The organism is Delftia tsuruhatensis NBRC 16741 (genome assembly GCF_001571325.1).
GTDB lineage: Bacteria > Pseudomonadota > Gammaproteobacteria > Burkholderiales > Burkholderiaceae_C > Comamonas > Comamonas tsuruhatensis.
Genome location: NZ_BCTO01000026.1, coordinates 1 through 56,787, shown reverse-complemented (window position 1 = coordinate 56,787; position 56,787 = coordinate 1). Strand labels below are relative to the sequence as shown.

Below are 56,787 nucleotides of genomic sequence, written 5' to 3'. Positions count from 1 at the left end.
GCAGCCCTTGCCGTCTGGCTGTCCCAATCCCGTTCCACCGCGCTTCGGCGATGGGCCTGCCTCTTCGGCCTGGGGGGCATGCCGTACTGGATTTACAGCGCGCTGTCTGCCGGGCGCTGGGGCATGTTGGCCTTGGCCTGCGTGTTTGCGCTGGGGTGGCTTTGGGGGCTGTGGGTGCACTGGCTGACTCCCCGGCGGCGTGTGGCCATGGATTCGGGCCTTGGCACGATCCAGATCACGCCGGGCACCCGCTGATGCTAGGGGTTGCAGCCAGCAGCCTTGCGTGGTGCCGATCCTGCAGACGAGCATGTGTTTTGCAGGCGCTGCGCATGATGCGTTCGTGAATTTCAAGCGTTCTCACTGGAATTTGATGCAGGTAAAAGCCGAGTGTTTTGCTGGGTTGGTGTGATTTTCGAGCCGACGCGTTGAACGCCTGGACGGGCTGCGATCTCTATGCCCGGCCGTGCATGGCTGAAAGATCCGGACCGGAATTGCTGCAGCGTGTTCTGCCCTCCTGTGCACTGTGGTGGTGCACTCCTTTTTGCTCTTGGTGCAGGCTCACTGATCAGCCTGCTGCGCTGTGCTTTCGTGGATATTTCCGATGGATGAGTTCGGTCTTGTGCATAAAAAGCCACGGAAATCTGCAGTCTGTGCGGGTGCCGGGATGGCGGCACGCTGGCAGCGGCGAGCAAGTGCGAGGCATAGAATCGTTTGCATACAACAGGCAGCCAGCCATCCGACTTGCCTCTAAAAACCACGTGAAATAGCCCACCCCGCCGGCGGTGGGCTTTCTTTTTCGGGCCCTGCTGCGGCATGCCTGACGCCTGATTTTTCAGTGCGCACCTATGGTTTGCACCTGTTGTCAACCACAAGGTTTGCACACGATGAAATTCACTCTCAACCAACAAGAGGTCGAGATCCAGGGCGTGAGCCCGGAGACGCCGCTGCTTTATGTGCTGCGCAACGACATGCAGCTCAACGGTCCCAAGTTCGGCTGCGGCCTGGGCGAATGCGGCGCATGCGCCGTGCTGATCGACGGCAAGGTGGCCCGCTCCTGCTCCGTTCCCGTGAGCGTGGTCCAGGGCATGAAGGTCACGACGCTGGAAGGCCTGTCGCAGGATGCAACCCAGGCCGAGCACGCCCGGGTGGCGCGTGACTGGGAAGCTGCCCATCCGGCCACCGTGCCGGGAATGCCTGCCGGCAAGCCGTCGGCTGACACGCATGGCAAGACCGTCCACACACTGCACCCCGTGCAGCAGGCGTTCATCGACGAGCAGGCCGCCCAGTGCGGCTACTGCACCAACGGCATGGTCATGGCCCTGGTGGCCTTGTTCGACCACAAGCCCACGGCCACCGACGAGGAAGTCACCCAGGCCCTGTCCGGCCACCTGTGCCGCTGCGGCACGCATGTGGAAATCATGCGTGCGGCTGCTCGCGCCCGCGTGCTGATCGCCCAGGGAGGTGCAGCATGAGTGCATCCAACCCCCTTCAACTGACGCGCCGCAACCTGCTCAAGCTGGGCGGCATGGTCATGGTCAGCTCGGTGGCGGCCGCTGGCCTGGTGGCTGAAAGCACGGGTACGGCGCCCGCCGTGGCCGGCGCCTTCCCCATTCCCCCCATTGACCGGGTGAGCAGCTTCATCGCCATTGGCGCGGACGGCAGCGTCACGGCCTACCACGGCCACGTGGACCTGGGCACGGGCATCCGCACCTCGCTGGCGCAGCTGGTGGCCGATGAGCTCGATGTGGAGTTCGAACGCATCACCATGGTTCTGGGCCACACGGGCCGCACGCCCAACCAGGGCCCGACCATTGCCAGCAACACCATCCAGGTGGACGCCATCCCCATGCGCAAGGCCGCCGCGCAGGTGCGCCAGCTGCTGCTGGGCCTGGCTGCCGAGAAGCTGCAGCAGCCCGTGTCCGCACTGACCACGTCCAAGGGCGCGGTGGTGGCCAAGGGCGGCCGGCGCATCGGCTACGGCGAACTGGCCCAGGGCCAGGACCTGAACATTGCGCTGGACAAGGAAGTGCCGCTGCGCACCGGCGGTTTCAACTACATCGGCAAGTCCGTGCAGCGCGTGGACATTCCGGCCAAGGTGCTGGGCGCGCTGGCCTATGTGCACGATGTGCGCGTGCCGGGCATGCTGCACGGCCGCGTGGTGCGCCCGCCCTATGGCGGTGCCGATGCGTCGGCGCCGCTGGGCAGCAGCCTGATCTCTGTGAACGAGCAGTCGGTCGCTCATCTGCCGGGCATCGTCAAGGTGGTGGTGCAGGGCGATTTCGTGGGCATCGTGGCCGAGCGCGAAGAGCAGGCCATTGCCGCCATGCGCCAGCTGGAGGTGAAGTGGAAGGACTGGGCCGGCGTGCCCGACCTGTCGCTGAACGCCATGCACGACACCCTGGTCAAGCACGAGAAGACCGACCGCATGCTGCGCGAGGACGCGGGCATTGACGAGGCCTTCTCGGGTGCCAAGAAGGTGATCGAGGCCGACTACGTCTGGCCCTACCACCTGCATGCCTCCATCGGCCCGTCCTGCGCCGTGGCCGAGGTGTCCGCCAGCCAGATCCAGGTCTGGACCGGATCGCAGAACCCGCACGACGTGCGCAAGGACATCGCCACGCTGACCGGCATGGCGGCCGACCAGATCAATGTGACGCGCCTGGAAGCCTCAGGCTGCTACGGCCGCAATTGCGCGGACGACGTGGCATCCGACGCCGTGCTGCTGTCGCAGGCCGTGGGCCGCCCGGTGCGCGTGCAGCTGATGCGCGAGCAGGAAGCCGCCTGGGAGCCCAAGGGCACGGGCCAATTGATCCGCGTGCGCGGCGGCCTGGACGAGAACCATGCCGTGCTGGGCTATGAGCTCAAGACCTGCTACCCGTCCAACGACGCGGCAGCCCTGGCCCTGATCCTGACGGGCAAGGTGCCCAACAAGCCCAAGGTGCTGCAGATGGGTGACCGTACGGCCATCCCGCAGTACGAGTACCCCAAGATGCGCGTGGTCTCGCAGGATGCGGCGCCCATCGTGCGCGCTTCGTGGATGCGCGGCGTCTCGGCCCTGCCCAACGTCTTTGCCCATGAATGCTGGATCGACGAATGCGCCTACCTGGCCGGTGAAGACCCGCTGGCCTACCGCCTGCGCTACCTGAAGGACCCGCGCGCCGTGGCGCTGACGCACGCTGCGCACAAGCAGGCCGGCTGGCAGGATGGCCCGGCCCACCGCAACCCCGCGCCGGCCGACCAGCGCCTGGTCAAGGGCCGCGGCTTTGCCTATGCCCGCTACTACCACAGCAAGTTCCCCGGCTACGGCGCGGCCTGGGCCACCTGGATCTGCGACGTGACCGTGGACCGCGAGACCGGCGTGATCAAGGTGGACAAGGTCTTCGTGGCCCATGACTGCGGCGAGATGGTCAACCCGGCCGGCGTGCGCCACCAAGTGCACGGCAACATCATCCAGTCCGCCAGCCGCGTGCTCAAGGAGTACGTGACCTTCGACAGCAAGGGCGTGACCTCGCTGGATTGGGGCGGCTACCCCATCCTGCGCTTTGACGAGCTGCCCGAGATCGACGTGCAACTGGTCGAGCGCCCCGGCGAAGACCCCATGGGCGCGGGCGAATCGGCCTCCGTGCCCAGCGCCGCCGCTGTCTCCAACGCCGTGTTCGACGCCACCGGCGTGCGCTTGCGCGAAGTGCCGTTCACCCCGGCACGCGTGCTGGCCGCACTCAAGGCAAAGGCTGCCGATGCAGCCCCGGCCGACAAGGCACAGAACTGAGAGCGGAGGACCGGAACATGCACACACTCAAGAAAATCACCCTCGGCGTGGTCGGCCTGGCCGCCGTGGCTGGCGCCGCCTTCTGGCTGGCCACGGGCCGCAGCGAAATCGCGCCCCTGCAGCAGATCCCGGTGCAGGAATTCAGCCAGCAGCAGATCGACCAGGGGCGCCGCCTGGCGCACATGGGCGACTGCGCGGTCTGCCACACGGCACCGGGCGGCCAGCGCAACGCAGGCGGCCTGGCCATGCCCAGCCCCTTCGGCACCATCTACTCGACCAACATCACGCCCGATGCCGAAACCGGCATCGGCCGCTGGTCGTACGAGGCCTTCGAGCGCGCCATGCGCCATGGCGTGGACCGCGAGGGCAACTACCTGTACCCCGCCTTCCCGTACACGGCATTCACCCGCGTGACCGATGAGGACATGAAGGCGCTGTACGCCTTCCTGATGACCGAGCCGGCTGTCTCCAACGAGGCACCCAAGACCGCGCTGAACTTCCCGTTCAACGTGCGCCGTGGGCTGGCCCTGTGGAATGCGCTGTACCTGGAGCCGGGCGAGCAGCCCGCGCCGGCCAACCAGTCGGGCGAGTGGATTCGCGGCGCCTACCTGGTCGAAGGCCTGGGCCACTGCGCTGCATGCCACTCGCCGCGCAACCAGTTCGGCGCCGAGAAAAAGGGTGCCGACCACCTGGCCGGCGCCTTCATCGACGGCTGGGATGCGCCCGCGCTCAACGACAAGGCCGTGGCTCCGCTGCCCTGGACGCGCGAGGACCTGGTCCGCTACATGCAGACCGGTTTCTCGGAGCGCCACGGCGTGGCCGCCGGCCCCATGGCGCCCGTGATCGAAGGCCTGTCCCACCAGTCGGCCGAGGACATCAACGCCATGGCCACCTACCTGATGTCGTACCGCAAGCCCGTGGCAGACGCCGCTGGCGCAGGGGACGCCCAGGCGCTGGTGAAGGAAAAGACCGAGGTTGCCAAGCTGCCGGTCGACGCCCAGGGCTACCGCCTGTACCAGGGCGCCTGCATGGCCTGCCACCGCGCCGACCCCAGCGGCGTGCTGGCCGGCAGCAGCTTCGGCGTGCGTCCCCAGCTGTCGCTGAACACCAACCTGTACAGCGACTCGCCGACCAACGCCATCCATGTGGTGCTCAACGGCATCACGCAACCGGCGCGCCCGCAGCTGGGCACCATGCCCGCCTTCCGCCACAACCTCAGCGACGATCAGATCGCCACGCTGCTCAACACCATGCGCAGCCAGTACGGCCTGCAGCCATGGCCCGGCCTGAGCGACAAGGTCAAGGCCCTGCGCGAGGAAACACGCCCCGGCAAGGTGGCGGCGCACTGAGCTTGCGCCGCGTCATCTGCGCAGCCTGTGTGCTGCGCTAGGATGGCAAGGGACCGCTGTTCCCACAGCGGTCCCTTTTTTTATGGTCACCCGCAAGATGACAAGCCCCATGCCCGATCCCATGCCTGAGCCCATGCCCAATTTCCCCCTGCTGACCGACGCCAACCGCCAATGGCTGGATGCACGTGCCCAGGCGCTGGATGCCGGCAACGGCGAGGCCACGGCCGCCGTCGTGCCCTATCTGGCCGAAGCCGGGCTGCTGGGCCACGGCTTGGCCGATGCCTTGGGCGGGCAGGGCGGCAGCGCCGGCGATGCCATCGAGGCGATTGCCCAGGTGGCCACGCACTCCATGTCCGCCGCCTTTGCCTTCTGGGGCCAGCGCGTGCTGATCGAGATGCTGGCGAACACCGGCAATGCGGCCCTGCGCGAGCGCTGGCTGCCCGCGCTGCTGGCGGGCGAGGCGGCCGGTGCCTCGGGGCTGTCCAACATCATGAAATTCCTCAGCGGGCTGGAGGCACTCAACATCCGCGCCACGGCCCGGGAAGGCGGCGGCTGGCTGCTCAACGGCAGCGTGCCCTGGTGCACCAACCTGCGCGGGCCGCGCTTTCTGGCCGCCATTGCCGTGGCGCGTGACGACGGCGCGCCGCCCATGATCGTGGCCCTGCCGTCCGACCGGCCGGGCCTGGAGCGCTCGCCGGATCTGGAGTTGATCGCCCTGCGCGGCACCAACACCGCCGCGCTGCAGCTCAAGAACGTGGCCATCACCGAAGACGATCTGCTGGCCGAGCGCGCCGGCGGATTCCTGCCGCGTGTGCGGCCGGCCTTCCTGGGCATGCAATGCGGCCTGTCCATCGGGCTGGCGCGCGCGGCCTGTGCGCAGGCCGCCTCGCGCATGGGGCAGGGCGGGCATGTGCTGCAGCAGCCGCTGGACGATACCCGCAGCCATCTGGAGCAGGCGGTGGCGGCACTCAAGGCCGGTGTCGAGGCCGGCGATTTCGTGGAGGCGCCCGAGCGGCTTTTCGCGCTGCGCCTGGCCCTGCACGACTGCGTGCAGCAGGCCATGCAGCTGGAGCTGCAGACGGCCGGTGGCCGTGCCTACAGCCTGGATGCGGACGATGGCTTTGCCCGCCGCTGGCGTGAATCGGCCTTCATCCCCATCGTCACGCCCAGCGTGATCCAGTTGCGCGCCGAGCTGCAAAAACTGCAAAAGCTCGGCGCCTGACGGCTCAGCCCGCCTTGGCTGCGGGCTGCAGCGCCGGCTCCAGCGCCGTGTCCAGCAGCAGCAAGGCGGTTTGCACTGCAGCCAGCAGCCGCTGGCGCGGCACGCCATCGCGGGCCTGCACGGAGATGCCGTGCAGTTGCGTGGCATAGAAATCCCCCAGCGCCTGCACATCGGTGCCTGCGCGCAACTCGCCTTCATCCAGCGCGCGCTGAAGGCGGTCGATCAGGGACTGCGTGCGCTGGCGGCGGTGTTCGGCCAGCCAGGCGGCGACTGCCTCGTTTTCCTCGGCGCAATTGGTGGCGGCGGTGACCACCATGCAGCCCAGCGGATGGGCATCGTCCGTATAGGTGGCCACGGCATCGCGCAGCACGCGGGCCAGGGCGTCGCGCACGTGCGGCTCCTGGGCCATGGCGCGGTCGGCAAAGCCGCCATCACCGGCCTCGTAGTGCTGCACGGCCTCGCGGAACAGGTCCTGCTTGCTGCCGAAGGCCGCATAGATGCGCGCTGACGCAATGCCCAGCGCCTGCACCAGGTCGGCCATGGACGTGCCCTCGTAGCCTCGCCGCCAGAACGCCAGCATGGCGCGCTCCAGCGCCTGGTCTCGGTCAAATTCCCTGGGTCTTCCGGCCATCTTCCTCATCCTTCTCAACAGTCAGGGCGGCATCTTAGCGGCGCCTTGATGCTGTCTTGCATCGGCTTCGCAAAAGCAGCCGCGTTGGCGTGATACTATTCTTTGTCGATCAACAAACAATAGCTCAACGCAAGGAAATCACATGCAGACCATCAAGGGCCCCAGCCTTCATCTGGCGCAGTTCGCCGACAACAAGGCACCGTTCAATTCCCTGGAAGACATCGCACGCTGGGCGGCCGGCGTGGGCTTCAAGGGCCTGCAGATTCCCGCCTGGGACCAGCGCCTGTTCGACGTGGCCACGGCCGCCAGCAGCCAGACCTATTGCGACGATGTCAACGGCATGCTGGCCTCGCACGGCCTGGTGGCCAGCGAGCTGACCACGCACATCTTTGGCCAGCTCGTGGCCGTGCACCCGGCCTACGACGCCATGTGCGACAGCTTTGCGCCCGAGGCGCTGCGCGGCAATCCGGCCGCACGCACGGCCTGGGCGCTGGAGCAGCTCAAGCTGTCGGCCAGTGCATCGCGCCGCATGGGGCTGAGCGACATGGGCACGTTCTCGGGCTCGTTCGCCTGGCCCTATCTGTTCCCGTTCCCGCAGCGCCCGGCCGGCCTGATCGAAACCGCCTTCGAGGAGCTGGCGCGCCGCTGGCGCCCCATCCTCGACGCCTGCGACGAGCAGGGCGTGAACCTGTGCTACGAAATCCACCCCAGCGAAGACCTGCACGACGGCACCAGCTTCGAGCGCTTCCATGAACTGGTGGGCCAGCACGCGCGCTGCAAGATCCTGTTCGATCCCAGCCATTTCGTGCTGCAGCAGCTCAACTACCTCGACTACATCGACATCTACCGCGAGCACATCCGCATGTTCCATGTGAAGGATGCGGAGTTCCTGCCCAGCGGGCGCCAGGGCATCTACGGCGGCTATTCCTCGTGGCTGGAGCGGGCAGGGCGCTTCCGTTCGCTGGGTGACGGGCAGGTGGACTTCAAGGCCATCTTCTCCAAGTTCGCCCAGTACGACTACCAGGGCTGGGCCTCGCTGGAATGGGAGTGCTGCCTCAAGGACCAGGAAGACGGGGCACGCGAGGGCGTGGACTTCATCAACCGCCACATCATCCGCGTCACCGACAAGATCTTTGACGACTTCGCCGGCGCCCCCGTGGACCAGCGCCAGATCAACGCCATGCTCGGTATCGCCTGAGCAAGCCCGCAGCCAAAGAACCTCAAAAAGAATCCAACAATGAACGCTTTCACATCGAACGCCCTGCGCAAGCAGGAAGACCAGGCCTGCGAGTTCTCGCACGACTACGTGCGCATCGACGGCCGCCGCATCCACTGCATCACGGCCGGGCAGGGCGCGCCCGTGCTGCTGATCCCGGGCTGGCCCCAGACCTGGTATGCCTGGCGCCATGTCATGCAGGCGCTGGCGGCGCAGGGCTTCCAGGCCATTGCCGTCGATCCGCCGGGCACGGGCTTTTCCGACCGGCCCGACACCGGCTACGACACGGGCTCCATCGCGCAGACCCTGCACCGCACCATGCTGGCGCTGGGCCATGAGCGCTACCAGGTCGCCGGCCACGACGTGGGCATGTGGGTGGCCTATGCGCTTGCCAGCGACCAGCCGCAGGCCGTGCAGTCCCTGGCGCTGACCGAGGCCGTGATCCCTGGCCTGGCGCCCGAGCCCAGCATCTTTGCGCCGCCCGAGCAGAACATCTTCCTGTGGCACTTCATGTTCAACCAGCTGGCCGACCTGCCCGAGACCCTGATCGCGGGGCGCGAGCGTGCCTACCTGGAATTCATGTTCAACCGCTGGTCGCTGCGGCGCGACCGCGTGGCCGTCGACGTCTATGTCGATGCCTATGCGGCGCCCGGTGGCCTGCGCGGCGGCTTTGCCTACTACCGTGCCATTCCCGAAACCATCCGCCAGAACCGCGAGCGTGCGCTGCGCCCGCTGGCCATGCCCGTGCTGGCCATTGGCGCCGAGCACGCCACGGCCGATGCGCCGCTGGCCACGCTGCGCGGCCATGCCGATGACCTGTCGGGCGTGATCGTGCCGGGCTGCGGCCACTTCATCATGGAGGAAGCCGCCGAGCCCTTCATCGCCGAGCTGCTGCCCTTCCTGCAAAGGACGCTGTGACCATGGGCCTGGACGCTGACATTGCGCGCTATCTCGCCGAGCTGGCGCAGGCAACCCAGGCCGTGGCCCCGCCCACGCCGCCCACGCTGGCGGCGCTGCGCGAGGCCACCGACGCCGGGCTGCGCGCCCTGCACGGCCCGGCCGAGGCCATGGCCCGCACCGAAGACTTCACGCTGCCCGCGCGCGACGGTGCGCCGCTGCGCGTGCGCATCTACCGGCCGCTGGCCTCGGACACACCCACGCCCCAGCCCGCCCTGGTCTTCGCCCACGGCGGCGGCTGGTGCCTGGGTTCGCTGGAGGTCTACGACAACCCCTGCCGCGCGCTGGCCGCGGCAACGGGCGCCGTCGTGGTCTCGGTGGACTACCGGCTGGCGCCCGAGCACCGCTTTCCCGTGCCGCTGCATGACTTCTGCGATGCCATTGCCTGGACCTTTGAGCAGGCCGATGCGCTGGGCCTGGATCGCAGGCGCATCGGCGTGGCCGGAGACAGCGCGGGCGGCAACCTCGCGGCCGCAGCCTGCCTGCTGGCGCGGCAGCAAGAAGGCTGGGGAGCGGCGGGCGCACCGGCCATCGCCCACCAACTGCTGCTGTACCCGGCGCTGGACGCGGCCATGGATTCGCCGTCGTTCCAGCAGTTCGGCGAGGGCCACTACCTCACGCGTGCGGCCATGGAGTACTGCTATGGCGCGTACCTGGGCGATGCGGCACCGGGGCGGCACGAACTTGTCTCTCCGCTGCGCGCGGACCACCTGGCAGGCCTGCCCCAAGCCACGGTGATCAGCTGCGAATACGACCCGCTGCGCGACGAGGCCGAAGCCTATGCGCAGCGGCTGGCGCAGGCCGGTGTGGCGGTGCAGGCCGTGCGCCTGCCCGGCATGGTGCACGCCTGCATGCACATGCTGGGGCTGGCGCCGGCATCACGCCGCCTGTTTGACGAAGCGGGTGCCGCCGTGCGCCAGGCTTTCGGCACGGCCATGGGCTGAGGGTTGCCGGGTGCAGGTCAGGCCTGTGCCAGGAACACGGCCACCAGCGCATTCGCATGGCCGTGCCCCATCTGGTGCTGGGCCTTGAGCCAGCCCACCAGTTCCATGTGCTTGCGGGTGTCCTGCTGTTGCAGCAGGTGCATCCAGTGCGCAATCGGCTGGCCGTAGGTCTTCTCGATGGAAGGGAAATACGAGGCCGGTCCCTTGACCTTGCTTGTCTCCGTCATGGCGCTTGTCCTGTTCCTGTGATGCGGGTGGCAGATTGTGCCGCTGGCGCTGGCGCTGTCCGGGCCGGCAGGCGGGGTCAGGTCAGGAACAGCACATCCTTGTGCTGCGGCGCAGGCGGCAGCACCTCGCCGGTCAGCTCGCGCAGCGTGGCCTCGATCATCTGCGACATGGCGTCCAGCGCCAGGTCGTTGGGTGCCGTGCCGAAGGGCTCCTCCAGCTCGGCGCCCAAGGCCTCCAGCGCGAAGAAGGTGTAGGCGATGAAGGCCACGATCACCGGCGTCATGAAGCCGATGGAATCCACCAGGCCGAAGGGCAGCAGCAGGCAGTACAGATAGATGGTGCGATGAATGATCACCGCATAGGTGAAGGGAATCGGCGTGCCCGCAATGCGTTCGCAGCCGCCCAGCGCCTCGCCCAGCTTGCACAGCGGCGCCTCCATGGCGGGCACCAGCACCGGCTGCAGGCTGCCGTCTTGGCGGCGCGCCTGCAGCCATTCGCCGGCCATGAGCAGCAGCACGGCAGGTTTGAAGCGCGCCGTGGCCAGGCGCTCGCAGTCGGCGGCGGGCAGCAGGCGGCGCATGTCGGCCGCGGCATCGGTGCCGCGCAACTGGTGGCGCAGCGCATGCACAAAGGCCGCCAGCACCATGGCCAGGGCCGGGGCGTGCTGCGGCGCGTCGGTCAAGGTCCGGGCCTGGCGCACCAGGGAGCGCGTCTCGTTGAGCAGGGTGCCCCACAGTGTGCGCGCCTCCCAATAGCGCGCATAGCTGGTGCTGTTGCGAAAGCCCAGGAAGATGGCCAGCGTCAGCCCGATCAGCGAAAACGGCACGAAGTTCAGCGGCACCTTCCACGCGAACAGCTGGCCGTGCAGGGCCGTGACCAGCACGGCGAACAGGGTGGCGGCCATCAGCTGGGGCAGGATGTCGGGCAGCACCGAGCCGCGCAGCACGAAGAGCATGCGCAGCCAGTGGGGGCGGGGCCGGATGATCATGAAAGCTTGTTCCGTGATGGAAAAGAGGGCGCAGCAGCCCCGCAACTCTAACCGCCCCGCGCAGTCAGTGCGCCACCTGCGCGCCACCTTAGCGCCACTTGTGCGCCACCCTGCACACGCCGGCTGCGGCTTCAAAGATCGCTGCCGTGGCTGCCGTCTGGCTGGAGAAGGGCCTGTGCCGTGACCGCTGCTGCCTGCTCCGCTTGCCATGCCGTGCGCATGGAAGAGGGCGCCACCGTTGCGCGCGGGGATGGCTGGCTGGTGATGGTGCCCAGGCTGATGAAGCCGGCCAGGTGCTCGCCGTCCTCCAGGCCCAGTGCGGTGTGGATGGCTGGATCAAAGCAGCGCTCGCCGCTGAGCATGATGGCGCCAAAGCCCAACTGGTGCGCAGCATTGAGGAAGTTGCCCAGCGCAGCCCCTGCGGCCAGCCATTGCTCGCGCACGGGAACGCGCGAGCGCAGCTTGGGAGAGATGATGAAGGCCAGCAGTGTCGGTGCACGCGTGGCGTGCTCGCGGGCGCGGCGGATGTCATCGGCCGGGGCCAGCGGGTCGCGGCGCAGTTTTTCCTGTTCGAACAGAGCAGCCAATGCTGCACGCTGATGGACTGGAAACTCCAGAATGCGCCAGGGATGCAATGCACCATGATCTGGTGAACATAGCGCGGCCTCGATCATCAGGTCCATGTCGCCGCTGTCCGGCCCCGGCATGGCCAGCCGCCTGGGCGAGACGGAGCGCCGCGCCAGCAGGGGCGCCAGGCCTGCCCGCTTGCGCGTGTCGGCAAAGCAGTGCTTGAGTGCATCCACCGCCTGGGCGAACTGCCGGGCCCAGGCCAGCACCTGTTCACCCTCCAGCGTGAACCCCTGGAAGGGCCGGCCCGCACGCACCAGCGCGTGGCCGAACTCCGCCTCGGCCGAGCGTATGGCCTGTGCCAGCGCGTTGTCGGAGATGCCACAGGCCTGCGCTGCGCGCGCCCAGTCACGCTCGCGGTCCAGGGCCAGCAGATGGGGGATGTATTTTTGCGTCAAGTCGGTTCTCCAGCACAGCCCGGCGGACTTCGGCGGGCTCCGAGGGGGCGAAGTGCTCCATGAATGGCTTCGTTATATCCGAAAAAATACAATGAAATTCGTCACTCCAGCTTGAACCGAGGCCTGGTGCGGCTTGCGGGCCCGCCGCGATGGCGGGGGCTTGCTTTGGTATGTGACAGGTGCATGTGCCCTTGCCGAACTGCGGGATTGAACCGATTGCGCAGGCACCGGCACTACAATCCCCTGCCATGTTGCATGCCATCCGGAGCCTATCCATGCGGAGCGCCTTGCTGCTGCTCATCATGGTGGCGCAGCTGCTGATACCGCTGCTGCACAGCCATTTCGGCACTCCGAACCAGGCCGGCCTGCACATCCACGCGGCGCCGTCGCGCGTGGCCGACTCGCATTTCCACCTGTTCGTGGCCCACGGCTCCTTCACCGATGTGGATGAAGACCATGTTGAGCCTTTCGAGGTCGATGTGCAGGACGCCATACAGCCGCTGGACCTGCTGCCCATGCCTTTGCTGGCCGTGGTCGGCCTGGTCTTGCTCACCCTGGGCCTGCGTGCCGCGCGCATGCGCTGCATTGCGCCCCGGCCCGCCCTGCCGCTGCAGCCCATGCGCCTGAGTCCGCGCTGGCGCGGGCGCGTGATACGGCCTTCTCCCGCCCAGGCACCGCCCCTGGCTTCCTGACCTCCCCGGCCTGGTCCACAGGCCCGCCTCAGTCCTTCTTCGTCCGCGCGCAGCGAACCGCCTGCGCGTGGACGGCGTTCGTCTTTTTTCCCGGAGTCAGGAATGATGTTTTCCCCATGGCTGCTGGCCGGCGCACTTGCGCTGCCAGCCGTCGGCATGGCCGCCCAGGCCCAGGCCGCACCCGCAAGCCCGGCCAATCCCCCGTCCGCATCCGCATCCGCACCCACATCCGGATCTGCATCCACGCCCACATCCGTTGCCTTGTCCGCCGAACAGGCACAGGCGCTGGGCGTGCGTTTCGAACCCATTCAGGCGGCACAGCGCATCGAGGTCTCGGCCCACGCCCGCGTCGTGCTGCGGCCCGATGCCCAGGCTGTGGTGGCCGCCCCCTATGCGGGCGCGGTGCCGCGCGTGCTCGTGGCCCTGGGCCAGACGGTGCGCACCGGCCAGCCGGTGGCGGTGTTCACCAGCCCGCAGCTGTATGAGGCGCGGCGCGCGCTGCTGGAGGCCGAGTCCCAGTCGCGCCTGGCACGCCAGGCCCTGGCGCGCGACCAGGCGCTGCATGAGGACGGCATCATCGCCGCCAGCCGCTGGCAGGCCACGCAGGCCCGCGCCGCCGAGGCCGCGGCCATGGCCCAGGCGCGGCGCGCCGAACTGGCCGCCAGCGGCCTGCAGTTCGTGGGCAACGAGGTGCACCTGGTGGCGCCCCGCGCAGGCTTGGTGACCGAGGTGCTGGCGGTGCCGGGCGCGCGTGTGGAGGCCTCGGCGCCGCTGCTGCGCGTGGCCGACCCCAAGGCGCTGGAACTGGACCTGCTGCTGGGCCGCGAGGTGCCGCTGCCCGGCGTGGGCGACCGCGTTCAGGTGGCGGCGCGCGGTGCGCAGGGCAAGGTGGCTGGCATGGCCCCGGTCGGTGATGGATCGGCCGGCATGCGGGTGCGCGTTGCGCTGGAACGCGCTGGCGACCTGCGCGTGGGCGAAAGCGTGACCGCGTCGCTGGCCCTGGCCGGTGCGGACGCCGGGCCTTCCGGCGGATCTGCTGGTGGCTCTGGCGGTGCACGCCTGCGCGTACCCGCTGCGGCGCTGGCGCATTGGAACAACTGCACCGGCGTCTTTGTCGCCACCGGGCAGGGGGCGCGCTTCATGCCGCTGTCCGTGGAGGCCAGCGACGAGGCCACGGCCGTGGTGCGCGGCACGCTGCCGCCCAAGGCGCGCATTGCCGTGACGGGCATTGCCGCGCTCAAGGGCCTGTTGGGCGGGGGTGAGTGATGCTGGCGCGCCTCATCGAGTTTTCGCTGCGCCAGCGCGCGCTGGTGCTGATGGCGGCCTGCGCGCTGGCCCTGGCCGGTGCCTGGGCCTATGTGCACCTGCCCATCGACGCCTTCCCCGACATCTCGCCCACCCAGGTCAAGGTGATCCTGAAGGTTCCCGGCATGACGCCCGAGGAGGTGGAGCAGCGCGTCTCCACGCCTGTCGAGCAGGAACTGCTGGGCCTGCCGCACAAGACCATGGTGCGCTCGGTGTCCAAGTACGGCATCAGCGACGTGACCGTGGATTTCAGCGAAGGCACGGACGTGTACTGGGCGCGCCAGCAGGTGTCCGAGCGGCTGGCCGGCCTGCAGCGCGACCTCCCCGCCACGGCCGAAGGCGGGCTTGCCCCCATCACCACGCCGCTGGGCGAGATGTTCATGTTCACCATCGACGGTGAGCAATGGTCTCTGGCCGAGCGCCGCCATGTGCTGGACTGGGTGATTCGCCCTGCGCTGCGCACCGTGGCCGGCGTGGCCGACGTGAATGCGCTGGGCGGCATGGTGCGCGGCTACGAGGTGATCCCCGACCCCGCCCGGCTGCGGGCGCGCGGCGTGACGCTGGACCAGCTGCGCCAGGCGCTGGAGGCCAACAACCGCAACGACGGCGCAGGCCGGCTGGACCGCGGGGAAGAGCACTGGGTGGTGCGCGTGGAAGGCGGCGTGCGCGGGCTGGACGACCTGCGCGCCATTGTCGTGGCGCCCGCCCATGAGGGGCGCGTTGCCGCCACCGTGGGCGATGTGGCCACCGTGCGCCTGGGCGAAGCCACGCGCAACGGCGCCGTCAGCCGCGACGGGCGTGGCGAAGCCGTGCAGGGCCTGGTGCTGGGACTGCGCGGGGTGGATGCGCGCAGCCTGGTGGACGCCGTGCAGGCGCGGCTGGACGAACTGGCTCCCCGGCTGCCCAAGGGCATGAGCACCCAGGTCTTCTACAACCGGGGCGACCTGGTCTCGCGCGCGGCGGGCACCGTGGTGCGCGCCCTGGTCGAGGCCAGCGTGCTGGTGCTGGTCACGCTCTACCTGTTCCTGGGCGGGCTGCGGGCGGCCCTGGTGGTGGCGGCCACGCTGCCGCTGTCCATGCTGGCCACCTTCCTGCTGATGCGCCATGCGGGCCTGACGGCCAACCTGATGAGCCTGGGCGGCCTGGCCATCGCCCTGGGCATGCTGGTGGATGCTGCGGTGGTGGTGGTGGAGAACATAGAGACCGCGCTGGCGAATGAGTCTGCGGGCGGAACGGCCATCGAAACGGCAGGCAGCTCCCCGCCGCAGGACCGGGCCGTGCTGATCCGCCAGGCAGTCTCGGCGGTCTCTGTGCCCATGCTGGCCGGCGTGTCCATCATCGCCATCGTGTTCCTGCCGCTGCTCACGCTGCAGGGGCTGGAGGGCAAGCTGTTCGCGCCCGTGGCGCTGACCATCGTGCTGGCGCTGGGAGCCTCGGTGCTCATCGCCTTCACCGTGGTGCCTGCGCTGGCCTCGCTGCTGCTGCGCTCGCATGGCGGCGATGAACCCTGGCTGATGCGGCGCGTGGCCCGGGGCTTCGAGCGCATGCAGCGCTGGAGCCTGGCCCACCGGCCTGCGGTCTTCGGCATTGCCGGGGCATCGCTGGCCGGGGCGGCCGTGCTCTACCTGTCCGTGGGCAAGACCTTCATGCCCACAATGGATGAGGGCGACATGATCGTGCAGCTGCAAAAGACGCCCTCCATCTCGCTGGCCGCTTCGCTGGACATGGACGGGCGCGTGCAGCGCGCGCTGCTGGAGCAGGTGCCCGAGATCCGCTCCATCGTCGCGCGCACGGGCTCGGACGATCTGGGCCTGGACCCCATGGGCCTGAACGAGACCGATACCTTCCTGGTGCTGCGCCCGCGCGACGAGTGGCGCGGCAGCAAGGAAGACATCGCCGAGGCCATACGCCACGTCATGCAAGGCTTTCCGGGGCTTGTCTACGGCTTCACCCAGCCCATAGAAATGCGCGTCTCCGAAATGCTGACCGGCACGCGCGGCGACGTGGCCATCAAGATCTTCGATCCCGACCTGGCGCGGCTGGACACAGCCGCCCAGGCCGTGGCCGCGCGCATGCGCGCGGTGGCCGGGGCCTCCGAAGTCATCGCGCCCAGCAACAGCGGCGTGCAATACCTGCAGGTGGCGCTCAACCGCGCGGCGCTGGGCCAGTCCGGGCTCAGTGGCGATGGCCTGCAGGCGCAACTGCGCGCCCTGGTGGAAGGCGAGCGCATTGGCATCGTGCCCGAAGGCGTGGCGCGCACGCCGCTCATCCTGCGCGGCGGGGCGGCGCTGCGCCAGTCGCCCGAAGGCCTGGCCGGGCTGCTGGTGACGGCGGCGAACGGCAGCAGCTGGCCATTGACCTCCCTTGCCACGCTGGCGGCCCGCGACGGCCCCGTGCGCGTGGACCACGAAAACGGCGCACGCTTCGCCGTGGTGCAGGTCAACGTCGAAGGGCGCGACCTGGCCAGCTTTGTGCGCGATGCCCAGGCGGCCGTCGCCGGTGATGCCGGCCTCAAGGACATGCGCATCGTCTGGGGCGGCCAGTTCGAGAACCAGCAGCGCGCCGCCGCACGGCTGGCGCTGGTGGTGCCGCTGGCGCTGGGCGCCATCTTCGTGCTGCTGGTGCTGACCTTCCGCTCGCCCAGGCAGGCGCTGCTGGTCATTGCCAACATCCCGTTCGCGCTGGTGGGCGGCATGGCGGCGCTGAGTGCGGCGGGCGAGTACCTGTCGGTGCCTGCCTCGGTGGGCTTCATCGCGCTGCTGGGCATTGCGGTGCTCAACGGCGTGGTCCTGGTATCGCACTTCAACAACCTGCTGGCTGCGGGCCAGCCCCTGTCCCAGGTGGTGCGGCACGGCGTGCGCGACCGGCTGCGGCCCGTGCTGATGACGGCCTGCATCACCGCGCTGGGCATGGTGCCGCTGCTGCTGGCCAGCGGGCCGGGCTCGGAGATCCAGCGGCCGCTGGCCATCGTGGTGGCGGGCGGGCTGGTCAGTTCCACGGCGCTGACCCTGCTTCTGCTGCCTTTGCTGTTCGAGCGCTTCGGCCTGCCGCGGCGTGAGCGGGAGGCCCGGTCATGAGCACCACCCACACCACCACCCGCACCCACACCCACAGCACCTCCTCTCACTGCAGGGCGCAAGGCCTTGCCGGACTCTCTTTCAGGAACATGCCCATGAAACCCCTGCTGCATGCCTGGGCCGCTGCCTTGCTATGTGCCTGCGCTGTCCAGGCCCAGGCCCAAAGCCATCTGCCGCCCGAGGCCGCCGTGCGCGAGGCCGTGGCCCGCTCTCCTGCCGTGCAGGCTGCCGACGCCGCGCAACGCGGCGCTGCGGCGCGCGCCCAGGCCCTGCGCGCCGGCCCGCATGAAACCGTGGTGCGCGCCAGCGGCCAGCGCCGCTGGGTGCACGACGGCTCGGGCCAACGCTTTACCGAAGGGCAGATCGCCATCGAGCGCCCCCTGCGCCTGGGCGGCAAGGCCGAGTCCGATGCGCAGCTTGCCGAAGCGACCCAGGCCGCATCGCGCGTGGCGGCCCAGGATGTGCGGCACGAAGCCGCACGCCAGTTGCTGGCGCTGTGGTTTGCCGCACAGCGCGCAGGCCAGGCGCAGCAGACCGCCCGGCACAATGCCGACGCTGCCGCCGAACTGGCCCGCGTCACCGAACGCCGGCTGCGCGCAGGCGATGCGGCCAGGCTGGACGCTGAACTGGCCGCCGCCGAGTACGCGCGCATGCAGGCCGCGCTGGCAACGGCCCAGGCCGCGCACCAGGCGGCTCAGGCCGACCTGCAGGCGCGTTTTCCGGGCCTTGAGGCTGCGCGGACGAAGGAGGGGGAGGCCGCGCCACCGCTGCTGGATCTGCCACCGCAGCCACCGGCCCAGCTGCGCCTGCGCTACATAGAGCACAGCCACGAATACCTGCTGGCCCAGGCCGAGGAAACCCTGGCCCTGCGCCAGGCCCGCCGTGCCGATCTGGAGCGCCGGCCCGACCCCACCGTGGGCGTGTTCGCCACCAGTGAGCGAGGGGGCAGCGAGCGCATTGCGGGCGTCAGTCTGTCCGTGCCCCTGGGCTCGGTGCACCGCCAGGCCCAGGCCGACCAGGCCCTGGCCGATGCCGACGCCGCGCTGTCCCGCCGCCTGGCGGCCGAGCGCCGCCTGGGCGCGGAGTTCGACGTTCTCTGGAGCCTGCTGGCCGGCAAGCGCGCCGCCGCCCAGGCCCAGGCCCGCGCCGCCACGCTGCAGCAGGGCGCCGCCGACCGCGCACTGCGCGCCTACCGCGCCGGTGAGTCGGGCCTCACCGAACTGCTGGCCGTGCGCCGCACCCTGGCCGAAGCGCTGCTGGCCGAACGCCTGGCCCGCAGCGAGGCGCTGGAGGGCGACAGCCGCCTGCGGCTGGATCTGCATGAGCTGTGGGATTTTGATGACTGAGTGCGGCTGCCGCCCGCGACAATCCTTGTACAGCGACGCAACCCCAGCCAATCCATGAGACCCAGGATCCCTCCCCTCAAACGTCTGCTTGTTCTCGTCACGGTGGTGGTGCCAGCCCTGGCCTGGTGTCTGGTCAAACCAGTGCGCGTGATGGCTCCCGGGCTGGCCGGCGCGTCCTGTACGGCGGACCGGATCTGCGTGGATGATGTCTCGCGGCTGGAGCAGGCCAGCGCCATGGTGGAGGAGGCCCATGGATTCCTGGCGGCGCGCCTGGGCACTGCGCCGCACCGGCCCCGGGTGGTGTTCTGCGCCACCCAGGCCTGTGCGGACAGCTTCGGGCTGGGCGCGCGCTCTGCCATGAACCTGGCGGGCCTGGGCACGGTCATAGGCCCCAGGGCCTGGACCGCCTACTACCTCCGCCATGAACTCATCCACCAGGTGCAGAGCGAGCAACTCGGCATCGTCCGCATGCTGCTGCGGCCCGCATGGTGGACCGAAGGCATGGCCTATGACCTCAGCGAGGACCCGCGCCCCGTGCTCGCCGAGCCCTGGCAAGGCTACAGAGCCAGATTCCAGTCATGGCATGCCCGGGCTGGCGACGCGGGGTTGTGGACTGCGCCGCTCTAGGGTCGACCACCGCCCAGCGTCGCAATCAACTGCCCATACATGGCATCCACGGCCGCCGAGCCCTGCGAGGCCTTGCTGCGCAGGGCCGACACTTCCATGGACACCAGCGGCGGCAGCTCGAAGCCGGCCGGCAGGTTCTGCAGCACCTGCAGGTGCGGGGGCACGCTGCAGCGCGTGAACACCGCCACGGCCAGGCCGCTTTCCACGGCGGCCAGCTGGCCGGCAAGGCTGGAGCTGTGATAGACCACGCGGTGCGCGCGCCGCTGGGCCGCCAGGCTGGACAGCGCGGCCGTGCGCGCCAGGCTGGCGGCCTCGTAGACGGCAATCGGCAGGGGATTCTTCCTCCACACCTCGTGCTGCGGCGCGCCCACCCAGACCAGGGGCTCGTGGAACAGCAGGCGCCCGCGCTGGGGCCTGTCGCGTGAGACCAGGGCCAGGTCCAGCGTGCCGCGCACCACCTGCGGGATGAGTGCGGTGGACTGCTCGCAGGTCAGCTCGATCTCCACGCCCTGGTAGCGGCCCGCGAAGCTGCGCAGCACGGGCGTCAGATAGGTGGATGCGTAGTCGTCCGGCACGCCCAGCCGCACGCGCCCGGACAGGTCGGGGCCGAACAGCGCCTGCTGCGCCTGGGCCTGCAGCTCCAGCATGCGCCGGGCATAGCCCAGCAGCTCGGCGCCTGCGGGCGTGAGCTGCAGATGGCGCGGGCCGCGCAGCAGCACGGGCCGGCCCAGGGTGGTCTCCAGCTTCTTGATCTGCATGCTCACGGCGGCCTGTGAACGGTGCAGCAGCGGCGCGGCAGCCGAGAGCGAGCCCGCATCCACCACGGCCACCAGGGCGCGCAGCCAGTCGATCTGCAGGTCGGGGTGGTTCACGGCATGCTCCATGGATTCGAATATCGAATACTAAACCTGCAAACTATTTGCTTTACGAGAATTTGCTGCCACGAGACGATCGTGGCCATGCAAGACAGAACCCATTCCTTACAGGCCGCATCCCTAGCCTCCGCCGCGACCGCACAAGCCGCTCCCACAGCGCAGGAGACACGCGGCCAGTGGCTGATGATCGCGGGCGGCGTGCTGCTGGGCACCGTGGGCGTGTTCGTGCAGGAGGCCGGACAGCATCCGCTGGTCACTGTGCTGTTCCGCTGCGCCTTCGGTGCCCTGGCGCTGCTGGCCTGGGGGCTGGCCACGGGCCGCGTGCGGGAGTTGCGCGTGCGCGGCAGGAGCTGGCCGGTGGTGGCGGCCACCGGCGTCCTCATGGTGCTGAACTGGGCGCTGTTCTTTGCCGCCATACCGCGCACCTCCATTGGCGTGGCCACCATCGTGTTCCACATCCAGCCGGTGTGGATCATGCTGTTCGGCACCCTGGTGCTGCGCGAGGCCGTGGCGCCACGGCAGGCGGTGGCCATGCTGGCGGCGTTGCTGGGACTGGTGTTGACCACGGGGCTGCTGGGTGGCGATGCGGCGGCCTGGGGACCGGACCATGTGTCCGGACTGCTGATGTGCCTGGCCGGCTCGCTGTGCTATGCAGCCGTGACCATCCTGGCCAAGACCGAGAAAGTGGTCACGCCGTTTGCGCTGGCCTGGTGGCAATGCGCGGTCGGCACCGTGCTGCTGCTGTGGGTGCCGCTGGTTCATGGCTGGCCGCAGGCGCCGTCATCCTGGGCCTGGCTGGCAGGGCTGGGTGTGCTGCACACCGGCCTGGCCTACGCCATTCTCTTTGCGGGCATGGCCCGCCTCACGCTGGGCCGCATCGCCGTGCTGCAGTACGTCTATCCGTTGACGGCCATCGTGCTGGACTGGGCCGTCTACGGGCGTGCGCTGGACGCCGTGCAACTGGCCGGTGTGGGCCTGATGGCCGGGGCGCTGCTGGTGGTCAAGGCCCGACAGCTGCGATGAGCCGTGCGGGCGATGAGCCGTGCGGGCCTTGTGCGCAGGGCCTACTCCTTGCCCAGCGCCTTGTACTGCTCGTACAGCTCGTCGGCCAGCCGGCGCAGGGCGCGGCCTATGGCTGCGTACTCGTACTCGTTGAGGTTGGCCAGCGAGGCACGGCCGGAAGGCCGGTCGGACCCGAAGCCTCGGCCCGGCAGCAGCACGATGCCGGTCTCATCGGCCACGCGGAACAGCATGTCGCCCGTGGACGACTGCTGCACCGCCCATTGCGAGAAGGCCTCGCCGTAGAGCCGGCAGGTGACGTTCTGCAGGTCGATCAGCGTGTAGTAGTTGACCGAGTTGGGGTTCTCCAGCGGGGGCATGCCCAGCTCGCGGTACAGCGTGGCCTCGCGGCGGCGGATCAGCTGCTTGAGGGCCTGCTTGTAGGCGTCCGCTTCATCCATGAGCGCAAACAGCGAGAACAGCACCATCTGCACCTGCTGCGGCGTGGACAGGCCGGCCGTGTGGTTCAGCGCCACCACGCGGCTGTCGGCCACCAGGCGGTCTATGAACTTGAGCGAGCGCACATCGGGCAGCAGCGAGCGGTAGCGGTGGTCCAGCGCCTTCTTGGCGGACTCGGGCAACTGCGCCAGCGCATGGTCGAACACGTTGTCCTTGTGTGCCGCGATCACGCCCAGGCGCCAGCCCGTGGCCCCGAAATACTTGGAGAACGAATACACCAGCAGCGTGTTCCGGGGGCAGACCGAGAACAGGGACTGGAATTCATCGGCAAAAGTGCCGTAGACATCGTCGGTGAGGATCAGCAGGTCGGGCCGCTGCTCGGCCACGATGGCGCGCACGCGGTCCAGGCTGCGCTGGTCCATCTTCACGGACGGCGGGTTGCTGGGGTTCACGCAGAAGAAGATCTTGACGTCCGGGTCCTTGAGCTTGTCCAGCTCGGCGTCGGAGTACTGCCAGCCATTGTCGGGGTCCGCGTGTATAGGCACTTCCTTGAGGTCGTACTGCGCCAGTTCGGGGATCTCGATATACGGCGTGAACACCGGCATGCCGATGGCCACCTTGTCGCCGGCCTTGAGCAGGCCGCTGATGCGCAGGCTCTCGAAGATATAGGCCATGGCCGCCGTGCCGCCCTCGACCGCGAACAGGTCCACCGACTCGGGCGGCACGGCGCCGCCTGCCATCTCGCGCACGATGTACTGGCGCACGATCTGCTCGCTCACGGTGAGCATGCGCGGCGGCACGGGGTAGTTGCAGCCCAGGATGCCGTCCACCATCTCGTGCAGGAAGGCGGCGGGGTCCAGCCCCAGCTGGTCGCGCACATAGCTCAGCGACTTGCCCAGGAACTTCACGCCCTCCTGATCGCGGTGCTCGGCGATGAAGCGCTCGAAGCGCCCCTCGATGCCGTCGAGTTTGGCCAGCCCGCCCACGCCCACCGTCATGTAGGAGTACGACAGCTCCGACTCCGCCGCCGCGAACAGCCCCAGCCGGAAGAAGGCCCGGCGCGGCGTGGTCGCCAGGAAGTTGGGATTGCCGCGCCCCGCATTGAGCATGAGGCGGTTGGCCTTGCCCGAGGCCACCTTGATCAGTTCGTCCTTGAGTTCGAACGGGCTCAAATTCGCCAGACTCCGATAATCCTTGCTCATTGCGCAGCTCCTTGTGATGGTCCTTGGTGGTCCTTGGGGATCGGTCAGGGGTGATCAGGGGTGATCAGGCAAAGGCGATGACCAGCGGGCCCAGCAATGTGAGGAACACATTGGCCAGCGCATAGGTGATCGCGAACGGTGCCGTGGGAATCGAGTTGCCGGCCTTGTCCAGAATCTCGCCAAACGCCGGGTTGGCGCTGCGCGCCCCGGACAGCGAGCCCGCGAACACGGCCACGTTGTCATAGCGCAGCACGTACTTGCCGAACAGCATGGCGATCAGCAGCGGCACGATGGTCACCACCACACCCAGCAGGAACAGCGTCAGGCCCTGCTGCATCACCGTGGTCACGGCCTGCTGGCCCGACTGCAGACCCACCATGGCCACGAAGCCGGCCAGGCCCAGGTCGCGCAGCAGCGTGGAGGCGGCCGTGGGCATGTTGCCGAAGGTGTGCTTGCGGCTGCGCCACCAGCCGAACAGCAGGCCCGCCAGCAGGGCGCCGCCGCCGCTGCCCAGCGTGATGGGAATGGAGCCCAGGCGCAGCACCAGCAGCCCGATCAGCAGGCCCACCGTGATGCCCAGGCCATGGAAGACAAAGTCCGTCTTGTCGCTGGGAACGATGATGGGGCCCACCGACTGCGCAGCCTTTTGCACATCCTGCGGCGTGCCGAACAGCGTCACCACATCGCCCGGCATGACCATGGTGGCCGGCGCAATCGGCACCGGCGTGCCCGCGCGCATCAGCGCCACTGCGTACACGCCGTGCTTGAACTCCTGCGACAGGCTGTCCAGGATGTCCTTCACGCTGCGGTTCAGGTACTGGTTGTTGGAGATGGCCACGTCGCGCCGCACCATCACCACGTCCATGCCCTCGGCGCCCTGCAGCTCCTCGCCCACCGAGGCGCCCAGCGCCACCACGGCCGCGCGCCGGCCCACCAGCAAGATGATGTCGCCGGCTTCCAGCGCCAGGCTGCCGTCCACGCCCACCATCGCGTTCCTGCGCTGTATGCGCTCCACCGTCACCGTGCCGCCGTTGGCGGTGGCGCTGGCCTCCAGCTCCGCCACGGTGCGGCCCGCCTGTCCCACGCGGAAAATGCGCCCCACCAGATCCGGCACGGCCGGTGACTCGCCGGTTCCGTACACGCGCACGCCCTTGAGCAGCTCCTGCTCGGCCTGGATCGCGTCCTCGCGGATCTTGCGGCCCGTCAGCCACTGCAGCACGTTCACGCACATGATGATGGCGCCGAAGGAGCCGAAGATATAGGTCACCGCATAGCCGATGGCCACATTGGCCTGCATGCGCTGCACCTCGCCGGGCGCCAGCCCCAGCTTCTCGATGGCCGAGCCCGCCGTGCCGATGATGGCCGACTGCGTCAGCCCGCCAGCGGCCAGCCCCGCCGCCAGCCCCTTGTCCAGATGGAACACCCGCGCGATCACCACCACCGTGACCAGCCCCGACACGGCCACCACCAGGGCCATCAGGATCTCCTTGACCGATTGCCGACCCAGCGAGCGGAAGAACTGCGGCCCGCTCTCGAAGCCCACGGCATAGATGAACAGCGCAAACAGCACCGCCTTGATGCCCGAATCAATGGTCACCCCCACCTGGCTGATCAGCACCGCCGCCAGCAGCGACCCCGCCACGCCCCCCAGCTGGAACGACCCGAACCTGAACTTGCCCACCCAGTAACCGAGCGCCAAGGCCGCAAACAGCGCGATTTCCGGAGCCTGATGAAAGATGCTTCTGAGAAAGTCCACAGCCACCTCTGCTTCTGGGTTGAGGTCCACGGCGGCGCAAGGCAACGGAAGCTGCTGCCCCGGGAGGGCAGGGGGCATTGCGTGCGCGTGGACTGGGAAACGGCGAGTCGCTATTGGAAATAGCTATCGAAAATACTTCTGCACAAATGATTGTGACCAAGAAATATTCAATCGAATATGGCTATTTCATTGGCTTCTTTGGGTCGATCCTTATTGAGAACAGAGCCACTATTCACGACAAAGACCAACGGCAATGTAGGACTGCGCCGTCAGCAAAAGCGGATACATATACAGGCCTGCCTTGCTTGCAGGCCCAGGGTTCCAGTTTTTGGATGAAATCTATTGCCCGCCAGCTGAATTCATCAATTACGCCTCTCGCGCCCAGATGAGGTGAAGCTCTCCGTCCACAAAACCGGCGCTCACCGCTTGCGACTGGCGCAGCCGAAGGGCTCCTGCCGCTTCCGAGGCCACGTAGGAGCCAAGCAGCTTCCTGGCAGCAGCAAGTCCCTTATCCCACTCGCTTCCCACGACTTCATGCGGCAACTCGAAGTGAGGGTCGTCGGACATGAATATGTCATCGCACGCCCAGTCCGGGTCCTGCGGGTCGTAGGTCGGGCAGCCCACAATCTGGAGCTCGTGCGATGTGGGCGAGTCATACAGATTGAAGTGGAATGCCGCGATTCCTTCTGGCAGATCGCCGGAAAGTGTTTCGTCGACCCATTGGGAAAATTGCTTTTCAATTGCTTTCACGGTTTCAATATTCTGATGCAATGTGGATCAAAAAATCTTTCCATCATATAGGGAAGTCTGAAAGAAAGAATTGATTTGCATGCTTCAAAAAATATCCGGCTCCGGCACAGCCCGCCCAAAGCCCGTCTCCAGAAAATCAAAATCGCATCCCTCATTGGCCTGCAGGATATGGCGGCCGAACAGCCAGCCATAGCCGCGCTCGTAGCGCGCGGGCGGGGGCGTCCATGCGGCGCGGCGGGTGGCGAGTTCTGAGTCGCTGACTTCCAGGTGGATGCGGCGGGCGGGCACGTCCACCGTGATGCGGTCGCCCGTCTTGACCAGGGCCAGCGGCCCGCCCACGGCGGACTCGGGCGAGCAGTGCAGCAGGCAGCCGCCGTAGCTGGTGCCGCTCATGCGGGCGTCGGACAGGCGCAGCATGTCTTTCACGCCTTGCTTGAGAAGCCTGGTGGGAATGGGCAGCATGCCCCATTCGGGCATGCCCGCGCCCTTGGGGCCGGCGTTGCGCAGCACCAGGATGTCTTCGCCGTTCACATCGAGATGGGGGTCGTCCACGGCCTGCTTGAGGCTGGGGTAGTCGTCGAACACCAGGGCGCGCCCCGTATGGCGCAGCAGGTGCAGGGCGCAGGCGCTGGGCTTGATGACCACGCCGTCCGGCGCCAGGTTGCCGCGCAGCACGGCCAGCGCCCCTTCGGCGTAGATGGGGCGGGACAGGGGGCGGATCACGTCGTCCTGGTGGACCTGGCTGCCCGCAATGTTCTCGCCCAGGGTCTTGCCGTTGACCGTCATGGCCCCGGTGTCCAGATGCGGGCGGATGCGTTCCAGCAGGGCGCGCAGGCCGCCTGCATAGAAGAAATCCTCCATCAGATAGCGGTCGCCGCTGGGCCGGATGTTGGCGATCACGGGCACGCGGCGGCTGAAGGCGTCGAAGTCATCGAGGCTGACCGGATGGCCCGCGCGCCGCGACATGGCGATCAGGTGAATGATGGCGTTGGTGGAGCAGCCCATGGCCATGGCGCAGGCAATGCCGTTCTCGAAATGCGCACGCGTGAGCATGCGGGCGGGCGTGAGGTCTTCCCACACCATCTGCACGATGCGGCGGCCGCAGTCGGTGCTCATGCGGATGTGGTTGGCGTCGGCGGCCGGAATGGACGAAGCGCCCGGCAGCGCCAGGCCCACGGCCTCGGCAATGCCCATCATGGTGGCCGCCGTGCCCATGGTCATGCAGGTGCCGTGGCTGCGGGCAATGCCGGCTTCCATCTCGCGCCCGGCCTGCTCGTCCAGCCGGCCGGCGCGGCGTTCGTCCCAGAACTTGAAGGCGTCCGAGCCCGAGCCCAGCACCTGCCCCTTCCAGTTGCCGCGCAGCATGGGGCCGGCCGGCAGGTAGATGAAGGGAAGGCCCATGGAGATCGCCCCCATGGTCAGCCCCGGCGTGGTCTTGTCGCAGCCGCCCATGAGCACGGCGCCATCCACCGGGTGGCTGCGCAGCAGCTCCTCCGTCTCCATGGCCAGGAAGTTGCGATAGACCATGGTCGTGGGCTTGACCATGCTTTCCGACAGCGAGATGGCCGGCAGCTCCAGCGGAAATCCTCCGGCCTGCAGCACGCCGCGCTTGACGTCTTCCACGCGCTGCCGAAAGTGGGCATGGCACTGGTTGGCATCGCTCCAGGTGTTGACGATGGCGATCACGGGCTTGCCCATCCAGTCCTCGTAGCCATAGCCCATCTGCAGCACGCGCGAGCGGTGGCCGAAGGAGCGGAAATCATCGGGAGCAAACCAGCGTGCGCTGCGCAGGGATTCGGGGGAACGTGTCATGGTTGTGGGGCTCCTCGGTAGCTGCCGGCAGTGGATGCAGGCCCTGGCGGGTTCGCGGCCAGCGGCCCTTTCCTGAAGCGCGCCGCCGCCGCATCCAGCCCGTCGCGCAGCAAGAGCGTGTCCAGCGCCACGGCCACGAACTGCGCGCCCAGCTCCAGGCATTCGCGCGCCCGTGCCTCGTCCACCATCAGGATCCCCGGCGCCTTGCCGCAGGCGCGGATGCGGGCGATGGCCTGGTCGATGGCCCGGTTCACCACAGGGTGGCGCGCCTGGCCCGGATAGCCCAGGCTGGCCGACAGGTCGGCGGGGCCGATGAAGATGCCGTCCACGCCATCGACGGCCGCAATCGCCTCGATCTGCTCCAGCGCCTCGGCCGTCTCCACCTGCACCAGCAGGCACAGCTCGTCGGCCGCACGTGCCACATAGTCGGCCGTGCGCCCGAAGTTGGCCGCGCGAGTGGAACCGCCCATGCCGCGCATGCCCTGGGGTGCATAGCGCATGGCGCGCACGGCATCCCGCGCTTGCTGCGCGTTCTGCACAAAGGGCAGCAGCAGGGACTGGGCGCCCAGGTCCAGGTAGCGCTTGATCAGCACCGCATCGTTGCAGGCGGGCCGCACCACGGCATGCACGGGCAGGGCGCCCGGTGCGGGCAGGGCGGCGGCCACGGCCTGCAGCTGGCCCAGCATCAGCGGCACGTCGGTGGGCGTGTGCTCGGTATCGAGCAGCACCCAGTCGTAGCCCGCGCCGCCGATCATCTCGCAGACAAAGGGGGAGGGAATGGTGGACCACAGGCCGATCTGCGGGCGGCCTTCGCGCAGCGCGCGCTTGAACGTATTGGCGGGCAGCATGCTCATGGGGACTCTCCTGAAGCTGTTCACTGGACCTGGATGTTTCCCTTGCGCACCACCTCGCTCCAGCGCGCCACCTCGGCGGCGATGAAGCTGGCGGCCTGGGCGGGCGTGCCCGGCGTGGGCTCGTTGCTCATGGCGGCCAGCCGGGCCATGACCTCGGGCTCGGCCAGGAGGGACTGGCAGGCCTGGTTGAGCCGCTCCACCACATCGGCCGGCATGCCCGGCGGCCCCGCCAGGCTGGTCCATGAATAGTTGACGACCTGCGGCTGGCCGGCCTCGGCCATGGTGGGCACATCGGGCAGGGCCGCCAGACGCCGCTCGCCTGCCACGGCCAGCGCACGCAGCTTGCCCGCCTGCGCAAAGCCCACGGCCGAGGTGGCGGGCACGAACAGCAGGTCTGCCTGGCCGCCCATCACATCGGTCATGGCGGGCACATCGCCCTTGTAGGGAACGTTGTTGAAGCTCACGCCGGCCGCCTGGCGCAGCAGCTCCGTCGTCACATGGCTGGACGAGCCAATGCCCGTCAGCGCCACATTCACCGTGCCGGGGCTGGCCTGGGCCAGGGCCACCACATCGGCCACCGAAGCGACCTTCAGCCTGGGCGAGGCCAGCAGCAGCATGGGCACGCGCCCCAGCATGGCAATATGCGTGAAATCCCGCCGCGTGTCGTACTTCACGTTGGGATTGACCAGCTGGTTGATGGCATGCGTGCCCGGCCCGCCAATCACCAGCGCGTAGCCATCGGCCCGCGCCCGCGCCACGGCCTCGGAGGCCAGCGAGCCATTCACGCCGGGCCGGTTCTCCACCACCACGGGCTGACCCAGGCGCTGCGACAGGCGCTCTCCCACCAGCCGGCCCACCACATCGGTCTGGCCACCAGGAGGGAAGGGAATCACCAGCGTGATCGGCCTGACCGGCCAGGCAGCCTGGGCCTGGGCGTGTGCCGGGGCCGGCATCGGGGCCGGAGCCAGGGCTGCAGCCAGCAGGCGCGCCATGGCGCTGCGGCGGTTGGAGAGCGAAGGGCGCATGGTGGTCTCCTCTTGAATGATTGCGCAATCATTTCAAGCAAAGGCAGCGCTCTCCATTCGGACGTACGAGGGGAAAAAATCAGACCGTGCTGATGGACATCATCGTTAACATGACCACGCAATCATCCTCAAGCCGCCTCTCCATCGCCATTCCAGGCAAAGGCCTCGCATGACCCTCCGCACCCTGCGCAACGCCAATGCGCCCACGCTCAAGGACCTGGCCCGCATTGCCGGCGTGTCGCCCATCACCGCCTCGCGCGCGCTGCACCGGCCTGAACTGGTGGCCGAGGCCACGCGGCTGCGCGTGGCGCAGGCCGTGGAGCAATCGGGCTACGTGCCCAACTCCCTGGCGGGCGGGCTGACCTCGCGCCAGACGCGGCTGGTGGCGGCCATCGTGCCCTCGGTGGGGCACTCGCTGTTTTCCGACATGCTCGATGCGCTCATCCACACCCTGGCCGCGCAGCGCTATGAAACCACGCTGGGCATCTCCAGCTATGACCCGGAGCATGAGGAAACCTGGCTGGCCGCCATGCTCAGCCGCCGCCCGGACGGCATCGTGCTCACCGGCACCGAGCACACGGCCCGCACGCGGCGCCTGCTGGTCAATGCCGACGTGCCCGTGGTCGAACTCTGGGACTACCAGCCCCATCCGCTGGACATGGTGGTCGGCTTCTCGCAGGAAGACGCGGGCCGCGCCGCCTTCCGCCACCTGACCGCCTGCGGCTACCGGCGCCCGGCCATCCTGCGCGCCGATGACAGCCGCGCCGCCCGCCGCGCCCTGGGCTTCACCCGCGCCGCCGCAGAAGCCGGTGCCCCGGTTACTGCGCAAATCGTCTTCTCGGAAGCCATCCCCCAATCCGGCCGTGGCCGCGATGCCCTGAGCGCCCTGCGCGCCCAGGCACCGGAGGTCGATGCCGTCTTCTGCAGCTCCGATGCGCTGGCGCAAGGCGTGCTCTCCCACGCCCACGCGCTGGGCCTGCGCATGCCAGAGGAATTCGGCGTGCTGGGCTTTGGCGACCAGGCCCTGGCGCTGGACGCCTGGCCCGCCCTGTCCACCGTGCGCGTGGACGGCGCCGCCATCGGCCGCCTGGGCGCAGAGGCGCTGATTGCGCGCATGGCCGGTGGCGTGGCGGTGGCCGCGCAGGATATGGGGTTTGAGGTGGTGGGGAGGGGGAGTACGCGTGGGCACCAAGATGCGCGCTGAGCGCCAGCGTGAGGCGATGGCCGGGCAGCGGCAGGAAGACCGGCTTTATCTCAGTATCAGCAAGGCGCCGCGCTAGTCCATAACCGGGCCCAGCCCATGCCCAGCAGGCCGGCGCCCAGTACCAGCCAATGCTCGCCGGCAAGGCCGGGCCGGATCCTGTTCCCCTGCCATGAGCGCGGGCGCCAGGGCGACGGCGGGCCGGCCCGGGCGCCTGCGCGAAGGGTAGGCGTATTACGACGCACAGGAAGGCGTTGGCCCGATGGCTGTACCGAGGGCCACACCGCATCCTGAAGGCGTTACGGACCAAAGCCCCACCATGAACACAGAACTGCTGGAATCCCCACGTATCGAACCGGCCGCCGGCGCAGGCACGCTTGCGCCTTCTTTCCTGCATGTGCCGCTCTACGAGCGCCTGGCCAACCATCTGCCCACCGAACAGGAGCGCCAGGCTGCTGCGGACTTCCTGCACGGCGTGATCGCCGAGACCTCTGCCGATGCCGATGGCCTGCCGGACAACCCGGAGCACCTGACCGACTGGATGCGTGCCAATGTCGAGAAAGTGCACGCCCAGTACCAGGCCTACCTGGCAGAGCGCAAGGCGGGTGCGGCACGCCGCTACTTCGGCAACCGCGCCCATGCCCTGTACTTCCTGCGCAATGTGGCGCCTACCAAGCTGGTGGACGGTTCCTGGCTCTACGGCCTGTGCGCGCATGCGGGCAACTCACGCATGTCGGACCTGGTCACCACCTATGTGGAAGAACTGGGCGACGGCATGGCCGACAAGAACCACGTCAAGCTCTACCGGGAACTCCTGGCCAGGTATGGCCTTGATCCCGTGGAGGATCTGCCCGACGACCTGTACCGGCAGGGGCTGGTACAGCTGGCGTTGGGCTGGAATGCGCAGCAGTTCCTGCCCGAGATCGTGGGATTCAACCTGGGCTATGAGCAATTGCCGCTGCACCTGCTCATCACCGCCTACGAACTCAATGAACTGGGGATAGATCCCTACTACTTCACGCTGCATGTCACCGTGGACAACGCCGACACCGGCCATGCCCGGCGCGCCTGCATTGCCGCCTGGGAGAACGCGCCGCGCATTGACGATGGCGGCGACTACTGGCGCCGCGTACGCGCAGGCGCCCGGCTGGCAGACACGGGCACCAGCACGCTGGACGTGATCCGGTCGTTCGATATCGAAGCTGAGGTGGTGCGCATCCTGGCGCGCAAATCGCCTTCCGGGCATGGCGCGCACTCGGACTTCTGCAAGGTGGCCGGCCGCAGCGTCAATGACTGGCTGTCCCATCCGCAGGACATGCCTGCCTTCCTGGCAGCGCTGGAGCAGGCACGCTGGATACAACGCAACCGGCCTGCGGAGGAAAGCCGCTTCTGGCAGCTGCTGCAGGGCGAGCGGGCAGAGATGTTTGGTGTTTTCTCTCCCTATGAGCTGCAAGTCATTCATGACTGGCTGCGTGGGCCGGCCAGTGCGGATGGCGCCTCCTTCGAATCCGTGGCCGAGCCCGGCAAACCGGCGCGGCGCATGAGCTTTCGCGTGGCCGAACGCCTGCGCACATCCCGTGGCGCGCGACCCGACCCGGGCCGCAGCGCGCAGGAGCTGGACACAGACCTGATGCTCTTCGAGCAGCGCTACCCCACGCTCGATCCAGCGGCCCAGCATGAGTTGCTGGTACAGGCCATGTCACCGGGCCTGCACTGGACGCCCCTGGGCCTGCGCGCCACCCGCCTGTTCCTGGGCCGGTAGGCCATTCGACCCTCTTTACCTACCCGGGAAAAATCATCTGGTCATTGGGCAAGATGGGCTTGCTCTTTGACCCATTCCCGGCTTTTGCCACGCACGCACCAGGCGGGATTCTTTACCCAGTCTGTGAAATAAATGGTGGGGTGGTCTTCCAGAATATTGCAGCGTGTATAGCCTAATTTTGGCATGGCATAGTATTGCAAAGGAGTTATTACAAGAAGAAAAGTAATCATGATCACTACTCCCGTGATTGTGGTAATCGTGAAAATGCGCTCTGAGATTTTCAGGATACTTGATCTGCAAGGAATTGATTTTTGTACAAGAAAAATAATTCCTGTGATTGACATTATAGGGAAATACGCCACTAGCAAACTGGATGGTGTAATTCTTACGGATGGAGCGGAATTTTTCAGTTCAATTATTGTGTTTAGGAATGAAAATTTTGTACTCCATATTGATAGTGCTGAGACCAATAGAAGGGAAGGAATGCCATGGATTAAAGATTTTCTGAACTCGGTCAGATTATTTTCTTCCACTTAAATATCCATATTTTTCGATTAATAGGTGCCAGCAGATTGCTGGGCTGTACCGAGCGTTTGTCTTTGTTTTTCTTCTTTTACTTCTGTTGCTTAACTCTCTCAGGTTGATGGCGCCATCTCTGATTTTCCTTTGTGATACCACCACTCAGGTGGATACGCCTTGACGACATTTCACCGAGATCCATGGTCTGAATCATTGGGCAGGCGAGCTTGCTCATTGACCCATTCCCGGCTTTTGCCTCGCACACACCAATCGGGATTTTTGACCCAGTCAGTGAAATATATGGTGGGATGATCTTCCAGAATGTTGCAGCGGGTATAGCCAAGTTTTGGCATGGCATAGTATTGAAAAGGCGTAATTGCAAAAATACAAAAAAACATAATAAGAACTCCTGCGGCTATGGCGGATAAAAAAATACGCGTTGTGATTTTTATGGCGTCTTCCATGCAAGGGATTGCTTTTTGTATTGCAATGATAATTCCTGTGATTGAAATTATTGGCACACACAACGCAATTGGTTCAAATGGTGTGATTCTTACTGATGGTGCGAGTTTATTCAAATCATTTACGGTTTCGCATAGAGAATAGAAAATACTCCAAATTGACATTGCTAGAAGCAGCAGAAAAAGTGGAATACTCCATATTATTGATTTTCTGATTTCGGTTAAATTTCTTTTTTCCATTTCAAGACTAATCAATTTTTGCGATTGATAGGAGATAGTAAGTTTTTAGGATGGTTCTGGGGTATTTCTTTGATCTCTGTTGTTTCATGATTGCCACTCAACTGTTCTGTGACGAGAGCGTCAGTATTAACGCGATATATGCCAGAAGGTGTGCTGTTTGTCAAAATTTTTAATGAAGTAATAACATTTTTCTTTATTTCCCAACTTTTATCGATTCCATTTAAAGTTATCCCGGTAAAAAGTACCATTAAGGCCATGGCACCTAAAGAAAAAACAGCAATAGTGGTTACGCTTGCGACAAAAATTCCCGCCCCTATACCAACCATCGTCGCCAACCCAGCCTTGACCGCCTCCACCCCAATCCCTCCCACCAGGTCATGCATGGTCTTCTCGTCGTTGAAGATGAAGTCCAATGTCTCCACGCCGATGCCAACGACCAAGCTCAAGATGAAGCCCCCTCTGGCCACGCCCTGAAGGCCGCGCATGCCCAGACCCATCTGGACCATGCGGGGATTGGTGGTGAGAAAGCGCGTGCCCTGCAGCAGATTGCCGCGAAACCCGGCTCGGCCCGTGATGATGATATAGGTGCCCTTGGGAGTCGCCTTGACATAGGTGCGCGCACCGGCAAGGCGCAATGCAATCAGCGTTCTGGTGAACAGGTACGCGTCATTGGCCAGCATGGAGGCGGGGATGGTCCAGGGTTTGCCGGCATTGGGGCTGGCCGTCTGCGTCCAATACCGGCCCAGGGCGCTTTGGGCCAGGATGGCGCGCAGGCTGGCCGCCAGGCGCGGGTCATTGCGTGACCTGTCTTGCAGGACGCCCACGAACTCTTGCGGCGTGAGAACCACCACGTCCACCTGCTGGCTGTCCATGGCGCGGGTGATCTGCCTGTTGAAGGCCTTTTCATAGCTGATATACGGACGGGTGATATCGGTGGATGTTGCCATGGCCTGCATGCGAATGGTTAATGGAATGAATAAGGAAATGGTGGTTTGCCAAATGCCAGAAAAATCACGAACGCAGGCCTCCCATCAGGCCTGTGATGAATCAGGACCGATCAGGTATCAGAGTGGGAATTACGCGTTCGCAATCATTCCCAAGGCCAATGTCAATCAATGGCGTGGGAATTCCGTTGTGGGACTCCGGCTATTTGATTTCTTGGGTATCTGGAAGTCAAGCAGAAAGGCTGGTGACTGATTATTTTCAGATTATTCCTAGATGCATATACGAGATGCATGCCTTGAGTGCAGTCGATATGGATTTGGAATGAGGAAGAGGGCGGTGACAAGGCTTTGCCAGTCAGTGCAGCCATTTTCCCCAGTGGACGCAGGCCAGCCGACACCGCCGTGCTGCGGGCCTTTGCGGCCACAGGCACGGCACCGTGGTGATGCGGTCATGAAGACCCGGTACAAGGACACCGCGCGCAGCGGGCTGGCGTTTCATATCATCGAGTGCTGCGCGGGCCTGGCGGCGCAGCCCCAACGGCAACAGCCGGCCGCCATCATCCAGCCCGGTCACAACCTCGTATATCCATGACAGCCAGTGAAAGATTGAAGGCCTGGGCACGACGCATCAAGCGCGATGGCGTCACCCTGTGGCTTGCCTGCAAGAGCCCGCAGACGCCTTGGTACGGTAGGGCCTGCTCACACTAATGTGGGGTCGCGAAGCTGCCTGCCAGCCCGCCAATCAAGGCGCGCGACGCCGTGCGTGTGCCCACACGCACAAGGAGCGCAACGCCGAGTGGCGGGCTGGCAGGCAGCTTCCCTTCGGGTTGCCCGGCTGCGGGACCGTCTGCGGCGTTGCACGCGCTTGCAAGGCACGGGCCTTGCTGCGCACGTGCGCCTTGCATACGACCCCGCAGCCGGGCAACGCGATCCCCAGATTAGTGTGAACAGGCCCTAAGACCCTGGGCGCCTTCGTAGTCGCCTACGCCCTGAGCCCCATCGACCTGATCCCCGACTTCATCCCCGTGCTGGGCTATGTGGATGACGTCCTGCTGCTGCTCGCGCTGATCTGGCTCACCGTGCGGCTGCTTCCCCCGGCCGTGCTGGCCGACAGCCGCCAGCAGGCCGAGGCCTGGATGCAGGTCCAGGGCCGCAAGCCCCGAAGCCGTGCCGGAGTCGCCCTGGTGGTGAGCGTCTGGCTATGCGTTTGCGTGGGAGTCTTCCTTGCGTTCCGAAGGCGCTGGGGTCTTTGAGCGCGGAGCCTTGCCGGGCTGAGCGGCGGCGGGCGGGCAACACAAGGATGCGGGAGCTGTGCCTGAGCGCTGTATCATCTCGCCCAGGTGCTGAACACACCTTCACAGGCGGTCCCGCCACACTCCCGAAAGCAGTTGGACGTACTCACAGGAGGCCTTATGGCTGCTTTCCTTGCGGGCGTATCAATGCCCGAACCCTCTCCCAATCCTTTGCGTGGTCCCGTGCTTCGAGCACTTGGGCATTCCTTTGCGTCAGCCGCCAAGCGTGCTCATTGAGGAGTTGCCATGCTGTACTTTCAACTTTCCGAGCCCGAGTACAACAGCCTGCGGCGCGTGCAGGATCAGTTGGGGCTGATTTCCAGTTTGATCATGGGTGCCTACCCGGGGCATGCATTGGAGCCGGTGACTCCGGGGCAATTGCTTGCGTTTATTCAGGCACAGGAAGAGGCGATTGAGGGGGTGATGGGAGGAGTGAGTGAGCGCGGGGTGGTGAGGGAACTGGATTGACTGTGTGCTGCCCTGGGTGGCCACGCATGTGATGCGTGGCCTTTCTGGGCGCTTTTGCGGTTGCTCGCAGGGTTTGGAACACGTGGAGAGCTGGGCTATTGAGGACTGCTCTCGGCCAGGAGCGGTCGGTCGCGACGCCCGCCTGGCCAACCACGTCAGGCTGGCTACAGTCATTCAGTTCAGAAATACCAATTACTTCTGATGCTAAGAGCAGCCAGTGACCTGAGGAGTCTGCTGAAGTCCTGTCATGGTCTGAAAGTTGTTTAGATAAATGAGGGAATGTAGATTTATCACCCCTTTGAGTAAGAAAGATGAACTCACTCTTCGTCTCGCGTGACTTTGCGATTCAGCGGCACAGGAAGGCCGATGGTAATCAGAAACTTCTAAGATCCGCCTGCAGTGCCGTCGAGCAAGAGATTTCCGGCGCGAATATCAGACTCAAAGTTTTTATACTTTCCTGTCTTTCGCGTTCCATCAGCGGCGACCACGACTGTCACGACGGAATTTCGTCCGATTTTCTTCTCTCCACGCACATATTGAGGAACCGCCTTCTTCGAGAAGGCTATTTCACGCACTCGTACAGAGATGCTCCGGAGAACATCTTGATTGAAGTAACTGGGTGGCGTGACTCTATTTGTGCTGGATGCGCGCTTGAGCCATGCCGCTGCACGTTGACTAGCTTCAACGTATTTTCGTGTCTTGAACAAGAGCTCAACATCACAGGCCTCAATAATTAACGCGCCGATCTGCATTGCATCATAAGAGTCACTGCCCTCGGACTTGATTAGCAATCCAGGCGCTAGTCTCTTTGCTGCGGAAAGAACGAGCTCTGCACGATCTGTATCGTTCTTTAGGTGCAACTGGAAAGCGTCGTATACGATTCGATAATCTGTTGCCAGAAAATCGGAGTCTGGGGCTAGAAGGTATTCGTCAAAGTACCTTCTCTGGAGCGAATCTACAACATCGCCCGAGGCAATTAGAAGCGCATTTGTCGCAAACATCCGTCTAGTGTTTGCATCAATCCCAGGGCTGTTTCCCTCAAATGCGATTCGATAAAGTTTGGCCGCACCGGCAACAGCGCCAGAGCTGACCGCAATTCCGGCTGAATAAACGATTACCTCCACGAAGTCACTGGGAGTTTCGTGCAGTAGTCCTCTAACGTAGGAGATGAATTCCTCGAAAAGCTTCTCTTCTGGTTGGACGGCAAGAATGGCAGTGAGTTCTCCTGCATTTTGTAGAGTAAATGCAGATGGATACAAAGCGGAATCAACTTCGATGATGTAGCCCTGCTCGATAATAGAGAGTGCCATCTCAGATGCAACAAGGATTCGGGACGCACCACTATCTTGAAGGCGAGCCCGTTCCAGCGCGATGCCGACGGAGAATTTTTTATCTCCGACATTCATTGCCAACGAAAGAATCTCTAGCGCCTCGGGAATAAGGCCTTGACGCCTACGCAAGTGTGCAAGGTGTACATATGCGGAGCATCTTAGGTGATCTGCCCGAGAAGGATTGTCGCGAAACTGTTCGGGCTTTTCACCTAGGTCAAGGATCTGCTTGACTACTGCCTCCGTTTCCTTTGAATACTTGCGCCAATCTGTGCCGTAGTGAACACAGCGATTGACAAGACATTCATAGAAGAATGGATTTACACCAACGGCGCTTTCTTCCGATGCTTTGGAGAAAGCTTCAAAACTCTTCTGAGTATTACCAGCTGCATGGTTCGCTAACCCAATCCAGTACAAAGTACTGTAATGTAGATGGGCTGAAACGTGTTTCTTCTGGATATATTCCTCAAGCCAAGTGATCGCTTGCTCATAAGCACCCGTTTGAAATTTGCACCGACCTATATCAATTGCAAGTTCGGCGCGCAACGACTCACTATCAGTCGTTTTGAAGCATTCCTCAAGCAAAACCAATGCGTCCGCCCACCTATGCTGCTGATATGCAGCATATGCACGTTCGACGGGTGTTGCAAGCTTTCCTTCAAGTTCCTGAACCCAGCCTAAAGAAAGAGAATTCGAAATAATTCGATTTCGAATTTTAATCACCCCGCTGCTGGACTCAAATCGTGCTATGCCGGCAAGATAAAGTTTGTTGGTGACGTGTGAAGGAATTGCATCCGATTTTCCGAAATGCAGAGAAATCAAAGCCGTCTGGAGTTCAACGTCCTTCTCAACCAAATTGCGAATGTGGTCTACGGGAGGGAGATCAAAATTCTTTAAATACAGTTCATCAACTGCAGCGTCAACATGGGATTCGCCTACATGAGCACCGTCGTCATTCCGTTCCCCGAGCCATGCCAGAATGTCCCAACTCATTCTTGGGTTTCCAGAAGTCCAGTAAAAGACTCTTTCCAAAGTATTCAGATCAAATGCTTGATCGGCGTTCTTGCAAAGCAGATTGAACTCGTCGCGAGAAAAATCGTCCAGGTAAATCTTTTGGCCAATATTAAATGGGGATATATCCTTGTTCTTTATGAGCTCTGATGGCTCAGCAACTCCTGAGAGGACATAAGAAAGTCTATTGAACTCTGGAAAATTTGTCCGTGCTGCGAAGTAAATGCTTCTAATGTATGCGAAAACTTGATCGGAGTACTGACGACTACCCAAGGCGTCAACTTCGTCCAAGAAAACTACAAGTTTCCCTTGTATCGCTGCAAGAATTTTTCGCAGTTCTCGTTCGTGGAGCCGATGTGCCGCTAGTGGTAGTGCTTTCTCCCTTCCCCGAAGGAGTTCGACTACCACACAATCAGGCAGTAGGCCAGTATCGATGATGGCGTCAACAATACTATTGAAAAATTCAAGAACTGTTTCCAGTGGGTTTGAGACGTCGAGATAAACGAATATGTCTCCTCTTTTTTGATGCGTCCTCTTTGCATGTAGCAGAAGGTTGGTTTTTCCCATCTGTCTTGCGACAAGAACATATGCTGGCCGTCCCATGTCGTCGATCACGCGCTTGAGCTGTTGATCAGCATCTCGCTCGACATAGAGATCGTCGGGAATTATGGTCAAATTGGCTAGTTTGTTCATTATTTTTTATGCCCGTTGGATCAGCTCGTCACGTATTGAATTCTTTAGGTCTCGCGGATTGTCAAATTTTTTATCTACGAAGCTTTGTATATTTATTTTAATTTTCTGACTGATATTTGCTGTATCAATCAGGGCAGCAAGATTGCCTAAGTCCTCAGAGCTCCAGCTCGGTACATGGAGTACTTGAAAATGCTCAGAAAATTTACTGGGACTTGAGAGGTCTGCAAAGTGGGGCTTCTTCAAGGAAGCTGCAAGTACCGTAATTTCCGACGCGCCGCAGTTGCTTTTGAGTTCATGCAGAAAGTTTGATATTGCTTCACAAATTCTAAAATTCTCGGAGGCATTTTCCCCAATCGGAATTTCGTCTAAGAATATGGTTAAGCTGCCTGCGGATTTTATGATGGCCAGTGGGCTGCTGCGTTCGGTGCTGAGGGGGAGTGAGAATAGGTTGCAGAGATGTTCTCGAATTGACTCTTCAATTTCCTGCTTGATTTTTTCTGCGACGGGTGTATCGCAGTTGGCTAGGTAGACATTACATATCGTGCTCGATGAATGTTCAGAGATGCGTCGAGCGATGCTGGTCTTTCCGACTCCTGAATATCCGTGAAGCCACAGGCTTCTGAAATGTATGGCGTTCTTCGCTACGCCGTCGATGGGACGTTGGAAGTAAAACTCTTCGCATGCCGGGGTATAGACGTCAAAAACAGCAAGTTTTTGACGGTCCATAACTTGGGGTTCGGTGTGTTGCGCTGTTGAACTATAGTGAGAGGCGAAGTACCTTTCACATAGCGTAGTTAACAAAAGATAAGACGGGTGGTCTACGCTGGTGGGCTTGACAATCGAAGAGTGTGTTGACCTCGGTATGTGTACGGCTTCCCCAAAGTATGGTGTTGCGGACTTGCGTGTCACAATCTTTTTTAGTCCAAATAATCTCTTTTGTTCGTATGCTTCAATCCCATGAAGCGCGAATTTTGGATTATCCGAATGGACAAGGCGTTTAAAGCGGATGTCTAAGTCGTCCAGTATGGGGCTAACTATGCTTAACTCGTCACGTTGCTTGTGGCGGACTAGTCCAGTGAGTATTTTTATTGCATCAGCAAGGACTGAACCATGCGATGGTGAAGCCATTAATAGAAGTCCTACCGTCTTGTCATTGAAGGCTTCTCGATGGGATTCGATTAGATATCTGGTTATTATTCCGCCGAAACTGTGTGCTACGAATATTATTATCTTGTACTGAAACAATGATCGACCATGCGGTGTGGATTTGCTCTCTATGGTCCGAAGCATTTCAGCTGCGCAGTCGGAAATTCCGTAGTCAGCCGAGCCCAGCCCAGTAAAGTAGTCAGGTGCGACTACGTCGAAAGCACGGTATCTAGGGTCATCGATAAGCATCGACGGCCAATAGCTCTGTCCCGAACGCCAGCACTTATCAGCACAAGAGTTTATGCCGTGGACGAAGACTATAGCTGCGGTTGTGTCTTTCCTTGCGCGAAGCCAGTACGTTGTGTTTGATTGCACGATGTCCAAAATTTTCTCTGTGGCCAGGTTCTTCTATCTATTTGTATCACATTGCAGCTTCTAGGCTGCTGCCGGTTTCGATGACAGTGCCGAGATCAGGTTTTCGCGGATCGCAGCGACCACCAGCAGCCGCTGCACAGCAGGTGTCGATGGACGCGTTTCAACCGACCGCAAAGGGTCGATAGCAGACCATCTACAAAATCAATTCCCATCCCTGACCCCAGCCATCTCCCGAGTCCCTCGACACCCCGCACCAAACGCCGAACACCCCCAAAACGCCTTCCCAGCCGCAGGCCCTCGCTTGGCAACCCGCTGAACCATGGCTTTCCCGCATTGAGGACAGCCAAGTATTGGGGCGGCAGCCGGTGGCACTGTGTCAAAAGCAGGCTCCGTCTTGACGGGCTCGGCCACAGGCACAGGGTTCGCCAAAGGTACAGAAGTCCGGGCCTTGTTTGCTGAAGCCGCTCCTGTCTGGGCCTTTGCTTCCTTCAGCAATTTCATGAGCGCGGCTCCGTCCATGAGGTGGATATTCCTCCCCGCAGCAAACGCCACAGCCTCCTGAGTGAACCGGCCAGAGGTCACTACAAAGCCGGCAGCAGCCCCATCAGCTGCCATGACGCCATAAAGTTCGCGCACCGTGGAAACGCCGACCTTGAAGGCTTTCCACTGCTTGCATTGCACCAGTGTCTTTTCGCCATTCTTCGAGAGGACCAGGTCCACGCCACCATCGGGCCCGCCGCCACCGGTTTCCTTGACGCTGTAGCCGCGCCGCCGAAATCCCTCACCCACCAGCGTTTCAAACTCCCGCCATGACATGTTCTGCAGCGCATCCGCGCTGGAACTGGCCGACGTTGTTTCGAACAACCGGCTGCGGCGGCGCTTGCGCACGGCAGAAATGGCCGCGCCGGCCAGGCAGATGAGGGGCAGGATGTACTGGCCACCGGTAGCCAAGCCCTGCCATATGGCCGTGGTTGCCAATTGGCCGATTTGCTGCGGGCTTTGCGCTGCAGGCAGGGGACGGATGGCAATGGAGTGCAGCACCATGTAGCTGGTGAGCGCCAACGCGATGCCAGCCCACCAGGGCAGCATGGCGACCAGATCCATGAGGTCTTCTGCCGTGCTGGTCTTTCGTTTTCTTGCCACTCCCGCTCCTCCACCGTTCAAATTGCCGAACATTTTGCAACATTTATGGGTGAGGCGAATTCCTGTGCCAATGGGTGCGGTGAAATCAAGAGAAATTGACACTGATGATGTCTTCTGGCTGGCGATGAATGTGTGCAATGTGCTATTGATTACGTAGCGGGTGGTCTATGCCTGGTCTGCGAAATTCCTTGCCTTGTCATTTGGGGCAATGGATTGATCGTGCTCATTGCCATGGGTCGCGCAGGGGACAGGCGCCATTGGGTGTGAGAGAGCAGTCCGGCTGCTGTCCTTATCCCCAGTGCTGTATGAATTTGTGTCACTTGTTTGGGGGACATACAGGGCCATGGCGGCTACCTAGCATCCGGTCGACTGGAGCGCAAAAGGAGGGCGGGCGATGACTGCGGTGCGGTCATTTCTTCAACGCCGCCGCTTGTTTGCACACCGATTCGAGGCCGAATCCGGCCTTTCACCATCAGGAGCCTTCGCCATGTCCGACCCTGCAAATTCAACGAATGCATTCACACCGTCTGCCGATATCTACAAGGGAATTTCCGTTCTCAGTTCAGAGGACTGGATCGGGCTGACGACGTTCTTCGAGTCTGCAGTCACCGACAACCCGACCACCACGGAGCTGATGCGCGCCATGCTGGGCATGCAGAAGCAGGATGCTTTCAGGCCGGAGTTTTCCGAAGCGGTGGAGCTGTTCGTCACGCTCAAGGGTGTCGGCCAGAAGTTCAAGGTCGATGTGCAGGACAAGATGCTGACCCTTGCCGACGATATCGTTCAGTACAACGATGTGGCGGCAACCACCTATGAACGGCTGATCGAGCTGGTGGACCGTTTTGATCTGGAGGGGGCGCCCACCCCATCGGCGGAGCCGGCGGTGGAAGCGAAATGGAAGGCCCTGGTCAAGGTTTGGGAAAGCGATACGCCCAGCGGGCGTTCGGAGCAGATCAAGCGCAATTTCAGCAGCGCGCTGGAGCAGTTGATTGAAGACGCCAATGCACGATCGGTGCGTGCCTTTGCGCTGCAGAACTCCATTCTTGACAACGGCAACGGAATACTGATGCGCCTGAATGCCTGCAAGACCGCATTCAATGGACAAAAGCAGAAGTTTACGACCACTCTGGGCGCCGAGGGTGCTGCCAACCAGAAGCTGAAGGCCGCCGTGGAGAAGCTGGAGAACGACTTGAAGGCCCTGCGCCGCAAGGAAAAGGATGAAGTCATCGTGCTGTCCACGTCTCCAGCCTATCTGGCCATTCCGCTTTTCGGGCCGCTGATTCTGGCGGGGGTGGATATCGGTGTGGGTGCGGACCTTGCGGTCACGCGCAGGAAGATTGCCGAGAAGGTGGATGAGGTGAGAACCATCCAGGCCACGATGGCTACGAACGAGCGCTTCATCGGCTACTACAACCGAAGCAATGATCGCTTTGACAGCATCAGCAAGAGCATCGAAGACCTGGGTCCCAAGCTCAAGACGCTGGGCGAGGCATGGCGCGCGATTTCTGCCGATCTGGGCAACATACACAAGGTCTTGAGCACCACCGGCCGCAAGTCCCTGCAAGGGGAAAACTGGTTCAGCCTGACGGTGGTGCTGGGCACGGCCAAGAAGGGCTGGGCGCGTGTCGCCGGACAGGCAGATCATTTCCGCCGTTTTGGCGGCACGCCGAAGAAGGCGCAGAGCGTGGACCAACTGGTGGAGCTTGCCAGCAAGAAGGCAGCCTGAGCGATCTGCTCCGGCCTTTGTCCCACCGCTGCACAGGTGCAGTGCCTTACCTGGAACCACCCGCCATGACTTCAGCAATGACTCCCGCGCTCACTGCCGCGATGACTCCCATTGAATTGCGAACCCTGATCGATCGCTACCGTGCCGAGGGCCTGGTGCCGCCAGGGCCGCTGGTCTGCAGCGGCGGCCGGGCGCCGGACGGCAGCTTCAATCCCTTTGGCATCGTGGCCGATCTGGTGGTGGACCTGAAGGTGTCGCTGGACGAGGCCGACGCGGCCGGCCTGCAAGCGCTGGACATTCATGCCGATACCGTGGTGGTGCCCGAGGGGTTCGACAGGCGGCTTGACGGTGCGGTGCGGCGGCTGACGGTGGTTGCCCGCCGCATTGTTTCCGAAGGCACGACGGTGCTGCGCATGCTGCATGACGAGGACAACGAGCTCAGCAGGGTGCGCATTTTCGTGGAAACCGTGGAGGGCCGGTTCACGCTGTACGGCGGCCCCACGCGCGACACCCCTTATGCGCTGGAGGGGGCCTGGGACACGGTGGCGCGGCCGCAGTTCAGCAATTTCCTGTGGCAGGACAACCGGGCTGTGGTGAAGCACACCCCCGTGCCGCCCGGCCTGCTGGAGCATGGCGAGCCGATGCACAGGGTGCTGGCCGCGCTGTTTGCCCTGAGCGCCGGCATGGCGGGCAGGCCCGGCCATAGCGACCACAGCGCGGCCGAACTGGCGTTGTGCCATGAGGCGCTGGGCTGGATCACGCGCTGGTCAGGGGTCGAGTCCGGGTTTGGCGAGTTGATCCAGGCGGCGGGTTCGCTGCAGCGTCTGCTGCCGGTCATGGGTGTTGACGGGCTGGCCAGGCCGATTCCTGATCTGAGCGCCGGCAGCTATCTGTCGCTGGCCAAGGCCCGGCAGGAGGTGATGGCGGCCATGGAGGGCCACCTGCGCAGCCTGCGCGCCAGCGGCGAGCTGGCAGGTGCCGTGGGCAGCGTCGCGCAGGCGTTTGCCGACCGGGATACCTTGGACCTCAAGACGCTGGAGGCACGTTGCACCGAGCTGGAGCAGCGGTTGATTCAGCAGATCGATGCCCTTGACCGCGCCGCACGCACGGTGCGCCAGGAGGAGCTTGAAGCGGAACTTGCCGCCATGCGGCTCAAGCTTGAAAGCGACGTTGCCCAGATCGTGCGCACCGTGAAGATGAGCCTGGAAATCGCCTTTGGCGTCATCGCAATCGCGGGCAGCGTGGCCGCCCTGTGCGTGGGCGTGCCGCCCGACCCGAAGGCGTTGACCGAGACCGGTCAGAAAGGCGTGCTCGGCCTGAAGGACTTGTACGGGCAGGCCAAGACGCTTGGCGGCAGCATAGACGGCCCGCTCAAGGCGCTGAAGGCCCTGGGCCAGTCGTTTGCCATTCCGCTGCAATGGGCCAGGCATAACTCCAGCACGCTCAAGAATCTGGTGGATCCCGCCAAGGGCGCATTGAATGCGGTGCTGCCGGTGATCCGTGGGCCGCTGGGCGGGCTGGATGTCGAGGGGATTTCCCGGGAGCTGGGCGACACCATGCGTGCACTTGCGCTCATGCCGGATGCCAATGAAGCCAAGGCCGCCTGGACGGTGCTGGAAAACGATGCAGTCAACCGGCTGGATCTGGTGCTTGCCACGGAAGGCACCGAGGCGGCCGTGCGCAACGCCGCCAACACCCTCAAGACACAGGTGCAGAAGGTGGCCGTCTATGGCCGCCTGCTGGCTGAGCAAAGCGCATCCAAGAATGCCATTGCCCGTGAGCTTGCCACGCTGAAGCTGGAGTACGTTGCGGTGATCGGCAAGCGCAAGCGCCTGCAGGCGCTGGAGCAGCAGGCGCTGACAGAGCTGGAGCGCAGCGCGCGGCTGCAGGGGGAAATCACCCTCAGGGCAGAAAGTGCGCGCCGCGGTTTCTTCGTGGACTGCTTCGGTGTCCGCGCCGCACAGGCCTACGAGACCGGCAAGCAGCCCGGCCACCGTCTGTCGATGCCGGGCACGGCCGCTGCCATGGCAGATGCACACGCCACCCTGCTGGCAGACCACGCCAGCGCGCAGGCGGCCAATGCGAGGACCCAAGGGGATCTGCGGCGGGAATTGCGGGTCACTGACGCCGCGCTGCTGCAGCAGCTGGCGCATGGGCAGCCCATCAGCCTGTCCATTGCCACCAGCCATCCGGCACTGGCCAGCTACCGCCGCATCCGCCTTTCGTCGGTGCAGGCCTGGCTGGAGTTTGCCGATGCCTCGGCCCAGCGCATCGATATCGACATGGTGACCGGCAGCGATTTTCACGACAGCACGGGCAACGGGGACGAGAGGCTTTTCTGCTCGCCCCTGAAGATCAACTTCACCTACGCCGGCGACCAGATCGAGTTCTCGCAGCACCTGGGAGATGTCTGCCCGACGCCGTTCACGACCTGGCTGATCGAAGTGCTGGAGCCCCGACAGATGCCGGCAGCGCCTCGGGCCCTGCGCCTGTTGATGGCCGGCACTGCCGCCAAATGAGCCGGCTTCTGTGGCTGCCCGCCGCTGCCACGGCGCTGTGCTGCGGTGGCGCCATGGCAGCGAGCTGCCGCGTCGAAGCCGAGCCGGCGCGTGAGCCAGTCGCAAGGCAGGTATGGACCGATATCGCCGAGTTCTCGTTCGTGACCGGGCTTGATCTGGACGATGCCAGCGGCCGCATGACGCTGGTAAGGAGCCTGGAGAGCATGCAGTCGTTCCCTTCGCTGAAGGCGGCATCGGCCGCTTGGGGCACGCTGCGTACCCGTATCGACGGGCTGGCCGACACGGTGCAAAAGCTGGGGCAGGCCGTGGGGCGTTTGCAGCAGCTTTGTGACCAGTTGGATGCCGTTTCGCTGACCCCCGACGCACCGCTGGACGAGGCCCGGTGGAATGCGGGTGTCGCAGCCGTCGAGACGGAAATGGATGCGGCCATTGCGGCGGCTGCGCCCGTCGTGGCGCAGCTGGAAAGTCATGCCTCGCTGCTTCGCGTGGCCGCCGCGCACCATGCCAGGCAGCCGCCACCGGCAAACGCGGTGGTCCGCCTTGGGCCCGCGCCGCAGGCGATGGCAACGGAATTCAGCACCCTGGCGTTGCGCTGGCGGGCCGTGGCCTCCGACCTTGCAAATGCTCGCCGCATCTTGCCGGTGAGGCCGGTGCGCGGCTCGTCTGCGCCCTTGATCGCCATGACGGCCGCCATGCGGGAACTGGCGCGGATCTCCGCCGAGGCGCACGCGCTCTCGGCCCAGCGGCTCAGCAATGCGGAATTTGGGCGCTACGAGACGGGCGACTACCTGTACGACCAATGCCCCATGCTCAAGGACCGCCAATGGGTCGGGCTGCAGAACCTGTATTGGAGCGAAAGGCGCAACGCGGTAGCGCTGCTGCAGGGCACGGGGCTTGTGTCTCCCCCCGGGCTGTACAACTTCGAGCCATGGCAGATTTCCTTCCCGGCAATGATTCTGGGCGCCGACAGATGGAGGTTCCTGCGCACCGGCAAGGGCTACTGGCTTGTCCAGAATGCGGCGTTCGGACCGGGCACCATGGCGCTCGATGTCACCAGCGTGGCCGGGAAACCGCATCTTGAACTGAAGATGACGGCGTCGGCGGGAGACTCGCCACGCTTCAGCGGCCAGCAATGGCGCTGTGCGCCCAGCGACCTGCCGGGCCAGTTCCATCTCTACAACCGCTTCCTGTCGGATGCCGTCGTGCTGGACACGGCCAATAACCATGGCATTGCCGTCATGCTGCCGGCCACCAGCCGCTCCTCTGGCCAGTATTGGCGTGTGATTGATCGGTAAGAGGTGCTTGGGGGCAGGACCCCCTTGATCTCAACCGCACTTGAGGTTGCATGCTCCAGGCTTTTCGTCGCCATGGCACTGCGCCATGGCCGGCGCAGACCCTGCAACCAAGAAGCATCCATGCGCCATCAAGATTCCCTCACGCTGGACGATCAGGTCCGGCCGACGACCGGCGAGAGCTGGTCCATCCTGTCCTCCCCCTACCGCCTGACGACGATCGGCATCGTCTCGCTGGTGGCCTTGATTGCCTTTGAGGCCCTGGCCGTGGCCACAGCCATGCCAGCGGTGGCCCGCGCGCTCGATGGGGTGCCGCTGTACGCGGTTGCCTTTGGCGTGACCCTGGCCACCAGCGTGGTGGGCATGACGGTGGCGGGCGGCTGGTGCGACGCGCGCGGGCCGGCGGCGCCGCTGTGGTCTGGCATGGCGTGTTTTGTGGCGGGGTTGCTGCTGGCGGGCTTTGCGCCTTCCATGCCGGTGTTTCTGGCGGGGCGGCTGGTTCAGGGGCTGGGGGCCGGTGGCATGTCGGTGGCGCTGTATGTGCTGGTGGGCCGGCGGTATCCCGAGGCACTGCGGCGGCGCATTTTTGCGGCGTTTGCCACGGCCTGGGTGGTGCCCGCGCTGGTGGGGCCGGCGTTGAGCGGCCTGGTGGTGGAGCACCTGGGCTGGCGCTGGGTGTTCCTGGGCGTGCCCCTGCTGGCCTTGCCGGCCGGGGCGATGCTGCGCCCGGCGCTCCAGGGCCTGGGCGGCCATGGCCAGGGCATGCAGGGCGGTGTGCGGCGCGGGCTGTGGGCCCTGGGCGCGGCCACGGGCATCTGCCTTCTGTATGTGGGCGGGCAGAGGCAATCGGCGGGCGCCTTGGGGGCGGTGGCGGTGGCCGCGGCCTTGTCGCTGGTCTGCACCTGGAAGCTCTTGCCGGCCGGCACGCTGCGCGCCGGGCGCGGGCTGCCCAGCGTGATCGCCTTGCGCGGGCTGGTGTTTGCGGCGTTCTTCGGGGCCGAGGCGTTCCTGCCGCTGGTGCTGGCGCGCGAGCACGGGCTGTCAGCGCCCATGGCGGGGCTGGTGCTGAGCGCGGGTGCGCTGGGCTGGTGTTCCGCCTCCTGGTACCAGGGACACAGCCGCAACGGCTGGAGCCGTCACCGCTTCCTGCGCGTGGGCACCAGCGCGGTGCTGGCGGGCGTGCTGCTGACGGCATCGGTGGGCTGGCCGGCCGTGCCCGTGTGGGTGGCGGTGGTGGGCTGGATCGTGTCGGGGCTGGGCATGGGCCTGCTCTCGGCAAGCCTGTCGGTGCTCACGCTGTCCATGTCCGCGCCCGGCGAGCAGGGCGCCAACAGCTCGGCCCTGCAGCTGTGCGAGGCCATTGCCGTGGCGGCCACCCTGGCCATTGGCGGATCGCTGTTCGCGGCCTTGCTGGAGACTTCGGCCCAGGCGGCCTATCTGGCGAATTTTGGGGTTGCGGCGGGGGCGGCGGTGTTGGCGGCGGTGATCGTGGGGCGAACGGATACGCGGCAGGTGTTTGTGGGGTGAGGGGGCCGGCTTTGCCATCACAAAGATCGCTGGATGAGTGTTTAAGCCTGGCTCTGTAGGACGTGCGCGCAGGGGCTGGCGCGCCCCGGGACCACGCCTTGCCCTGTGGCGCCTGTGCTGTGATGGCGGCTTGTCCAACCAACGCACAGGAGAAACACATGTCCGAGAAAACCGCTTCCGTCCATTGGGAAGGTGCAGGCAAGACCGGCCAGGGCCGCATCAGCACGGAGACCGGCGCGCTCAAGGACCATCCCTACGGGTTCGGCAGCCGCTTCGGGGATGACCGCAAGGGAACGAATCCCGAGGAGATCGTGGGCGCCGCACATGCGGCCTGTTTCACGATGGCCTTTGCCTTTGCCTGCGAGAAGGCGGGCATCGCCACCGAGATGCTGGACACCACGGCCAAGGTCCGGCTTGCCAAGGATGGCGAAGGCTTCAAGATCGACCGCATCGCGCTCACGCTGCAGGCCAAGGTGCCTGGTATCGACGATGCGCAGTTCCAGAAGATCGCGCAGGAGGCCAAGTCCCAGTGCCCGCTGTCCAAGGCACTGGCAGGCGTGCCCGAGGTGACCCTGGTGGCCACGCTGCTGCATTGAGTCCGCACAGGCGCTTGTGCCGGGAGGTGGGGCGGGGCAGGTGAAGCACTCTGGCTTGCCGGGCGCTCAATCCTGGGCCATGAAGCCTTTGCCGCAATCGCCGCAGATCAGGTTCAGCCCAGGCTTGCCCCAGACATTGACGGGCGCCGCGCAACCGCCGCACCGGTACTTGACGCGCAGGGACTTGTTGACGGGCTGCACGGTGGTCTCGCCGGTGGTGGAGCCCGGCACCGCCACCGAGGTGCCCACGGGCCGCACGGCTTCGGCCAGGGCGGGCACGGATGACATGGGCGGCTGGGTGCCCTGCATGCCCTGGAGCTGCGTGGCCATGCTCCACTGGCCCGTGACCACATGCTCGATGGCCGGGAAGCGGTCGTACCAGCTCAGCTGGAAGCGCGTGGTCAGCAAGGCATCGCAGGCCGCCAGGAAGGGGCCGCCCGCCACGGCGTAGTCGGCCATCATGTCGCCCGTGCGCCGCCCGCCGGGCCGGCCCGTGGACGAGGGCATGAGGCCCAGCGATTCCAGCTTGTCTGCCCATTCCTCGTTGTGATAGCGCGCACGGCCCGGCTTGCCGAAGTGGTGCTGCCACAGGTGCGTCATCTCATGCACCAGGGTCTGCAGCGTCTCGATGATGGGCACCGCCGCGAAGTAGGCGGGGTTGAGCGCGATCTCGTCGGTGGTGCTGCCGTCCAGCGAGGCAAAGCGCGCGGCAGAGAAATAACCGCAGGTGCGTTTCTCGCGCTGCAGCGTGATCAGGCAATGGGGCAGGGCATCGTCAAAAAGGCGCTGGTTGAAGTGCTCGTAGGCCTGCTGCAGTTCGGAATAGGTTTCGCGCGTGGGTGCGGAGCGGACGGGGGCGGCGGGCATTGATGGATTGTGCAATACAACCATGTGAACATTGCCCCAAATCGACTTGGCAAGACCGGTATCGAAATTCAGAGCTGTCTGATTGAAAATAGCCATAAAGAATCAATAATTCATTTCCATGAAATTTATTGATCGACAGGGTGCCAGTTGCCATATACCGGGACTGCTGTACGACGGAGTACTTTCCGCTGAGGACTGGCAGTCTGCGCTGGACGCCATGCGGCAGGCGCTGGGCGCGTCCGTTTTCCATTTCTTCACGCTGGGCAGCACTGGTGGCGGGGTGGTCGAGAGCGTGCACAACCACGACCTGGCGGGCATCGATGCCGATAAATTGCGTGAATACGAAACCCACTACGTTGGCGAGGACCTGCGCATGTCCGTCGTGGCGAGCCTGCCCCAGGGCCAGTTCATGCTCGACCATGAGCACTTCAGCGCATGGGAGATGTCGCGCAATGCGGTCTACGTCGATGTGCTGGCGCCCCACGGACTTCGCAACACGCTGGGTGTCAAGGTGCGCGACGAGGGGGGGACGCAGGACTTCCTGGGTTTCATGCGTCCCACGGACCGTGGAATCTATGGCGTACAGGAGCGGGTCTTCATGCAGCAGTGGATGCCCGATCTGGCGCGTGCCGCCCGCCTGCGCATGCACATGGGCGGACTGGCGCGGCAGGCGGCTTTGGGATTCACAGCCCTGGACAACTTGCCGCAAGGCATTGCACTTGTGGATTCAAATTGCCGCATCCACTACTGCAACCCCTCGGCCGACTGCCTGCTGGCAGCTTTTTGCGAAGCCTTGTCTGTGCGCCACGGCCTGCTGCGCTGCGTTGACGGGCAGGCCCAGGCACAACTGCTGCGTCTTGTGGCCCAGGCTTGCGGCCATCATGCACAGGGCCTGGCCGGGGCGCTGTGCATGACGGCAGGCTCTGCGTTGCGGTTGATGGTGACGGTCCTGCCGCTCAAGCCCAGCCATGCCGCTGCGTTCCGCCAGCGGCCCATGGCTTTGCTGGTAATGGCGGATGCCGGTACGCCATTTTCTGGCCCGAGTCCCGGACTCGTGCAGGAAGCGCTGGGTTTGTCGCCCTCGGAAGCGCGTCTGGCGGTGCTGCTTGCCACGGGCAGGACCGTCAAGGACTACGCCCGGATAGAGGGGTGCAGCTGGTATACGGCGCGCACCCACATGAAGAACCTGATGCGCAAGACAGGTTGCCACCGGCAGGTGGAATTGGTGGGGCTGCTGCAATCCCTGCAGCCGAGGTGAGTCCGTGCAACAACGCATTGATGCCATCGCCGGTCAGCTGTATGAGGGGGTGCTCGCTCCCCAGGCCTGGAGCGAGGCGCTCGCGGGAATGTGCGCGCAATTGCAGGCGGGCGTCTTTCACTATTTCACGCTGAATGCTGGCGAGGCAGCCGTTCCGCAAAGCGCAAGCAATCTGGAAAGCTTCGGTCTGCATCACGGCTTGATGCAGGAGTACGAGACACACCACGCGCACAACGACCTGCGGATGGCAACCGTGCAGCGGCTGCCCGTGGCCCAGGTCATGCTGGACCATGAGCACATCAGTGCCAGGCAGGCGTCACAGAACAGCGTCTATACGGATTGGCTGGTTCCGCTGGGACTGCGGCATACCGCCGCTGCCGCCGTTCGCGTGGAAGGCAATGCGCGTGATTTCATCAGTTTCATGCGCCCCAGGGATGCCGGCGTCTATGGTGCACAGGACAAGCCATTCCTAGAGCATTTGATGCCGCACATCGAGCGGGCCGGCCGCTTGCGCGCGCGCATGGGCCAGCTATGCGGCCAGGCAGCATGGGGACTCGCGGCACTGGATGCGCTGGCGCAGGCACTGCTCGTCGTGGATGCTCGGTGCCGGCTGCAGCATTCCAATCCGGCGGCAGAGCGCCTGCTCGCAACATTCGGCACGTTGCAATGTGTGCACGGCGGGCTGCGATGCACATCGGGCGAGGCGCATGCACGCTTGCAGAGCTTGGTCTCCGCCGCTTGCGCCAATCCCGCAAAGGCGGCTGCCTTGGTGCTCCAAGGCAGCCGGCCCAGCCAGTCCCTGCTCAGGCTGACTGCGTTGCCTCTGGCGGCCAACCATGCGTTTGCCGCGCCGTGGCAACAGCCCCTGGCCCTGATCTTTCTGACGTTGCCCGGCTCCATGGTTTTGCAGAATCAAGGCCTGGTGGGCGAGATGCTGGGCCTGTCACCCAGCGAGACCCGCCTTCTGTTGCTTCTGGCAGGCGGAAAGACCGTGAAGGACTATGCCTTGATGGAAGGATGCAGTTGGCATACGGCGCGCACCCACATGAAGAACCTGATGCGCAAGACGGGCTGCCATCGGCAGGTGGAATTGGTGCAACTGCTGCAGGGGTGGGGAATGGTGTGAACAGTCCCTGCCCATCGCGCAGCGCCTTGCGGGCTGGGCGATGGATTGGGCGCTGGTCACGCAGCCCTTGCTTCAGGGGGTGTATTGCAGGTTGTAGTACATCTCCCTGCCGTTGCGGTCAGCGTAGACGAGGAGGAACTCGGCATAGTTCGTGGCCGATGCACCGTCCGGCTTGCCTCCAAAAGGTATGGTGGCCGAGGTGGCTCCTTTGGGAACAGGCACGGTCAGGTTGGGCGTGCGTACCGTGGGCAGGCCGGAGGCAGACCCCGCCGCAGCGCCCTGCCGATAGGAACTGAGTACTGAAAGTGCCATGGGCATGCTGCCCGCTGGCGGTTGCGCAGCCGACCAGACAACCTGCGCGCTGCCGCCGCCGGCCTTGAAGCCGGCCACGATCTCGCCCTCTGAGGGCGAGATGGTGTTGAACTGGGGATAGGCATTGACAGGTATCTGCGCAAACGCATAAGACCCGCTCTTCAGCGTGACCTGATAGGTGGCGATGGGTGTTTTGCCTTGCTGTCCGTTGACGGCTTTCCAGCCATCGTCGGCATGGATATCGAAGCGCACCTCGGTTCCCGCTGCCAGGCCCAGCGCTGCGAAACGGTTGTCACCGTCTGCCATGGCGGCAGCATCGAACCCGCTGCGCACGGTGGAGCCCCACGAGTCGTTGGCCACACCCAGTTGCGCGTTGGTGCAATCTGCCGTGCCGGCGTTGGCCACGTCGTTGCTGGCGTTCGATCGACACTGCCGGAAGTTGTTGGTGTCCGCATAGCTGGCGTTGCCCCGCACGCCTTGCATTTCGGGTGCATCGCGCATGATGCGTGGCGACAGCAGCTTGAGCGAGTTGCGCGCGCCGCCTGCTTTCGCCGACGGCCAACTGACAATGGCGTAAGTTGCCAGCCGAGCAGGATCGGAAATGCCAAACTGCACCTCGCGCCGCAAGTGGAACGGACTGGAGGACGGTTCGCCGTCGGACAGCTGGCGTATCACATTGGCGCGGTTGCGCGACACCAGTCCCACGCTTACCACGCGCTGATTGCCCAGGCTGCGCATCTCGGCTGCATTGCGGGGAGTGGCGCAGGTGCCGCTGCTGCTTCCTGCGATCAGCGTTTCACGCTGGTCCCTTGTGCTGGTCCCGTCCGTGAATTTTTCGTCGTAGCTGATATCCACCTCATGCCGTGCGGATCCGTCGGCATTGGTGGCTTTGCGCTCTGCCAGGATTTGCAGATTTTCGAAGCTCCGCCCAATCTGGTAGGCATTGGAGGCCTGGACCTGGGTCTGGTTTTCATCCCAATGGGTGACCAGACGCTCCTTGCTGCTGCCGTTGCCCAGGTAGCAGTCGTCGAGATGCGCAAAGCGCTCGGTGCCTTTGGCGGGCAACTGGGTGGCGGTCAGCGCCTGTCTGGCATCCATGTACTTCTGCACCAACTCCTGGGTCGTTTGTGTTGGTGGTGCAACCGGTGGCGTCACTTCGTTGTCTCCGCCACCGCCACTGCCACCTCCGCAAGCCGTAAGCGCGAGCACGGCACCGGCGAGGAGGGTGGGGCGCAATTTGGGGGTCTGCTTGGTCATTGGGTATCTGCCTTTCAAACGATTGGGAATGGGCGGCGCAAGGATTCGATGGTTTCCCTCATCCGCCTAGACAGCAGTCTTCCCAGCCATGGTGCGCAAGGCCATACCGCATTTGCGGGATGGCTTCGGCACTGGCTCTGGGATGAAATATTTTTTGAGCGGAGTTTTCAGGAGCTGCAGGCACTATTCGCTTTATTTTGCGATTGGCCCTTTGTAAACATCAAAGCCCACAGGACTGTTGCAGCACCCAGGAGTTCATTCGAACGAATTTTTTATTGAGCTGGTCAATATGCGGTCATATCCTCTTCCAGGATGCGAAAACTAATTGACGATGGTGAGTGATCCATAGGAGCCCTGGCCGCCACGCACGCTATAGAGCTGCGTGCGTCCCGCGCCTGTGGCCCCGCTTACCGTCACTTCCCCTGTATTTCGATCCGCATAGGAGCACGCTCCCTTGTTGCCGCTGCCATTGATGGCCCGTATGCCAAGATAGCTGACTCCTGAGCTGACGGGCACCTCAAAACAACTTGGCTGGTTGAAAAGTTCGGAACGAGCAACTTCCCTTTCATTCAATGTGATGGCTAGAATATCTCCATCCTCGCATTCATTGTCTTTTATGCAGACATCGATATATTTTTGGCCTGCCATATTTGTATTTGCGCTGAAATTCCCCCAATCTGCCAATTGCTGATTGATGGCGTCAGAAACGAACTGGTCCCAGGAAATGGTTTCGTAAGGTGATATCCGATAGCTGCATGACCGGTTGTCCTCGATTTCCTTGTTGACAGTCGTTTTCTTGTCGGGTGTGCCACTATCCCAACGGATGGACTTGAACAGGTATTTGTCAATTTCTCTTTGCAATTCGGCCGGTGCCACGCGTGGTGGACTATCAATGCAGATCATGCGCTGATCGCCCATGATAGGACCGGTGAGCTTGACACGCTTGCCACCATCTCCTGTGGCGACTGCGATGGCATCCAAGACTTCCTCTGCACCACTGCACCCTGTCATCAAGACCGCGATGGGACACGCGATCAAGGAAAAGACAAGCTGACGCGTCCACTGGTTTCTTGTTGAGTTCCATTCCATTTTGATTCCCTTCAGTTGATGTGAAAAATAACACCCACGGGAAGGAATAATGAATTGTTTGTCCCAGTGAAAATATACCGCAGATGCGGTATTGATCTTCAGGACGCAGCAAGCATTGCAGTAGAAGTACTGCCAGATTTCTGAAATGGAAAAAGAAACTATTCTTTGCTTTCCTGCACCCTCAACGCCTGCCCAATCGCATAGAACTGCCCACCCGCCACGTAGTGCAGGCTGCGCAGCGCGGGGTCGGCGTCCTCGAAGTGCCAGTGGCCGTTGCGGAATACGCAGGTGTCGGACCACGCGCCCACGATCTCGCCGATGAACAGGTCGTAGGCCTGCTGGTTGTGGGGCTCGGGGATCAGCCTGCAGGCCAGCCAGCCGGCGCAGCCGTCCACGAAGGGCAGGTCGAACCCGTCCATGCCGAACAGCTGAACGCCGCTGGTGGCGAGCTTGCCGGCATCGGTGGACAGGCTGAGCGTGCCGACCTGGTGCGTGAGCTGCAACTGGGCGGCCGTAGGCACCTGGATCACGAACATGCCGCTGTGCTCGACCAGGGCGCGCGTGGCCGTGGCCTTGTCCAGCACCACGGTGAGCTTCGGGGGCGCAAAGTCCAGCGCGCAGCACCAGGCTGCGGCCATGACGTTGTCCACGCCGCCGTGGCGTGCCGAGACCAGGACGGTGGGGCCGTGGTTGATCAGTCGGTAGGACTTGGCGAGATCGACCGGGGCAATATGCGGGTTCATGCAATGGTTCCTGAAGGGTTCTGTTTTTGCGCGTGCAGGCGCCGGGCTCATTCGGCCAGCGCCTCGGAACCCACGATATGGACACCGGGCCTGGCGTTGACAGCTGCCTCTATCAAGGCATGGGCGATGCGGTGTGCCGGGTTGAGCCGCCAGCGCCGGGGCAGCAGCGTGCCCAGGGCGCCAAGAAGGCTGACCATGAAGCGCTCGCCCGCCCGGTGCTCGGTGCGCGGGCCGCTGATCAGGCCGGGGCGCACGAAGGTGAGCGATGCGAAGCCCTGGCTTTGCAGGTCGCGCTCCAGCTCGCCCTTGACGCGGTTGTAGAAGATGCGCGAGCCGGCGTCGGCGCCCATGGCCGAGTTCAGCACATAGGTGGGCGTGCCGTGCCGATGGGCCAGGCGGGCGGCCAGCAGCGGGTAGTCATGGTCCACGCGCCGAAAAGCCGGCTGGCTGCCGGCTGTCTTGATGGTGGTGCCCAGAGTGCAGACCAGGGCATCGGCGCTCCACCAGTCGGCATCTTCGGACAGGTGCTCGAAATCGACGATGGTGGCGAGCAGCCTGGGATGCGCCGGCAGCGCCCGGCGTACCGGGGCCACGACGCGGGTGATGCGGCTGTCGGCCAGGGCCTGTTGCAGCACCTGGCTGCCCACCAGCCCCGTGGCGCCTACGATCAGCAGTTGCATGGCTTGGTCTTTCGATGGGGACACGGATCAGCCAGTGTGCCGTAGATGGCGTGGCGCATAAAACTGGTGCAGCCCAAGGCAAGGGACACCGAGGAAGGGCCTAC

The 56,787-nt window shown here is 64.3% G+C and carries 49 protein-coding genes and 1 pseudogene (1 of these 50 only partly in view); 28 read left to right on the top strand and 22 right to left on the bottom strand.

Features of this window, described 5'->3' with window-relative positions:
- The 5 genes from DTS01S_RS13980 to DTS01S_RS13960 all read left to right on the top strand — a co-directional run.
- On the top strand, window positions 1-255 hold the 3' portion of the coding sequence (locus DTS01S_RS13980) for a hypothetical protein (protein WP_061287911.1). The gene continues 33 nt to the left of window position 1, outside the view; 255 of the gene's 288 nt are visible here — the last part of the coding sequence; its start codon lies beyond the left edge, outside the window; it ends in the stop codon at window positions 253-255.
- A gap of 629 nt (window positions 256-884) precedes the next feature.
- A complete protein-coding gene (locus tag DTS01S_RS13975; protein ID WP_061287910.1) occupies window positions 885-1,472 on the top strand; it encodes a (2Fe-2S)-binding protein in 588 nt (195 codons plus the stop codon).
- On the top strand, window positions 1,469-3,769 hold the full coding sequence (locus DTS01S_RS13970; protein WP_061287909.1) for a xanthine dehydrogenase family protein molybdopterin-binding subunit: 2,301 nt from the start codon (window positions 1,469-1,471) through the stop codon (window positions 3,767-3,769). Before DTS01S_RS13975 ends, DTS01S_RS13970 begins: the two co-directional genes overlap by 4 nt.
- A 17-nt stretch (window positions 3,770-3,786) precedes the next feature.
- Window positions 3,787-5,118, top strand: a complete 1,332-nt coding sequence (locus DTS01S_RS13965; RefSeq protein WP_016447056.1) for a c-type cytochrome — start codon at window positions 3,787-3,789, stop codon at window positions 5,116-5,118.
- A gap of 82 nt (window positions 5,119-5,200) precedes the next feature.
- Window positions 5,201-6,340, top strand: a complete 1,140-nt coding sequence (locus tag DTS01S_RS13960) for an acyl-CoA dehydrogenase family protein (RefSeq protein WP_082774916.1) — start codon at window positions 5,201-5,203, stop codon at window positions 6,338-6,340.
- A 4-nt stretch (window positions 6,341-6,344) separates the two neighbouring features.
- Here the strand turns inward: DTS01S_RS13960 and DTS01S_RS13955 are convergent, their stop codons facing one another.
- A complete protein-coding gene (locus tag DTS01S_RS13955) occupies window positions 6,345-6,971 on the bottom strand; it encodes a TetR/AcrR family transcriptional regulator (protein WP_061287908.1) in 627 nt (208 codons plus the stop codon).
- A gap of 142 nt (window positions 6,972-7,113) precedes the next feature.
- Between DTS01S_RS13955 and DTS01S_RS13950 the strand changes: the two genes are divergently transcribed.
- Genes DTS01S_RS13950 through DTS01S_RS13940 form a run of 3 tightly spaced genes read left to right on the top strand, consistent with a single transcriptional unit; the run spans window position 7,114 to window position 10,088 of the window.
- Complete coding sequence (locus tag DTS01S_RS13950; RefSeq protein WP_043820442.1) at window positions 7,114-8,169, top strand: sugar phosphate isomerase/epimerase family protein; 1,056 nt, start codon at window positions 7,114-7,116, stop codon at window positions 8,167-8,169.
- 39 nt (window positions 8,170-8,208) lie between these two features.
- On the top strand, window positions 8,209-9,105 hold the full coding sequence (locus DTS01S_RS13945) for an alpha/beta fold hydrolase (RefSeq protein ID WP_061287907.1): 897 nt from the start codon (window positions 8,209-8,211) through the stop codon (window positions 9,103-9,105).
- A 2-nt stretch (window positions 9,106-9,107) separates the two neighbouring features.
- Window positions 9,108-10,088, top strand: a complete 981-nt coding sequence (locus DTS01S_RS13940) for an alpha/beta hydrolase (protein WP_061287906.1) — start codon at window positions 9,108-9,110, stop codon at window positions 10,086-10,088.
- A 17-nt stretch (window positions 10,089-10,105) separates the two neighbouring features.
- Here the strand turns inward: DTS01S_RS13940 and DTS01S_RS13935 are convergent, their stop codons facing one another.
- From DTS01S_RS13935 to DTS01S_RS29650, 3 genes are all read right to left on the bottom strand, one after another.
- A complete protein-coding gene (locus DTS01S_RS13935; RefSeq protein ID WP_016451737.1) occupies window positions 10,106-10,315 on the bottom strand; it encodes a DUF4287 domain-containing protein in 210 nt (69 codons plus the stop codon).
- Window positions 10,316-10,392: 77 nt separating this feature from the next.
- On the bottom strand, window positions 10,393-11,304 hold the full coding sequence (locus tag DTS01S_RS13930; protein WP_017405160.1) for a bestrophin family protein: 912 nt from the start codon (window positions 11,302-11,304) through the stop codon (window positions 10,393-10,395).
- A 131-nt stretch (window positions 11,305-11,435) separates the two neighbouring features.
- Window positions 11,436-12,329 (bottom strand): nitroreductase, encoded by an 894-nt coding sequence (locus tag DTS01S_RS29650; protein WP_074931744.1) that lies wholly within the window; start codon window positions 12,327-12,329, stop codon window positions 11,436-11,438.
- A gap of 275 nt (window positions 12,330-12,604) precedes the next feature.
- Here DTS01S_RS29650 and DTS01S_RS13920 point away from each other — a divergent pair, with 275 nt between their 5' ends.
- The 5 genes from DTS01S_RS13920 (at window position 12,605) to DTS01S_RS13900 (ending at window position 19,376) form a co-directional block, all read left to right on the top strand.
- Window positions 12,605-13,021: a hypothetical protein gene (locus DTS01S_RS13920; protein WP_012205745.1), complete on the top strand. Its 417-nt coding sequence runs from the start codon at window positions 12,605-12,607 to the stop codon at window positions 13,019-13,021.
- 102 nt (window positions 13,022-13,123) lie between these two features.
- Entirely contained in the window at window positions 13,124-14,287 is a 1,164-nt protein-coding gene (locus DTS01S_RS13915; protein WP_061287905.1) for an efflux RND transporter periplasmic adaptor subunit, read from the top strand.
- Window positions 14,287-17,403, top strand: coding sequence for an efflux RND transporter permease subunit (locus DTS01S_RS13910; protein ID WP_061287904.1), 3,117 nt, complete (start codon window positions 14,287-14,289; stop codon window positions 17,401-17,403). Before DTS01S_RS13915 ends, DTS01S_RS13910 begins: the two co-directional genes overlap by 1 nt.
- 95 nt (window positions 17,404-17,498) lie before the next feature.
- Window positions 17,499-18,749 (top strand): TolC family protein, encoded by a 1,251-nt coding sequence (locus DTS01S_RS13905; RefSeq protein ID WP_061287903.1) that lies wholly within the window; start codon window positions 17,499-17,501, stop codon window positions 18,747-18,749.
- Between the two features lie 54 nt (window positions 18,750-18,803).
- On the top strand, window positions 18,804-19,376 hold the full coding sequence (locus DTS01S_RS13900; RefSeq protein WP_061287902.1) for a hypothetical protein: 573 nt from the start codon (window positions 18,804-18,806) through the stop codon (window positions 19,374-19,376).
- On the opposite strand, the gene DTS01S_RS13895 is transcribed toward DTS01S_RS13900, so the two are convergent.
- A complete protein-coding gene (locus DTS01S_RS13895; RefSeq protein ID WP_061287901.1) occupies window positions 19,373-20,260 on the bottom strand; it encodes a LysR family transcriptional regulator in 888 nt (295 codons plus the stop codon). The genes DTS01S_RS13900 and DTS01S_RS13895 overlap by 4 nt on opposite strands.
- A 75-nt stretch (window positions 20,261-20,335) precedes the next feature.
- Between DTS01S_RS13895 and DTS01S_RS13890 the strand changes: the two genes are divergently transcribed.
- Entirely contained in the window at window positions 20,336-21,274 is a 939-nt protein-coding gene (locus tag DTS01S_RS13890; protein WP_061287932.1) for a DMT family transporter, read from the top strand.
- A 41-nt stretch (window positions 21,275-21,315) separates the two neighbouring features.
- Here the strand turns inward: DTS01S_RS13890 and DTS01S_RS13885 are convergent, their stop codons facing one another.
- The 6 genes from DTS01S_RS13885 to DTS01S_RS13860 all read right to left on the bottom strand — a co-directional run bounded on the left by DTS01S_RS13885 (window position 21,316) and on the right by DTS01S_RS13860 (window position 29,108).
- The gene (locus tag DTS01S_RS13885; protein WP_016447046.1) at window positions 21,316-22,911 is read right to left on the bottom strand and encodes a bifunctional aspartate transaminase/aspartate 4-decarboxylase; all 1,596 of its coding nucleotides are present in this window, start codon (window positions 22,909-22,911) and stop codon (window positions 21,316-21,318) included.
- Window positions 22,912-22,975: 64 nt separating this feature from the next.
- Window positions 22,976-24,667: an aspartate-alanine antiporter gene (gene aspT, locus DTS01S_RS13880; RefSeq protein ID WP_174538894.1), complete on the bottom strand. Its 1,692-nt coding sequence runs from the start codon at window positions 24,665-24,667 to the stop codon at window positions 22,976-22,978.
- A 366-nt stretch (window positions 24,668-25,033) separates the two neighbouring features.
- A complete protein-coding gene (locus DTS01S_RS13875) occupies window positions 25,034-25,417 on the bottom strand; it encodes a hypothetical protein (RefSeq protein ID WP_061287931.1) in 384 nt (127 codons plus the stop codon).
- 84 nt (window positions 25,418-25,501) lie between these two features.
- Window positions 25,502-27,229: an L-arabinonate dehydratase gene (gene araD, locus DTS01S_RS13870; RefSeq protein ID WP_061287899.1), complete on the bottom strand. Its 1,728-nt coding sequence runs from the start codon at window positions 27,227-27,229 to the stop codon at window positions 25,502-25,504.
- Window positions 27,226-28,083, bottom strand: a complete 858-nt coding sequence (locus tag DTS01S_RS13865; RefSeq protein ID WP_061287898.1) for an HpcH/HpaI aldolase family protein — start codon at window positions 28,081-28,083, stop codon at window positions 27,226-27,228. Before DTS01S_RS13865 ends, araD begins: the two co-directional genes overlap by 4 nt.
- A gap of 20 nt (window positions 28,084-28,103) precedes the next feature.
- A complete protein-coding gene (locus DTS01S_RS13860) occupies window positions 28,104-29,108 on the bottom strand; it encodes a Bug family tripartite tricarboxylate transporter substrate binding protein (protein WP_061287897.1) in 1,005 nt (334 codons plus the stop codon).
- A 169-nt stretch (window positions 29,109-29,277) separates the two neighbouring features.
- Here DTS01S_RS13860 and DTS01S_RS13855 point away from each other — a divergent pair, with 169 nt between their 5' ends.
- On the top strand, window positions 29,278-30,312 hold the full coding sequence (locus DTS01S_RS13855) for a LacI family DNA-binding transcriptional regulator (RefSeq protein ID WP_061287896.1): 1,035 nt from the start codon (window positions 29,278-29,280) through the stop codon (window positions 30,310-30,312).
- A gap of 316 nt (window positions 30,313-30,628) precedes the next feature.
- Window positions 30,629-32,071, top strand: coding sequence for an iron-containing redox enzyme family protein (locus tag DTS01S_RS13850; RefSeq protein WP_061287895.1), 1,443 nt, complete (start codon window positions 30,629-30,631; stop codon window positions 32,069-32,071).
- A 41-nt stretch (window positions 32,072-32,112) separates the two neighbouring features.
- Here the strand turns inward: DTS01S_RS13850 and DTS01S_RS31210 are convergent, their stop codons facing one another.
- Entirely contained in the window at window positions 32,113-32,301 is a 189-nt protein-coding gene (locus DTS01S_RS31210; protein WP_254787952.1) for a hypothetical protein, read from the bottom strand.
- Here DTS01S_RS31210 and DTS01S_RS31205 point away from each other — a divergent pair.
- A complete protein-coding gene (locus DTS01S_RS31205) occupies window positions 32,300-32,608 on the top strand; it encodes a hypothetical protein (protein ID WP_254787950.1) in 309 nt (102 codons plus the stop codon). The genes DTS01S_RS31210 and DTS01S_RS31205 overlap by 2 nt on opposite strands.
- 170 nt (window positions 32,609-32,778) lie before the next feature.
- Here DTS01S_RS31205 and DTS01S_RS30880 read toward each other — a convergent pair whose 3' ends face one another.
- Window positions 32,779-33,291, bottom strand: coding sequence for a hypothetical protein (locus tag DTS01S_RS30880; protein ID WP_074931739.1), 513 nt, complete (start codon window positions 33,289-33,291; stop codon window positions 32,779-32,781).
- 11 nt (window positions 33,292-33,302) lie between these two features.
- The gene (locus DTS01S_RS13845; protein WP_061287930.1) at window positions 33,303-34,238 is read right to left on the bottom strand and encodes a hypothetical protein; all 936 of its coding nucleotides are present in this window, start codon (window positions 34,236-34,238) and stop codon (window positions 33,303-33,305) included.
- A gap of 448 nt (window positions 34,239-34,686) precedes the next feature.
- Between DTS01S_RS13845 and DTS01S_RS30480 the strand changes: the two genes are divergently transcribed.
- From DTS01S_RS30480 to DTS01S_RS13835, 4 genes and pseudogenes are all read left to right on the top strand, one after another.
- A complete protein-coding gene (locus DTS01S_RS30480) occupies window positions 34,687-34,827 on the top strand; it encodes a hypothetical protein (RefSeq protein ID WP_156493770.1) in 141 nt (46 codons plus the stop codon).
- Between the two features lie 364 nt (window positions 34,828-35,191).
- A pseudogene (locus tag DTS01S_RS31485) lies at window positions 35,192-35,291 on the top strand (YkvA family protein); the annotation flags it as partial.
- The gene (locus DTS01S_RS13840; RefSeq protein ID WP_370671612.1) at window positions 35,273-35,488 is read left to right on the top strand and encodes a hypothetical protein; all 216 of its coding nucleotides are present in this window, start codon (window positions 35,273-35,275) and stop codon (window positions 35,486-35,488) included. The pseudogene DTS01S_RS31485 and the gene DTS01S_RS13840, both read left to right, overlap by 19 nt.
- Before the next feature lie 285 nt (window positions 35,489-35,773).
- Window positions 35,774-35,995 (top strand): hypothetical protein, encoded by a 222-nt coding sequence (locus DTS01S_RS13835; protein ID WP_061287894.1) that lies wholly within the window; start codon window positions 35,774-35,776, stop codon window positions 35,993-35,995.
- Between the two features lie 383 nt (window positions 35,996-36,378).
- Here the strand turns inward: DTS01S_RS13835 and DTS01S_RS29635 are convergent, their stop codons facing one another.
- The 3 genes from DTS01S_RS29635 to DTS01S_RS13830 all read right to left on the bottom strand — a co-directional run bounded on the left by DTS01S_RS29635 (window position 36,379) and on the right by DTS01S_RS13830 (window position 41,691).
- Window positions 36,379-39,027 carry an ATP-binding protein gene (locus DTS01S_RS29635; RefSeq protein WP_074931735.1) on the bottom strand — a complete coding sequence of 883 codons (2,649 nt, stop codon included), beginning with the start codon at window positions 39,025-39,027 and terminating at the stop codon, window positions 36,379-36,381.
- Between the two features lie 6 nt (window positions 39,028-39,033).
- A complete protein-coding gene (locus tag DTS01S_RS30475) occupies window positions 39,034-40,548 on the bottom strand; it encodes an alpha/beta fold hydrolase (RefSeq protein WP_254787960.1) in 1,515 nt (504 codons plus the stop codon).
- Between the two features lie 201 nt (window positions 40,549-40,749).
- Window positions 40,750-41,691 carry a restriction endonuclease gene (locus tag DTS01S_RS13830; protein ID WP_061287929.1) on the bottom strand — a complete coding sequence of 314 codons (942 nt, stop codon included), beginning with the start codon at window positions 41,689-41,691 and terminating at the stop codon, window positions 40,750-40,752.
- 487 nt (window positions 41,692-42,178) lie between these two features.
- Here DTS01S_RS13830 and DTS01S_RS13825 point away from each other — a divergent pair, with 487 nt between their 5' ends.
- From DTS01S_RS13825 to DTS01S_RS13805, 5 genes are all read left to right on the top strand, one after another.
- Window positions 42,179-43,417 carry an alpha-xenorhabdolysin family binary toxin subunit A gene (locus DTS01S_RS13825; protein ID WP_061287893.1) on the top strand — a complete coding sequence of 413 codons (1,239 nt, stop codon included), beginning with the start codon at window positions 42,179-42,181 and terminating at the stop codon, window positions 43,415-43,417.
- Between the two features lie 65 nt (window positions 43,418-43,482).
- Entirely contained in the window at window positions 43,483-45,936 is a 2,454-nt protein-coding gene (locus tag DTS01S_RS13820) for a hypothetical protein (RefSeq protein ID WP_061287892.1), read from the top strand.
- Window positions 45,933-47,231, top strand: a complete 1,299-nt coding sequence (locus DTS01S_RS13815) for a hypothetical protein (protein WP_061287891.1) — start codon at window positions 45,933-45,935, stop codon at window positions 47,229-47,231. Before DTS01S_RS13820 ends, DTS01S_RS13815 begins: the two co-directional genes overlap by 4 nt.
- 120 nt (window positions 47,232-47,351) lie before the next feature.
- A complete protein-coding gene (locus DTS01S_RS13810) occupies window positions 47,352-48,755 on the top strand; it encodes an MFS transporter (protein ID WP_174538892.1) in 1,404 nt (467 codons plus the stop codon).
- A gap of 158 nt (window positions 48,756-48,913) precedes the next feature.
- Window positions 48,914-49,351 (top strand): OsmC family protein, encoded by a 438-nt coding sequence (locus DTS01S_RS13805; RefSeq protein ID WP_016447025.1) that lies wholly within the window; start codon window positions 48,914-48,916, stop codon window positions 49,349-49,351.
- A 66-nt stretch (window positions 49,352-49,417) separates the two neighbouring features.
- Here the strand turns inward: DTS01S_RS13805 and DTS01S_RS13800 are convergent, their stop codons facing one another.
- Entirely contained in the window at window positions 49,418-50,218 is an 801-nt protein-coding gene (locus DTS01S_RS13800; protein WP_061287889.1) for a SprT-like domain-containing protein, read from the bottom strand.
- A gap of 118 nt (window positions 50,219-50,336) precedes the next feature.
- Here DTS01S_RS13800 and DTS01S_RS13795 point away from each other — a divergent pair, with 118 nt between their 5' ends.
- Window positions 50,337-51,476, top strand: coding sequence for a helix-turn-helix transcriptional regulator (locus DTS01S_RS13795; RefSeq protein WP_061287888.1), 1,140 nt, complete (start codon window positions 50,337-50,339; stop codon window positions 51,474-51,476).
- Between the two features lie 4 nt (window positions 51,477-51,480).
- Entirely contained in the window at window positions 51,481-52,602 is a 1,122-nt protein-coding gene (locus DTS01S_RS13790; protein WP_061287887.1) for a helix-turn-helix transcriptional regulator, read from the top strand.
- A gap of 72 nt (window positions 52,603-52,674) precedes the next feature.
- On the opposite strand, the gene DTS01S_RS13785 is transcribed toward DTS01S_RS13790, so the two are convergent.
- The 4 genes from DTS01S_RS13785 to DTS01S_RS13775 all read right to left on the bottom strand — a co-directional run bounded on the left by DTS01S_RS13785 (window position 52,675) and on the right by DTS01S_RS13775 (window position 56,683).
- Entirely contained in the window at window positions 52,675-54,171 is a 1,497-nt protein-coding gene (locus DTS01S_RS13785) for a hypothetical protein (RefSeq protein WP_061287886.1), read from the bottom strand.
- A gap of 321 nt (window positions 54,172-54,492) precedes the next feature.
- A complete protein-coding gene (locus DTS01S_RS30470) occupies window positions 54,493-55,260 on the bottom strand; it encodes a hypothetical protein (RefSeq protein WP_139223832.1) in 768 nt (255 codons plus the stop codon).
- Between the two features lie 158 nt (window positions 55,261-55,418).
- Window positions 55,419-56,003, bottom strand: coding sequence for a flavin reductase family protein (locus DTS01S_RS13780; protein WP_061287885.1), 585 nt, complete (start codon window positions 56,001-56,003; stop codon window positions 55,419-55,421).
- A 47-nt stretch (window positions 56,004-56,050) separates the two neighbouring features.
- On the bottom strand, window positions 56,051-56,683 hold the full coding sequence (locus DTS01S_RS13775) for a Rossmann-fold NAD(P)-binding domain-containing protein (RefSeq protein ID WP_016447019.1): 633 nt from the start codon (window positions 56,681-56,683) through the stop codon (window positions 56,051-56,053).
- Between the last annotated feature and the right edge of the window lie 104 nt (window positions 56,684-56,787).

Excerpts from the sequence above, each read along its gene's own strand:
- DTS01S_RS30480 (WP_156493770.1), top strand. The coding sequence starts at position 34,687 with ATGAAGACCCGGTACAAGGACACCGCGCGCAGCGGGCTGGCGTTTCAT.
- DTS01S_RS13810 (WP_174538892.1), top strand. The coding sequence starts at position 47,352 with ATGCGCCATCAAGATTCCCTCACGCTGGACGATCAGGTCCGGCCGACG.
- DTS01S_RS13900 (WP_061287902.1), top strand. The coding sequence starts at position 18,804 with ATGAGACCCAGGATCCCTCCCCTCAAACGTCTGCTTGTTCTCGTCACG.
- DTS01S_RS13930 (WP_017405160.1), bottom strand. The coding sequence starts at position 11,304 with ATGATCATCCGGCCCCGCCCCCACTGGCTGCGCATGCTCTTCGTGCTG.
- DTS01S_RS13910 (WP_061287904.1), top strand. The coding sequence starts at position 14,287 with ATGCTGGCGCGCCTCATCGAGTTTTCGCTGCGCCAGCGCGCGCTGGTG.
- DTS01S_RS31210 (WP_254787952.1), bottom strand. The coding sequence starts at position 32,301 with ATGATTACTTTTCTTCTTGTAATAACTCCTTTGCAATACTATGCCATG.
- DTS01S_RS13955 (WP_061287908.1), bottom strand. The coding sequence starts at position 6,971 with ATGGCCGGAAGACCCAGGGAATTTGACCGAGACCAGGCGCTGGAGCGC.
- DTS01S_RS13960 (WP_082774916.1), top strand. The coding sequence starts at position 5,201 with ATGGTCACCCGCAAGATGACAAGCCCCATGCCCGATCCCATGCCTGAG.
- DTS01S_RS13805 (WP_016447025.1), top strand. The coding sequence starts at position 48,914 with ATGTCCGAGAAAACCGCTTCCGTCCATTGGGAAGGTGCAGGCAAGACC.
- DTS01S_RS13945 (WP_061287907.1), top strand. The coding sequence starts at position 8,209 with ATGAACGCTTTCACATCGAACGCCCTGCGCAAGCAGGAAGACCAGGCC.
- DTS01S_RS13825 (WP_061287893.1), top strand. The coding sequence starts at position 42,179 with ATGTCCGACCCTGCAAATTCAACGAATGCATTCACACCGTCTGCCGAT.
- DTS01S_RS13820 (WP_061287892.1), top strand. The coding sequence starts at position 43,483 with ATGACTTCAGCAATGACTCCCGCGCTCACTGCCGCGATGACTCCCATT.
- DTS01S_RS13940 (WP_061287906.1), top strand. The coding sequence starts at position 9,108 with ATGGGCCTGGACGCTGACATTGCGCGCTATCTCGCCGAGCTGGCGCAG.
- DTS01S_RS31205 (WP_254787950.1), top strand. The coding sequence starts at position 32,300 with ATGATCACTACTCCCGTGATTGTGGTAATCGTGAAAATGCGCTCTGAG.
- DTS01S_RS30470 (WP_139223832.1), bottom strand. The coding sequence starts at position 55,260 with ATGGAATGGAACTCAACAAGAAACCAGTGGACGCGTCAGCTTGTCTTT.
- DTS01S_RS13855 (WP_061287896.1), top strand. The coding sequence starts at position 29,278 with ATGACCCTCCGCACCCTGCGCAACGCCAATGCGCCCACGCTCAAGGAC.
- DTS01S_RS13935 (WP_016451737.1), bottom strand. The coding sequence starts at position 10,315 with ATGACGGAGACAAGCAAGGTCAAGGGACCGGCCTCGTATTTCCCTTCC.
- DTS01S_RS13775 (WP_016447019.1), bottom strand. The coding sequence starts at position 56,683 with ATGCAACTGCTGATCGTAGGCGCCACGGGGCTGGTGGGCAGCCAGGTG.
- DTS01S_RS13915 (WP_061287905.1), top strand. The coding sequence starts at position 13,124 with ATGATGTTTTCCCCATGGCTGCTGGCCGGCGCACTTGCGCTGCCAGCC.
- DTS01S_RS13950 (WP_043820442.1), top strand. The coding sequence starts at position 7,114 with ATGCAGACCATCAAGGGCCCCAGCCTTCATCTGGCGCAGTTCGCCGAC.
- DTS01S_RS13965 (WP_016447056.1), top strand. The coding sequence starts at position 3,787 with ATGCACACACTCAAGAAAATCACCCTCGGCGTGGTCGGCCTGGCCGCC.
- DTS01S_RS13815 (WP_061287891.1), top strand. The coding sequence starts at position 45,933 with ATGAGCCGGCTTCTGTGGCTGCCCGCCGCTGCCACGGCGCTGTGCTGC.
- DTS01S_RS13885 (WP_016447046.1), bottom strand. The coding sequence starts at position 22,911 with ATGAGCAAGGATTATCGGAGTCTGGCGAATTTGAGCCCGTTCGAACTC.
- DTS01S_RS13780 (WP_061287885.1), bottom strand. The coding sequence starts at position 56,003 with ATGAACCCGCATATTGCCCCGGTCGATCTCGCCAAGTCCTACCGACTG.
- DTS01S_RS13785 (WP_061287886.1), bottom strand. The coding sequence starts at position 54,171 with ATGACCAAGCAGACCCCCAAATTGCGCCCCACCCTCCTCGCCGGTGCC.
- DTS01S_RS13795 (WP_061287888.1), top strand. The coding sequence starts at position 50,337 with ATGAAATTTATTGATCGACAGGGTGCCAGTTGCCATATACCGGGACTG.
- araD (WP_061287899.1), bottom strand. The coding sequence starts at position 27,229 with ATGACACGTTCCCCCGAATCCCTGCGCAGCGCACGCTGGTTTGCTCCC.
- DTS01S_RS13895 (WP_061287901.1), bottom strand. The coding sequence starts at position 20,260 with ATGGAGCATGCCGTGAACCACCCCGACCTGCAGATCGACTGGCTGCGC.
- DTS01S_RS13800 (WP_061287889.1), bottom strand. The coding sequence starts at position 50,218 with ATGCCCGCCGCCCCCGTCCGCTCCGCACCCACGCGCGAAACCTATTCC.
- DTS01S_RS13845 (WP_061287930.1), bottom strand. The coding sequence starts at position 34,238 with ATGGCAACATCCACCGATATCACCCGTCCGTATATCAGCTATGAAAAG.
- DTS01S_RS13865 (WP_061287898.1), bottom strand. The coding sequence starts at position 28,083 with ATGAGCATGCTGCCCGCCAATACGTTCAAGCGCGCGCTGCGCGAAGGC.
- DTS01S_RS30880 (WP_074931739.1), bottom strand. The coding sequence starts at position 33,291 with ATGGAAAAAAGAAATTTAACCGAAATCAGAAAATCAATAATATGGAGT.
- DTS01S_RS13975 (WP_061287910.1), top strand. The coding sequence starts at position 885 with ATGAAATTCACTCTCAACCAACAAGAGGTCGAGATCCAGGGCGTGAGC.
- DTS01S_RS13835 (WP_061287894.1), top strand. The coding sequence starts at position 35,774 with ATGCTGTACTTTCAACTTTCCGAGCCCGAGTACAACAGCCTGCGGCGC.
- DTS01S_RS13905 (WP_061287903.1), top strand. The coding sequence starts at position 17,499 with ATGAAACCCCTGCTGCATGCCTGGGCCGCTGCCTTGCTATGTGCCTGC.
- DTS01S_RS29635 (WP_074931735.1), bottom strand. The coding sequence starts at position 39,027 with ATGAACAAACTAGCCAATTTGACCATAATTCCCGACGATCTCTATGTC.
- DTS01S_RS13890 (WP_061287932.1), top strand. The coding sequence starts at position 20,336 with ATGCAAGACAGAACCCATTCCTTACAGGCCGCATCCCTAGCCTCCGCC.
- DTS01S_RS13970 (WP_061287909.1), top strand. The coding sequence starts at position 1,469 with ATGAGTGCATCCAACCCCCTTCAACTGACGCGCCGCAACCTGCTCAAG.
- DTS01S_RS13860 (WP_061287897.1), bottom strand. The coding sequence starts at position 29,108 with ATGCGCCCTTCGCTCTCCAACCGCCGCAGCGCCATGGCGCGCCTGCTG.
- DTS01S_RS13920 (WP_012205745.1), top strand. The coding sequence starts at position 12,605 with ATGCGGAGCGCCTTGCTGCTGCTCATCATGGTGGCGCAGCTGCTGATA.
- DTS01S_RS13850 (WP_061287895.1), top strand. The coding sequence starts at position 30,629 with ATGAACACAGAACTGCTGGAATCCCCACGTATCGAACCGGCCGCCGGC.